The sequence below is a fragment of the Pseudomonas sp. PMCC200344 genome (genome assembly GCF_030053095.1).
Taxonomy (GTDB): Bacteria; Pseudomonadota; Gammaproteobacteria; order Pseudomonadales; family Pseudomonadaceae; genus Aquipseudomonas; species Aquipseudomonas svalbardensis.
On the sequence record NZ_CP125618.1, the window covers coordinates 5,842,672 to 5,900,342 of the forward strand.

At 59.2% G+C, this 57,671-nt stretch carries 47 protein-coding genes and 1 tRNA gene (2 of these 48 only partly in view); 30 read left to right on the forward strand and 18 right to left on the reverse strand.

Annotated features, from left to right (window positions below):
- The 5 genes from dnaG to QFW87_RS26890 form a co-directional block, all read left to right on the forward strand.
- Positions 1 to 850: the final stretch of a DNA primase gene (gene dnaG / locus QFW87_RS26870; RefSeq protein WP_283189258.1), read on the forward strand. Its footprint begins 1,118 nt before the window's first position; the window shows 850 of its 1,968 coding nt (coding positions 1,119–1,968); the start codon falls outside the window, past its left edge; it ends in the stop codon at positions 848 to 850.
- Between the two features lie 67 nt (positions 851 to 917).
- Positions 918 to 2,768 carry an RNA polymerase sigma factor RpoD gene (gene rpoD, locus QFW87_RS26875; RefSeq protein WP_283181913.1) on the forward strand — a complete coding sequence of 617 codons (1,851 nt, stop codon included), beginning with the start codon at positions 918 to 920 and terminating at the stop codon, positions 2,766 to 2,768.
- Positions 2,769 to 2,890: 122 nt separating this feature from the next.
- The gene (locus QFW87_RS26880; RefSeq protein WP_283189259.1) at positions 2,891 to 6,637 is read left to right on the forward strand and encodes an EAL domain-containing protein; all 3,747 of its coding nucleotides are present in this window, start codon (positions 2,891 to 2,893) and stop codon (positions 6,635 to 6,637) included.
- Positions 6,638 to 6,652: 15 nt separating this feature from the next.
- Positions 6,653 to 6,729: transfer RNA gene (locus tag QFW87_RS26885), tRNA-Ile, on the forward strand.
- A 401-nt stretch (positions 6,730 to 7,130) separates the two neighbouring features.
- Positions 7,131 to 7,406, forward strand: coding sequence for a DUF3077 domain-containing protein (locus tag QFW87_RS26890; protein WP_283181915.1), 276 nt, complete (start codon positions 7,131 to 7,133; stop codon positions 7,404 to 7,406).
- A 101-nt stretch (positions 7,407 to 7,507) separates the two neighbouring features.
- On the opposite strand, the gene QFW87_RS26895 is transcribed toward QFW87_RS26890, so the two are convergent.
- Positions 7,508 to 8,161 carry a peptidase M41 gene (locus tag QFW87_RS26895; RefSeq protein WP_283190958.1) on the reverse strand — a complete coding sequence of 218 codons (654 nt, stop codon included), beginning with the start codon at positions 8,159 to 8,161 and terminating at the stop codon, positions 7,508 to 7,510.
- A 205-nt stretch (positions 8,162 to 8,366) separates the two neighbouring features.
- On the opposite strand from QFW87_RS26895, the gene QFW87_RS26900 reads away from it, so the two are divergent.
- The 10 genes from QFW87_RS26900 (at position 8,367) to QFW87_RS26945 (ending at position 19,264) form a co-directional block, all read left to right on the forward strand.
- Positions 8,367 to 8,828 (forward strand): Lrp/AsnC family transcriptional regulator, encoded by a 462-nt coding sequence (locus QFW87_RS26900; RefSeq protein WP_283189260.1) that lies wholly within the window; start codon positions 8,367 to 8,369, stop codon positions 8,826 to 8,828.
- A 156-nt stretch (positions 8,829 to 8,984) separates the two neighbouring features.
- Positions 8,985 to 10,667 carry an NAD(P)/FAD-dependent oxidoreductase gene (locus QFW87_RS26905; RefSeq protein WP_283189261.1) on the forward strand — a complete coding sequence of 561 codons (1,683 nt, stop codon included), beginning with the start codon at positions 8,985 to 8,987 and terminating at the stop codon, positions 10,665 to 10,667.
- A gap of 12 nt (positions 10,668 to 10,679) precedes the next feature.
- The gene (locus QFW87_RS26910) at positions 10,680 to 11,474 is read left to right on the forward strand and encodes a carbon-nitrogen hydrolase family protein (protein WP_283189262.1); all 795 of its coding nucleotides are present in this window, start codon (positions 10,680 to 10,682) and stop codon (positions 11,472 to 11,474) included.
- Between the two features lie 48 nt (positions 11,475 to 11,522).
- Positions 11,523 to 13,955, forward strand: coding sequence for a pyrroloquinoline quinone biosynthesis protein PqqF (gene pqqF / locus QFW87_RS26915; RefSeq protein WP_283189263.1), 2,433 nt, complete (start codon positions 11,523 to 11,525; stop codon positions 13,953 to 13,955).
- A 155-nt stretch (positions 13,956 to 14,110) separates the two neighbouring features.
- Entirely contained in the window at positions 14,111 to 14,185 is a 75-nt protein-coding gene (gene pqqA / locus QFW87_RS26920; protein WP_009045898.1) for a pyrroloquinoline quinone precursor peptide PqqA, read from the forward strand.
- A gap of 75 nt (positions 14,186 to 14,260) precedes the next feature.
- The gene (gene pqqB / locus QFW87_RS26925) at positions 14,261 to 15,172 is read left to right on the forward strand and encodes a pyrroloquinoline quinone biosynthesis protein PqqB (protein ID WP_283189264.1); all 912 of its coding nucleotides are present in this window, start codon (positions 14,261 to 14,263) and stop codon (positions 15,170 to 15,172) included.
- Between the two features lie 128 nt (positions 15,173 to 15,300).
- Entirely contained in the window at positions 15,301 to 16,053 is a 753-nt protein-coding gene (gene pqqC / locus QFW87_RS26930) for a pyrroloquinoline-quinone synthase PqqC (protein ID WP_283181921.1), read from the forward strand.
- Entirely contained in the window at positions 16,050 to 16,325 is a 276-nt protein-coding gene (gene pqqD, locus QFW87_RS26935) for a pyrroloquinoline quinone biosynthesis peptide chaperone PqqD (RefSeq protein ID WP_283181922.1), read from the forward strand. The genes pqqC and pqqD overlap by 4 nt, the downstream gene beginning before the upstream one ends.
- Positions 16,318 to 17,472, forward strand: coding sequence for a pyrroloquinoline quinone biosynthesis protein PqqE (gene pqqE, locus QFW87_RS26940; protein WP_283189265.1), 1,155 nt, complete (start codon positions 16,318 to 16,320; stop codon positions 17,470 to 17,472). Before pqqD ends, pqqE begins: the two co-directional genes overlap by 8 nt.
- The gene (locus tag QFW87_RS26945) at positions 17,438 to 19,264 is read left to right on the forward strand and encodes a S9 family peptidase (RefSeq protein WP_283189266.1); all 1,827 of its coding nucleotides are present in this window, start codon (positions 17,438 to 17,440) and stop codon (positions 19,262 to 19,264) included. Before pqqE ends, QFW87_RS26945 begins: the two co-directional genes overlap by 35 nt.
- A gap of 163 nt (positions 19,265 to 19,427) precedes the next feature.
- Here the strand turns inward: QFW87_RS26945 and QFW87_RS26950 are convergent, their stop codons facing one another.
- The 3 genes from QFW87_RS26950 to QFW87_RS26960 form a co-directional block, all read right to left on the reverse strand.
- Positions 19,428 to 19,586: a YqaE/Pmp3 family membrane protein gene (locus QFW87_RS26950; RefSeq protein ID WP_007904205.1), complete on the reverse strand. Its 159-nt coding sequence runs from the start codon at positions 19,584 to 19,586 to the stop codon at positions 19,428 to 19,430.
- A gap of 83 nt (positions 19,587 to 19,669) precedes the next feature.
- Positions 19,670 to 19,990: a DNA-binding transcriptional regulator gene (locus QFW87_RS26955; protein ID WP_283181925.1), complete on the reverse strand. Its 321-nt coding sequence runs from the start codon at positions 19,988 to 19,990 to the stop codon at positions 19,670 to 19,672.
- Positions 19,991 to 20,213: 223 nt separating this feature from the next.
- A complete protein-coding gene (locus tag QFW87_RS26960) occupies positions 20,214 to 21,497 on the reverse strand; it encodes an aminotransferase class III-fold pyridoxal phosphate-dependent enzyme (RefSeq protein WP_283189267.1) in 1,284 nt (427 codons plus the stop codon).
- Positions 21,498 to 21,666: 169 nt separating this feature from the next.
- Here QFW87_RS26960 and QFW87_RS26965 point away from each other — a divergent pair, with 169 nt between their 5' ends.
- Entirely contained in the window at positions 21,667 to 22,596 is a 930-nt protein-coding gene (locus QFW87_RS26965) for a LysR family transcriptional regulator (protein WP_283181927.1), read from the forward strand.
- 227 nt (positions 22,597 to 22,823) lie between these two features.
- Here QFW87_RS26965 and QFW87_RS26970 read toward each other — a convergent pair whose 3' ends face one another.
- The 10 genes from QFW87_RS26970 to bioB all read right to left on the reverse strand — a co-directional run bounded on the left by QFW87_RS26970 (position 22,824) and on the right by bioB (position 35,272).
- On the reverse strand, positions 22,824 to 24,602 hold the full coding sequence (locus QFW87_RS26970) for an acyl-CoA dehydrogenase C-terminal domain-containing protein (protein WP_283189268.1): 1,779 nt from the start codon (positions 24,600 to 24,602) through the stop codon (positions 22,824 to 22,826).
- 185 nt (positions 24,603 to 24,787) lie between these two features.
- Entirely contained in the window at positions 24,788 to 26,584 is a 1,797-nt protein-coding gene (locus QFW87_RS26975) for an acyl-CoA dehydrogenase C-terminal domain-containing protein (protein ID WP_283181929.1), read from the reverse strand.
- Positions 26,585 to 26,674: 90 nt separating this feature from the next.
- Positions 26,675 to 27,964 (reverse strand): GGDEF domain-containing protein, encoded by a 1,290-nt coding sequence (locus QFW87_RS26980; protein WP_283181930.1) that lies wholly within the window; start codon positions 27,962 to 27,964, stop codon positions 26,675 to 26,677.
- Between the two features lie 198 nt (positions 27,965 to 28,162).
- Positions 28,163 to 29,968: a phenylacyl-CoA dehydrogenase gene (locus QFW87_RS26985; protein WP_283181931.1), complete on the reverse strand. Its 1,806-nt coding sequence runs from the start codon at positions 29,966 to 29,968 to the stop codon at positions 28,163 to 28,165.
- Positions 29,969 to 30,245: 277 nt separating this feature from the next.
- Positions 30,246 to 30,542, reverse strand: coding sequence for a pyrroloquinoline quinone biosynthesis protein PqqE (locus QFW87_RS26990; RefSeq protein ID WP_129440603.1), 297 nt, complete (start codon positions 30,540 to 30,542; stop codon positions 30,246 to 30,248).
- A 120-nt stretch (positions 30,543 to 30,662) separates the two neighbouring features.
- The gene (gene bioD / locus QFW87_RS26995) at positions 30,663 to 31,343 is read right to left on the reverse strand and encodes a dethiobiotin synthase (RefSeq protein WP_283181932.1); all 681 of its coding nucleotides are present in this window, start codon (positions 31,341 to 31,343) and stop codon (positions 30,663 to 30,665) included.
- Positions 31,340 to 32,152 carry a malonyl-ACP O-methyltransferase BioC gene (gene bioC / locus QFW87_RS27000; RefSeq protein ID WP_283189269.1) on the reverse strand — a complete coding sequence of 271 codons (813 nt, stop codon included), beginning with the start codon at positions 32,150 to 32,152 and terminating at the stop codon, positions 31,340 to 31,342. Before bioC ends, bioD begins: the two co-directional genes overlap by 4 nt.
- On the reverse strand, positions 32,145 to 32,876 hold the full coding sequence (locus tag QFW87_RS27005; RefSeq protein WP_283189270.1) for an alpha/beta fold hydrolase: 732 nt from the start codon (positions 32,874 to 32,876) through the stop codon (positions 32,145 to 32,147). The genes bioC and QFW87_RS27005 overlap by 8 nt, the downstream gene beginning before the upstream one ends.
- Positions 32,869 to 34,047, reverse strand: coding sequence for an 8-amino-7-oxononanoate synthase (bioF, locus tag QFW87_RS27010; protein WP_283189271.1), 1,179 nt, complete (start codon positions 34,045 to 34,047; stop codon positions 32,869 to 32,871). The genes QFW87_RS27005 and bioF overlap by 8 nt, the downstream gene beginning before the upstream one ends.
- Positions 34,048 to 34,216: 169 nt before the next feature.
- Entirely contained in the window at positions 34,217 to 35,272 is a 1,056-nt protein-coding gene (bioB, locus tag QFW87_RS27015; RefSeq protein ID WP_059407420.1) for a biotin synthase BioB, read from the reverse strand.
- Positions 35,273 to 35,364: 92 nt separating this feature from the next.
- Here bioB and QFW87_RS27020 point away from each other — a divergent pair, with 92 nt between their 5' ends.
- The 5 genes from QFW87_RS27020 to rarD all read left to right on the forward strand — a co-directional run bounded on the left by QFW87_RS27020 (position 35,365) and on the right by rarD (position 41,154).
- On the forward strand, positions 35,365 to 36,105 hold the full coding sequence (locus QFW87_RS27020; protein WP_283189272.1) for a ComF family protein: 741 nt from the start codon (positions 35,365 to 35,367) through the stop codon (positions 36,103 to 36,105).
- A 63-nt stretch (positions 36,106 to 36,168) separates the two neighbouring features.
- Positions 36,169 to 36,933 carry a TOBE domain-containing protein gene (locus QFW87_RS27025; protein ID WP_283189273.1) on the forward strand — a complete coding sequence of 255 codons (765 nt, stop codon included), beginning with the start codon at positions 36,169 to 36,171 and terminating at the stop codon, positions 36,931 to 36,933.
- 58 nt (positions 36,934 to 36,991) lie between these two features.
- Complete coding sequence (locus QFW87_RS27030) at positions 36,992 to 38,893, forward strand: PhoX family phosphatase (protein WP_283189274.1); 1,902 nt, start codon at positions 36,992 to 36,994, stop codon at positions 38,891 to 38,893.
- Between the two features lie 191 nt (positions 38,894 to 39,084).
- On the forward strand, positions 39,085 to 40,059 hold the full coding sequence (locus QFW87_RS27035; RefSeq protein WP_046045338.1) for a serine/threonine protein kinase: 975 nt from the start codon (positions 39,085 to 39,087) through the stop codon (positions 40,057 to 40,059).
- A gap of 207 nt (positions 40,060 to 40,266) precedes the next feature.
- Positions 40,267 to 41,154, forward strand: coding sequence for an EamA family transporter RarD (gene rarD / locus QFW87_RS27040; RefSeq protein ID WP_283189275.1), 888 nt, complete (start codon positions 40,267 to 40,269; stop codon positions 41,152 to 41,154).
- A gap of 215 nt (positions 41,155 to 41,369) precedes the next feature.
- Here rarD and QFW87_RS27045 read toward each other — a convergent pair whose 3' ends face one another.
- Entirely contained in the window at positions 41,370 to 41,888 is a 519-nt protein-coding gene (locus tag QFW87_RS27045) for a glycine cleavage system protein R (protein ID WP_007947710.1), read from the reverse strand.
- Between the two features lie 479 nt (positions 41,889 to 42,367).
- Between QFW87_RS27045 and QFW87_RS27050 the strand changes: the two genes are divergently transcribed.
- Complete coding sequence (locus QFW87_RS27050) at positions 42,368 to 44,545, forward strand: malate synthase G (RefSeq protein ID WP_283189276.1); 2,178 nt, start codon at positions 42,368 to 42,370, stop codon at positions 44,543 to 44,545.
- A 70-nt stretch (positions 44,546 to 44,615) separates the two neighbouring features.
- On the opposite strand, the gene QFW87_RS27055 is transcribed toward QFW87_RS27050, so the two are convergent.
- Positions 44,616 to 45,062, reverse strand: coding sequence for a response regulator (locus tag QFW87_RS27055; protein ID WP_134420510.1), 447 nt, complete (start codon positions 45,060 to 45,062; stop codon positions 44,616 to 44,618).
- A gap of 253 nt (positions 45,063 to 45,315) precedes the next feature.
- Between QFW87_RS27055 and QFW87_RS27060 the strand changes: the two genes are divergently transcribed.
- The 8 genes from QFW87_RS27060 to QFW87_RS27095 all read left to right on the forward strand — a co-directional run bounded on the left by QFW87_RS27060 (position 45,316) and on the right by QFW87_RS27095 (position 54,705).
- On the forward strand, positions 45,316 to 47,256 hold the full coding sequence (locus tag QFW87_RS27060) for a putative nucleotidyltransferase substrate binding domain-containing protein (protein ID WP_283190959.1): 1,941 nt from the start codon (positions 45,316 to 45,318) through the stop codon (positions 47,254 to 47,256).
- Positions 47,253 to 47,960 carry a 3'-5' exonuclease gene (locus QFW87_RS27065; RefSeq protein WP_283189277.1) on the forward strand — a complete coding sequence of 236 codons (708 nt, stop codon included), beginning with the start codon at positions 47,253 to 47,255 and terminating at the stop codon, positions 47,958 to 47,960. The genes QFW87_RS27060 and QFW87_RS27065 overlap by 4 nt, the downstream gene beginning before the upstream one ends.
- Positions 47,961 to 48,235: 275 nt before the next feature.
- The gene (locus QFW87_RS27070) at positions 48,236 to 48,754 is read left to right on the forward strand and encodes an RNA polymerase sigma factor (protein ID WP_283181942.1); all 519 of its coding nucleotides are present in this window, start codon (positions 48,236 to 48,238) and stop codon (positions 48,752 to 48,754) included.
- Positions 48,751 to 49,719, forward strand: coding sequence for a FecR family protein (locus tag QFW87_RS27075; protein WP_283189278.1), 969 nt, complete (start codon positions 48,751 to 48,753; stop codon positions 49,717 to 49,719). Before QFW87_RS27070 ends, QFW87_RS27075 begins: the two co-directional genes overlap by 4 nt.
- A gap of 239 nt (positions 49,720 to 49,958) precedes the next feature.
- The gene (locus QFW87_RS27080) at positions 49,959 to 52,394 is read left to right on the forward strand and encodes a TonB-dependent siderophore receptor (RefSeq protein WP_283189279.1); all 2,436 of its coding nucleotides are present in this window, start codon (positions 49,959 to 49,961) and stop codon (positions 52,392 to 52,394) included.
- 72 nt (positions 52,395 to 52,466) lie between these two features.
- Complete coding sequence (locus QFW87_RS27085) at positions 52,467 to 53,597, forward strand: PepSY-associated TM helix domain-containing protein (RefSeq protein ID WP_283189280.1); 1,131 nt, start codon at positions 52,467 to 52,469, stop codon at positions 53,595 to 53,597.
- Entirely contained in the window at positions 53,594 to 53,773 is a 180-nt protein-coding gene (locus tag QFW87_RS27090) for a hypothetical protein (RefSeq protein WP_283189281.1), read from the forward strand. Before QFW87_RS27085 ends, QFW87_RS27090 begins: the two co-directional genes overlap by 4 nt.
- 302 nt (positions 53,774 to 54,075) lie before the next feature.
- A complete protein-coding gene (locus QFW87_RS27095; RefSeq protein ID WP_283181947.1) occupies positions 54,076 to 54,705 on the forward strand; it encodes a glutathione S-transferase in 630 nt (209 codons plus the stop codon).
- Positions 54,706 to 54,915: 210 nt separating this feature from the next.
- Here the strand turns inward: QFW87_RS27095 and creD are convergent, their stop codons facing one another.
- Complete coding sequence (gene creD, locus QFW87_RS27100; protein WP_283189282.1) at positions 54,916 to 56,286, reverse strand: cell envelope integrity protein CreD; 1,371 nt, start codon at positions 56,284 to 56,286, stop codon at positions 54,916 to 54,918.
- 108 nt (positions 56,287 to 56,394) lie between these two features.
- A protein-coding gene (gene creC / locus QFW87_RS27105) for a two-component system sensor histidine kinase CreC (RefSeq protein WP_283189283.1) crosses the window boundary here: on the reverse strand, positions 56,395 to 57,671 show its 3' portion. It continues 142 nt past the right edge of the window; the window shows 1,277 of its 1,419 coding nt (coding positions 143–1,419); the start codon falls outside the window, past its right edge — the gene reads right to left on this strand; the stop codon is at positions 56,395 to 56,397.

Here is a 57,671-nt window from a genome sequence, read left to right on the forward strand (position 1 = left end):
TTATTTTTTTCAACAGCTTACCGAGGAATCGGACCCGCGCTCGCTCGAAGGCAAAGCCCACATGGCCACCCTCGCCGCGCCGCTGATCGACAAAGTCCCCGGGGCGAACCTGCGCATCCTGATGCGTCAGCGCCTGACCGAAATTACCGGGCTTAGCGGTGAAGCCGTGAGCCAACTGGTACAAAGTGCACCTCAGGAAGCACCGCCGGCGTACGACCCGGGCATCGATTACGACGCCATGCCCGATTACAGCGACTACCATCAGCCGCAGGCACAAGAGATGTATGTGCCGCAACAGGATTGGACGCCGAAGAAACCCGGCGCCGGCGGCAAAAAATGGGACAAAAAACCGTGGGACAAAAACGGCAAACGCGGTGGTGATCACGATCAACCCCGCGCGCCACGGGTGCCGGCCGCTGTAGAACCGCCGACCCTGGCCGCCTTGCGCACGCTGTTGCATCACCCGCAATTGGCCGAGAAAGTCGAGGATGCCGGGCACTTTGCTGCAGAGGATCACACCAACACGCAATTACTGGTGGCCCTTCTCGAAGCCGTCCAGAAGAATCCCAAGCTAAACTCATTTCAGTTGATTGCACGCTGGCACGGTACGGAGCAAGGACGTTTGCTCAAGGCGCTGGCGGAAAAGGAATGGCTGATTGACGGAGATAACCTTGAACAACAGTTTTTCGACACCATTACTAGCTTGTCAGCCCGCCAACGCGAGCGAAACCTGGAACAACTTCTCAGGAAAGCACGTCAAAGTGAACTGAGTGCCGAAGAGAAAAATCAACTGCGCGACCTATTAAGTCGCAATGTTTCCGCAACAAGCCCGACCTCAACTGGCGCGTGAGGTCATAGCTCAGGTATAATCCTCGGCTTGTTTTTTGCCCGCCAAGACCTTCAGTGGATAGGGTGTTATGTCCGGAAAAGCGCAACAGCAGTCTCGTATCAAAGAGTTGATCACACTTGGTCGTGAGCAGGGTTACCTGACTTACGCGGAGGTCAACGACCACCTGCCGGAGGATATTTCAGATCCGGAACAGGTGGAAGACATCATCCGCATGATCAATGACATGGGGATCAACGTATTCGAGGTTGCGCCAGATAAGGATTCCCTTATGCTGGCCGACGCCGATACCGACGAAGCCGCGGCCGAAGAGGCAGCAGCAGCGTTGGCAGCGGTCGAGACCGACATTGGTCGCACTACCGACCCAGTGCGCATGTACATGCGTGAAATGGGTACGGTAGAGCTCCTCACACGTGAAGGCGAAATCGAAATCGCCAAACGTATTGAAGAGGGCATCCGTGAAGTGATGGGCGCAATTGCGCACTTCCCTGGCACGGTTGACCATATTCTCTCCGAGTACACTCGCGTCACCACCGAAGGTGGCCGCCTGTCCGACGTCCTGAGCGGTTATATCGACCCGGACGACGGCATTGCGCCGCCTGCTGCAGAAGTGCCGCCGCCTGTCGACCCGAAAGCCGTGAAAGCGGACGACGACACCGACGACGACGACGCTGAAGCCAGCACTGACGACGAAGAAGAAGCCGAAAGCGGTCCGGACCCGGTCATCGCTGCACAGCGCTTTGGTGCTGTCTCCGATCAGATGGAAGTCACCCGCAAGGCGCTGAAAAAGCACGGTCGTGGCAACAAGCTGGCAATTGCCGAGCTGGTGCTTCTGGCTGAGCTGTTCATGCCGATCAAACTGGTTCCGAAGCAATTCGAAGGCCTGGTCGAGCGTGTTCGCAGTGCCCTGGATCGTCTGCGTCAGCAAGAGCGCGCGATCATGCAACTGTGCGTTCGTGATGCCCGCATGCCGCGTGCCGACTTCCTCCGCCAGTTCCCGGGCAACGAAGTTGACGAAAGCTGGACCGACGCACTGGCCAAAGGCAAAAGCAAATACGCTGAAGCCATTGGTCGCCTGCAACCGGACATCATTCGTTGCCAGCAGAAGCTGACCGCACTGCAAACCGAAACCGGTTTGACGATCGCCGAGATCAAGGACATCAACCGTCGCATGTCGATCGGTGAGGCCAAGGCCCGCCGCGCGAAGAAAGAGATGGTAGAAGCGAACTTGCGTCTGGTGATCTCCATCGCCAAGAAGTACACCAACCGTGGTCTGCAATTCCTCGATCTGATCCAGGAAGGCAACATCGGTTTGATGAAAGCGGTAGACAAGTTCGAATACCGTCGCGGCTACAAATTCTCGACTTATGCCACCTGGTGGATCCGTCAGGCGATCACTCGCTCGATCGCCGACCAGGCCCGCACCATCCGTATTCCGGTGCACATGATCGAGACGATCAACAAGCTCAACCGCATTTCCCGCCAGATGTTGCAGGAAATGGGTCGCGAACCGACCCCGGAAGAGCTGGGCGAACGCATGGAAATGCCTGAGGACAAGATCCGCAAGGTATTGAAGATCGCTAAAGAGCCGATCTCCATGGAAACCCCGATCGGTGATGACGAAGACTCCCATTTGGGTGACTTCATCGAAGACTCGACCATGCAGTCGCCGATCGATGTCGCCACTGTTGAGAGCCTTAAAGAAGCGACTCGCGAAGTTCTGTCCGGCCTCACTGCCCGTGAAGCCAAGGTTCTGCGCATGCGCTTCGGTATCGACATGAATACCGACCACACCCTCGAGGAGGTTGGTAAGCAGTTCGACGTGACCCGTGAACGGATTCGTCAGATCGAAGCCAAGGCGCTGCGCAAGCTGCGCCACCCGACGAGAAGCGAGCATTTGCGCTCCTTCCTCGACGAGTAACAACTAAACCCCCGGCCCAGGCCGGGGGTTTTGCTTTTATACAGATTAAATCCCCCGCACCTCCCTCCCTCCGAATTGCCCGTCTACACTCGAAACATTCCCCGAGCCATAACGAGACCGTTATGCCCAGACTGCCGACCGTGCTTTTTTTGCTGTCGCTATTGACCTGGACCGCAACGGCTGGCGCGCTGACTCTGACCGACGAAGAACGTAGCTGGCTGGCGGCTCACCCGGACTTGCGCCTGGGTGTCGATGCGTCATGGCCACCCTTCGAGTTTCGCGACGATCAGGGCCGTTATCAGGGCCTTGCGGCGGACTATATCGACCGGATCCGTCAACGCCTGGCCATCAAGCTCACGCCCATCGAGCCCGTCAGCTGGACCGTCGTCCTGGAGCAGGCAAAACAAGCCAAGCTGGACCTGTTGCCCGGCATCATGTCGACCCCGGAGCGCCAGACTTACCTGTCATTCACCCGCCCCTACCTGGACTTTCCGATTGTCATCCTTGCCCATGTCGGAGGCGCCCAGCCACGCAAACTCGAAGACCTGTACGGGCTGAAAGTCGCCGTGGTGGAAAACTACGCACCCCACGAGCTGTTACGCACCCACAATCCCGACCTCAACCTGGTGGCGATGCCTAACGTCAGCTCAGCGCTGCAGGCGCTGGCTACCGATGAAGTGGATGCGGTGGTCGGCGATCTCGCCTCCAGCGTCTGGAGCCTGCGTCAGCTCAAGCTCGACGGGCTCTACGTCAGCGGCGAAACCCCCTATCGCTATCAATTGGCGATGGGCGTGCCCCGGGACAACAAGATACTGGTCGGCATTCTGGATAAAGTCCTGGCGGACATGACCACGGACGAAATCAATGAGATTCAGGAGCACTGGGTCGGCAACGTCCTCGATCATCGAACATTCTGGAACGATCTGCTGGTTTACGGTCTGCCGGGATTGCTGCTGCTGATCATCGTGCTGGCGATGGTTATCCGGATCAACCGCCGGCTGAGTTCAGAAATTGCCCGCCGGGTCGACCTGGAGCAAGAACTGCGCAGCAGCGAATACCACTACCGCGGGCTGGTGGAGAGCCTTTCGGCCATTGCCTGGGAAGCGCGGATCAGCGATTTCACCTACAGCTATGTGTCCCCCCATGCCGAGGATCTGCTCGGTTACCCCTTGTCTCATTGGCTGGTTCCGGGCTTCTGGCGCAACATTATCCACCCGGCCGACCTGACCCGCGCCCAGACCTTCTGCGATCGCGAAGTATTGGCCGGACGCGATCACAGCCTCGATTACCGGGTCATAACCGCCGATGGCCGCTGCATTTGGGTGCGCGATATCGTCAGCCTGATCGAGCACGGCCATGAACCGGTGATGCGCGGGCTGATGATCGACATCAGCGAAGCCAAGCGCACTGAAGAGGCGTTGCGCCTGTCGGAACAGAAGTTCGCCTCGGTGTTCCAGCAATGCCCGGACATTCTAGTCATCGCGCGACTCTCCGACGGCTGCCTGCTGGAGGTCAACGAAGCGTTCGAAGAACAGATCGGTCTCAAGGCCGAAGACGTCATCGGCCAGACGGCCACCGACCTGAACATCTGGGGCATACCCGCCGTCGGGCCTGGCTTGTTGCAACGGTTGCAGGCCGGCAGCATCCGTAACCTGGAGATGCCCTTTCGCCGCAACAATGGCCAAGTGTTTACCGGCCTGATCTCCGCTGAACCGTTCGACCTCGATACAACCCCTGCGCTGGTCGTGGTCGTGCGGGACATCAGCCAGCTCAAGGAAACCCAGAAACAGCTGCAAACCTCCGAAGAGAAATTCGCCAAGGCCTTCCATGCCTCACCCGACGGCTTGCTATTGTCCCGGCAGAGCGACGGCTTACTGCTAGAGGTCAACGAGGGTTTCAGTCGCATTACCGGTTTCAACAGCGCGATGTCCGTGGATCGCTCCGTCCTCGATCTGGGGATCTGGGTCAATCTCAACGAACGCAAACAGATGCTCGATTTGCTGCACCGGGACGGCTTCGTCCGCGACTTCAGTTGCCATATACGCCGCAGCGACGGGCAGATCCGCCTCTGCGAGGTGTCCAGCCGTCCGCTGCCGATCGGCGATGAAGACTGCATGTTGACCATCGCCCGGGACATCACCGAGCGACACCTGATGCAGGAGAAGCTGCAGCAGGCCGCCACGGTATTCGAGAGCACCGCCGAAGGTGTATTGATCACCGACACTCAACAGCACATCAGCGCGGTCAACCGTGCGTTTACCAAAATCACCGGCTACAGCGAGAGCGAAGCATTGGGCCACACCCCTCGCCTACTCGCCTCGGGCCTGCACGACAGCGCGTTTTATGCCGCCATGTGGCATCAACTGACCGCCGAAGGTCATTGGCAGGGCGAAATTTCCAACCGGCGCAAGAATGGCGAGCTCTATCCGAGCTGGCTGACCATCAGTGCGGTGCGCAACCGGGACAGATTCGTCACCCACTTTGTCGCGGTGTTCGCAGACATTTCCAGCCTCAAACACGCCCAGGCCAAGCTCGATTACCAGGCACATCACGACCCGCTGACCGGTCTGCCGAATCGCACGCTGTTCGAGAGCCGATTGCTGACCGCGCTCAACAACCAACAGGAAAACGGCGGCCAGGGCGCGGTGTTGTTCCTGGACCTGGACCGTTTCAAACACATCAACGACAGCCTGGGTCACCCGGTCGGTGACCTCCTGCTCAAGGGCATTGCCGTGCGCCTCAAGGAGCAGTTGCGCGACATCGACACCGTGGCGCGCCTGGGCGGCGACGAATTCATCATCTTGTTGCCCGGGCTTCAGCAATCCAGTGACGCCGACAACATTGCGACCAAATTGCTCAATTGCTTCGGCGCACCGTTCCAGGCTGGCGAACATGAGTTTTTTATCAGCGCCAGTATCGGCACCAGCCTATATCCCAAGGATGGCTGCGACGTCGCCACGCTGGTCAAGAACGCCGACGCGGCGATGTACCGCTCAAAAGCCAAGGGTCGCAACCGGGTTGAAAGCTACACCCGCGATCTCACCGCTCAAGCCAGCGAGCGAGTGGCACTGGAGCATGAACTACGACGCGCTATCGAGCGCAACGAACTGCACCTCCATTATCAACCGAAGATCAGCCTGGTCGACCATCGCCTGGTCGGAGCAGAAGCGCTCATTCGCTGGCGCCACCCGACCTTCGGCGATGTGCCACCGGAGCACTTCATTCCGCTGGCCGAAGAAAACGGCATGATCCTGCAAATCGGCGATTGGGTTCTCGAAACCGCCTGCCGGCAGATGTTCGAGTGGAATCAGGTTTACGAGCCCGTCGGCCCGCTGTCGGTCAACCTCGCGGGCGCTCAGTTGCGCCAGCCGAACCTGCTCGGCCGGATCGAACAATTGCTCAAGGACAACCGCCTCAAACCCGGTTTCCTGCAACTGGAAATTACTGAAAACTTCATCATGAGCCAGGCTGAAGAGGCGCTGGCAGTGCTGCATCAACTCAAACACCTGGGTGTGCAACTGGCGATCGACGACTTCGGCACCGGTTACTCGTCCCTGAGTTACCTCAAACGTCTGCCACTGGACATTCTCAAGATCGACCAGTCTTTCGTCCGCGGCCTGCCGGATGATCCCCACGACGCAGCCATCGTTCGCGCCATCATCGCCCTGGGCCGCAGCATGCAATTCACCATCATTGCCGAGGGCGTGGAAACCCTCGCACAGCAGCAATTCCTCGCTGCCGAAGGCTGTGAACAGATCCAGGGCTATATCGTCAGCCTGCCCTTGCCACCGGAAGAATTTGCCGCGACGTTTCTTCGTATAGCCATTTCAGACTTTTCGGATAGCACAGCCGAGAAACCGTCGCTATAATCCGCGACCTACTGAGGGCCTATAGCTCAGTTGGTTAGAGCAGAGGACTCATAATCCTTTGGTCCACGGTTCAAGTCCGTGTGGGCCCACCAAACAAGAAAGCCGCGCAATGCGCGGCTTTTTCGTGCCTGCTCTCTAATTCAGTTTGCTTCACGTGTCGCAAAGTCGGATGACGCCCGCAGACCTTGTAGGCAAACTCTGAAACTTGCATTTGGGCGCTTTGCAGCCATGTTGTGCTTTTCTTCGACGGGATACTTTCCGGACGTCGCTGACCATTCAGAGATCGGGCTTGGAAACCCGACGAGCGAATCGCAACAACGCGCCCAACATGACCGCAGACGTTTACGGCGGCAATCCCTGTGTCATGGCGGCTGTGCGTGGGACGTCTTCGGACGTGCCGGTTTCCTGGGCTCCCGGTTTCCAACCTGCGCACAGTTGCCACCCATTCGCTTGGAAACGAACGTGGCAGCTCCTCAAGCTTAGGAGATACACCATGAGCAAAACAGACTCGTCCCAACCTTCAGAACTGAAAACCATCGGCTTCACCCCGTTGATTTTTTGCTCGAATCAAGCGCTGTTCAACGTCCGCGGTGGCGTCCCTATCAGCGACGCGCTGGCACAGGCTTCTGATTTTCTTTTCCTGGCCAAAGCGCTTACCGTGGATGCCGCCTACGCAAAAGACACCGACCGCCATGCATGGGCTGCGCATTATCTGACGGCGATGAGTAAGGCGGTGATTGATGATGTGGTGAAGGTGCCGACACGGTGACCGGCTCGGGCTACGGCGAAGTCCGAAGAATACCGGCAGCTCTTCCTTGAAATACGCCCCGACTTTTCGGGGTTTCCAATCTTCATAAGCGCACATCACCCTCAACTATTAGAAGCAACCGTTAACGCAGGAATGGCCTGCACGGGTCGCAGCCGCTCAAGCATTGCACCCGTCAACACGATCTCATACGTATCCGCCGCCCTACCCCACTGCTCCACCATGACCATGCCGTCGACCAGCACGCGTCCCAATTCGGTAATCGTATCGGCCAATTCCTCTACGATCGTTTGAGTCCGAAACCACACACGATCAGTAATCTCTTTCAGCTCGGCCGTGATGCGGTCAGACGACGTTGGAACCGTATCGGGGTAGGCGATATTGCGCAGCAAGTGCCGTAACTCCCTTATTTTTGCGTAATCCTGTTCCGCCCCGAGCTCTCCTTTGAGGATGGCTGTCGCTTTCGACTTATCGACGCGTTTATCGGGCGAATGCTTTGAAACTAATGCCTGCCCCATAGCGCCAGCAAAGAGGACCATCATCCGCGCTTCCAAATGTTCCCTCATGGCTTCCATCGACGAAATCGACCGCGCCAAGCTAATGGACGCCCCGCCTTGATGCCGCAGGTCCATGGTCACTGTCAGGGTCACGCCACCCGTTTCAAACCCCAAGGCTCGGGCAATCACGTAATGAGCCATTTCGTGATTGGCAATCTGCAACGCACGTTCCCGTACAGCGGGCGGCATTTTGTTTGTCATTTCCATTGCCTCGCATCCCTCGATTTCTCATTCGACTACGACTGACTGTTGGTGTCCATCCTGTCGATCGCGCCTTGTTCAAGCCAAAGAAAAACCCGAGAGGTAGAAAACGGTATGAACGGTACTGAGGCGAGATCAACCATCCGCGATACGAGATGTGCCTGTAACATGCCAACCCATTGATCTGTGCCGCTGGAGACGACCTTTGCCTGACACTCGCCCGCCCGTTCTTGACGAAATCGACCGCCAATTGATTGCAGCCCTGCAGATCAATGCCCGCGAAAGCGTGGCCATGCTCGCCCGCCAACTGAGCATCGCCCGCACCACCGTCACTTCGCGATTGGCTCGACTGGAAAAAGCCAAGGTGATCACCGGTTACGGCGTGCGTTTGGGTCAACGTGTCGTGGATGGCGGCTTGCAGGCGTACGTCGGGATCACGGTGCAACCGCGCTCGGGCAAGGAAGTGTTGCGACGTCTCAGCGCGATGGCTCAGGTGCAGCAGTTGTGTGCGGTCAGTGGCGAATTTGATTACGTGGCGTGGTTGCGCACCGACTCACCTGAGCAACTGGATCAGTTGCTGGATCAGATCGGCAGTGTGGATGGCGTGGTGAAGACTACGACCTCGATCATTCTCAGCAGCAAGATTGATCGGGGCCAACCGGTTTAATCCAATCTGTTCGTCGCACCCGTCAAAATGCAGCATAAACAAGCAAAACGACGACACATTGCGTCTTATTAACGTGTTCTACGCTCTCTAGAATGGCTGCCATCTTTTCCTATACTCAGACGCGCATGCCGCGTCCGGTCGCCAGCAAGGTCAGCCATGAACAAGAACAATCGCCATCCTGCAGACGGTAAAAAACCAGTCACCATTTTCGGTCCGGACTTTCCCTTCGCCTTCGACGACTGGATCGAGCACCCGGCCGGCCTGGGCAGTATCCCTACGCACAATCATGGCGCCGAGGTTGCGATCGTCGGTGCTGGCATCGCAGGTCTGGTGGCCGCGTACGAATTGATGAAACTGGGCCTCAAGCCCGTCGTCTACGAAGCCTCGAAAATGGGCGGCCGTCTACGTTCCCAGGCATTCAACGGGGCTGAAGGCATCATCGCCGAGCTCGGCGGCATGCGCTTCCCGGTGTCGTCCACCGCGTTTTATCACTACGTCGACAAGCTCGGCCTTGAAACCAAACCTTTCCCGAACCCGCTGACACCTGCCTCGGGCAGCACGGTGATCGACCTCGAAGGCCAGACTCATTACGCACAGAAACTGGCGGATCTTCCTGCACTGTTCCAGGAAGTCGCCGACGCCTGGGCCGATGCGCTGGAAGCCGGTTCGCAGTTCTCTGACATCCAGCAAGCGATCCGCGACCGCGATGTGCCGCGCCTCAAAGAGCTGTGGAACACCCTCGTTCCGCTGTGGGACGACCGCACCTTCTACGACTTCGTTGCCACCTCCAAAGCTTTCGCCAAGCTCTCGTTCCATCACCGCGAAGTGTTTGGTCAGGTCGGTTTCGGTACCGGCGGCTGGGACTCGGACTTCCCGAACTCGATGCTGGAAATCTTCCGTGTGGTCATGACCAACTGCGACGATCACCAGCACTTGGTGGTCGGCGGTGTGGAACAAGTGCCATTGGGGATCTGGCGTCATGTGCCGGAACGTTGCGTGCACTGGCCAGAAGGCACCAGCCTCAGCTCGCTGCACAGCGGCGCACCACGTTCCGGTGTGAAAAAAATCGCCCACGCACCGAACGGCCGTTTTACGGTCACTGACAACTACGGCGACACCCGCGAATACGCCGCTGTTCTGACCACCTGCCAGAGCTGGCTGCTGACCACCCAGATCGAATGCGACGAATCCCTGTTCTCGCAAAAGATGTGGATGGCCCTCGACCGTACGCGCTACATGCAATCGTCGAAAACCTTCGTGATGGTCGACCGGCCATTCTGGAAGGACAAGGATCCGGAAACCGGCCGCGACCTGATGAGCATGACCCTCACCGATCGCCTGACCCGTGGCACCTACCTGTTCGACAACGGCGACGACAAGCCGGGCGTGATTTGCCTGTCGTACTCGTGGATGAGCGACGCGTTGAAAATGCTCCCACACCCGGTAGAAAAACGCGTGAAACTGGCGCTGGATGCGTTGAAGAAGATCTACCCGAAAGTCGACATCGCGGCGCGGATCATCGGCGATCCGATTACCGTGTCCTGGGAAGCCGACCCGCATTTCCTCGGGGCTTTCAAAGGCGCCCTGCCCGGCCACTATCGCTACAACCAGCGTATGTACGCGCACTTCATGCAGGCTGACATGCCGGCCGAGCAGCGCGGGATTTTCATCGCCGGCGACGATGTTTCGTGGACGCCTGCGTGGGTCGAAGGCGCGGTGCAGACGTCGCTCAATGCGGTGTGGGGCATCATGAAACACTTCGGCGGTGAAACTCACGCCGAGAACCCGGGTCCAGGAGATGTGTTCAACGAGATCGGTCCGATCGCCCTGCACGAGTAAGAGGAATCCCGAATGCGCGTAGCCCTTTACCAATGTCCACCGCTGCCCCTGGATGTCGCAGGTAATCTGCAACGCCTGCATCAATTGGCGCTGGAAGCCAAGGGCGCGGATTTGCTGGTGCTGCCGGAGATGTTTTTGACCGGCTACAACATCGGCCTCGATGCCGTCAGCGTGCTGGCGGAAGTGCACAACGGTGAGTCGGCACAGCAGATCGCGCGCATCGCCAAGACGGTCGGGATCGCCATTTTGTATGGCTATCCCGAGCGCACCGAGGACGGTCAGATTTACAACGCCGTGCAGTTGATCGACGCCAATGGTGAGCGCCTGTGCAACTACCGCAAGACTCACCTGTTCGGCGACCTCGATCACTCGATGTTCAGTGCCGGACCGGATAAGTTCCCGCTGGTTGAACTCAATGGCTGGAAGCTCGGTTTCCTGATCTGCTACGACCTGGAATTCCCGGAAAACGCCCGACGCCTGGCCCTGGCCGGCGCCGAGCTGATTCTGGTGCCGACGGCGAACATGATTCCTTACGACTTCATTGCCGACGTCACCGTTCGCGCCCGGGCCTTCGAAAACCAGTGCTATGTGGCTTACGCCAACTATTGCGGTCACGAAGGCGAGATCCAGTATTGCGGCCAGAGCAGCATCGCCGCGCCGGATGGCAATCGCATCGCCCAGGCAGGCCTTGATGAAGCACTGATTGTCGGCGAGCTGGATCGTCAGTTGATGATCGACTCCCGCGCCGCCAATCGCTACTTCCTCGATCGTCGCCCCGAGCTTTACAGCGAGCTGAACAAGCGCTGACCACCCCTAATCCGCTAGCATTAGCGCTTCTCTGCTCTGGAAGTGCTCATGCCTGCGCTGAATCACCCCCACCTTCACACTGAAACCCTGGCCAACGGTCTGCGGGTGACGCTGCGTCATGTTCCCGATTTGAAGCGCAGTGCTGCTGTGTTGCGGGTCGCGGCTGGCAGCCATGACGTGCCGCTGGCATGGCCCGGGCTGGCGCACTTTCTCGAACACCTGCTGTTTCTCGGTACAGAGCGCTTTCCCGCAAGCCAAGGGCTGATGGCCTACGTTCAGGGCCATGGCGGTCAGGTGAATGCGCGGACCAGCGAACGCACCACGGACTACTTTTTCGAGTTACCGCCTCAGTCGTTTGCCGGGGGACTGGAGCGCCTGTCGGACATGCTCGCTCATCCACGTATGAATCCGGACGATCAGCGGCGGGAACGGGAAGTGCTGCACGCAGAATTTGTCTCCTGGTCGCGGGATACGACCGCTCAACAGCAATTCGCGCTGTTCGATGGCCTTTCAGCGGCGCATCCACTCCGAGCGTTTCATGCCGGCAACCGCTACAGCCTGCCGGTTCCGCAACCTGAGTTTCAGCAAGCCTTGCAGGATTTTTATCAGCGGTTTTATCAGACCGGACAGATGACCTTGAGCCTGGCAGGACCGCAGAGTCTCGATGAGTTGAGGGCGATGGCTCAGCGCTTTGGCGCTGCAATTCCCGTAGAGGAAAAAGTCCCGCAACAAGCGCCTACATCGCTGATGGATTCTTCGGACAAAAGTTATCAACAGGCTGGAGCACGTCGACTGGATCTGCTGTTTGCCTTCGACGCGTTGCCCGATTCATCGCCTGAGGCGCTGGCGTTCCTGTGTCATTGGCTGAACGCCACGAAACCCGGTGGCCTGCTGGCGCAATTGCGCGAGCGCGGGCTGGCGGACAGCCTGAAAGCTGCGCCGCTGTATCAATTCGCCGGCCAGGCTTTGTTGCACATCGAGTTCACGTTGCCCGCCAACACGACGCCCGACGGGATCCGCGAACAGCTACTGGATTGGCTTGGATTCTTTGCCTCGCAGCAACCCTGGACCGGGTTGCGCGAAGAATACGCCGCACTGCTGCAACGTCAGCAACAAGTCAGCGGCGCCCTGCAACTGGCCCGACTTGACAGTGAACAGCGTGAAGCCGGGTTATCCGAATCGGGCGTTGCAGCCCTCAAGGAAGTCCTGAAACAAATCGGCGCTGTGGATAACTTCAACGGTCAATGGCAACTGCCAACACCTAATCCGTTTTTACGCGCCGAGGCTCCAGCCTCGAGTGCCGGACTGATCCGCGGCCAGACCAGCAAACACCGAGGCTTGCGGACGTTTGCCCAGGATCGCTCACGCGGTCGTCGTGAACGTTCGCCCATGCAGTTCAGTCAGGCATTGCCCGATAACAATGCCGAAGGTGCCGTTTACCTGCGCTGGCGTCTGGACTTGGCACCTCGCAGCAACCTTCAGGCGAGCCTGGAAAACCGCCTTCAGCCGTTGCGTGAAGACGCTCGTCAGGCAGGTGTCGATTTTTCCTTCAGCGCATCAGGCAATGAATGGCTGCTGAAAATGGCCGGGTTGCAGGAGCCGATGCCGACCATCCTCGAGCACGCGCTGAAAGAACTGACAACACCTGATGCCAGTTTCTCGCAAGAAGAGCTGCCAAGCGTTGCGTTGATGCCGATTCGACAGTTGCTTAAAGCGCTGCCCGATCACTGCCTTGACCGCACCGCTGACTCGGACGATTTGATGCAGCTTTGGTCAAACGCACGCTGGGATGGTCTGGGGACCGGCCTGTCCGCTCAGACACAAGCGGCGATGGGCCTTGCCTTGAGTCGTGTGCCCGGCACTGCGGACAATCAACTGACGCCGCCCTCCCCGATAAGCGCGCAGCAACTGTGGAGCACTGTCGACACCGGGTCCAGCGAACACGCGTTGTTGCTCTTCTGTCCGACCGCAACTGCGGACATCGCTGATGAAGCCGCCTGGCGCTTACTAGCTCACTTCTGCCAGACGCCGTTTTACCAACGCCTGCGGGTAGAACTGCAGCTCGGTTATGCGGTGTTCAGCGCCCTGCGGCAGGTCCATGGGCAGACCGGGCTGCTGTTCGGCGTGCAATCACCCAGCGTCGCCCCTCTGGATCTGCTGGAACACATCGAACACTTCCTGAGCGGATTGGCCGGGATGATCGAAGACATCAATGACGAGACCTTCATCGACCAGCGCCAGGCGCTGGCCGATCAATTCGATAGCGCGGCACTGCCCAATGCGCAGGCCGCCGAACTGCTCTGGCAGGGCAAACTGGCCGGCCGCTCGTCGGACTATCTGAAGCTTCTACCTCAGACGATTCTGATGATCGACCGCGAAACGTTACTGGCCGCAGCACAACGACTGAATCAGGCCGAAGGCGGTTGGCGCTGTCTGGCCAGCGGACCTTGCCCGGGCTCGCCTTGGCAAGCGGCAAAATGATCATTACCGGTGCTGCAATTAGCTTTCTCAAAGATTCCCGGCCAATCGCCCTGTAATTTTGAGTAACATAGCCACCTAACTATCTGAACATCTCCGGCTGGAGGTGGACTATATGTATAGATCTCAACTGTCCCATCACCTGAAGGAGCGCTTCTATGTCCTGGTCCAAACCTGCTTACACCGACCTGCGTATCGGCTTTGAAGTCACCATGTACTTCGCAAGCCGCTAATCTTTTTGTAGCGCAGTGCAACGCCTCGGCTCGCCGAGGCGTTTTTATTTTCAGTTTTCGAATGATGGAGCGGCCATGTTTGTCCAGATTCTAGGTTCCGCCGCCGGCGGTGGTTTCCCCCAGTGGAACTGCAACTGCGTGAACTGCGCCGGTTTTCGCGATGGCAGCCTGAACGCCAAGGCGCGGACCCAGTCGTCCATCGCGATTTCCGATAACGGCGTGAACTGGGTGTTGTGCAACGCATCGCCGGACATTCGCGCCCAGCTCCAGAGCTTCGCCCCGATGCAACCGGGCCGCGCCCTGCGCGATACCGGCATCAACGCGATCATCCTGATGGACAGCCAGATCGACCACACCACCGGCCTGCTCAGCCTACGCGAAGGTTGCCCGCACCAGGTCTGGTGCACCGACATGGTCCACGAAGACCTGAGCACCGGTTTCCCGCTGTTCACCATGCTGACCCACTGGAACGGCGGGCTGACCTGGAACCAGATCGAGCTCGACCGCAGCTTCATCATCCCGGCCTGCCCGAGTCTGCGTTTCACCCCTCTGCCCCTGCGCAGCGCCGCACCACCGTACTCGCCGCACCGTTTCGACCCGCACCCCGGCGACAACATCGGCCTGATCGTTGAAGACCTCAACACCGGTGGCAAACTGTTCTACGCACCGGGCTTGGGCAAGGTCGACGCACCGCTGCTGGAGATCATGGCGGGCAGCGATTGTCTGCTGGTGGACGGCACGATGTGGGATGACGACGAAATGCAGCGCCGTGGCGTCGGCACCCGCACCGGTCGGGAAATGGGCCACCTGGCGCAGAATGGCCCCGGCGGCATGCTGGAAGTGCTGGAACATCTGCCCAACCAGCGCAAAATACTTATCCACATCAACAACACCAACCCGATTCTTGATGAGGATTCGCCGGAGCGTGCAGAACTGGTTCTGCGTGATGTTGAAGTGGCGTATGACGGCATGAGTATTGTGTTGTAGCGGATGGCCTCTTCGCGGGCAAGCCTCGCTCCTACAGGTTCGGCGCTATCTCTGTAGGAGCGAGGCTTGCCCGCGAAGGCGTCCGACCAGACACCAAAGAACCCACCGGTCGTACCCGGAGAACCGAAATGACTGACACAGCAATGTCCCCCGCCGAGTTCGAAGCAGCCTTGCGAGCCAAGGGCGCCTATTACCACATCTATCATCCGTATCACGTGGCGATGTATGAAGGCCGGGCAACGCGCGAGCAGATCCAGGGCTGGGTCGCCAACCGCTTCTATTATCAGGTGAACATCCCGCTCAAGGACGCCGCAATCCTCGCCAACTGCCCGGACCGCGAGATTCGTCGTGAGTGGATTCAGCGTTTGCTCGACCATGACGGCGCCCCCGGCGAAGACGGCGGCATCGAAGCCTGGCTGCGCCTGGGCCAAGCCGTCGGCCTCGACCCGGATCAGCTGCGCTCGCAGGAATTGGTGCTACCTGGTGTACGTTTTGCCGTCGATGCCTACGTCAACTTCGCCCGCCGTGCCAGTTGGCAGGAAGCCGCCAGCAGCTCGCTGACCGAACTGTTCGCGCCGCAGATCCACCAGTCGCGCCTGGACAGCTGGCCGCAGCATTACCCGTGGATCGATCCGGCCGGTTACGAGTATTTCCGCACGCGTCTGGGTCAGGCACGTCGCGACGTGGAACACGGCTTGGCGATCACTTTGCAGCACTACACGACGCGGGCCGGCCAAGAGCGCATGCTGGAAATTCTCCAGTTCAAACTGGACATTCTTTGGAGCATGCTCGATGCCATGAGCATGGCCTACGAACTGAAACGCCCGCCGTATCACAGCGTGACCGAGGAACGGGTCTGGCATAAAGGAATCACCTTATGAGTTTTGATCGCAGCAAGACCCCGAGCTGGCGTACCGGCTACCGCTTCCAGTACGAACCGGCGCAGAAAGGTCATGTGCTGCTCTACCCGGAAGGCATGATAAAACTCAACGAAAGCGCCGCACTGATCGGCGGTTTGATCGACGGCGAGCGTGACGTCGCGGCAATCATCGCCGAACTGGACGCGCAGTTCCCCGACGTGCCCGAGCTCGGTGACGACATCGAGCAATTCATGGAGGTCGCCCGTGCTCAGCACTGGATCGAACTTGCCTGATTCCGCGTCAGACAAGTTACCGCCCACACCGGAAATCGGCCTGCCATTGTGGCTGCTGGCCGAGCTGACCTATCGCTGCCCGCTGCAATGCCCGTACTGCTCCAATCCTCTGGACTTCGCCGAGCAAGGCAAAGAACTGAGTACCGAGCAGTGGATCAAAGTGTTCCGCGAAGCGCGGGAAATGGGCGCGGCGCAGCTGGGCTTTTCCGGCGGTGAACCGCTGGTGCGCCAGGACCTCGCCGAGCTGATCACCGAGGCGCGCAAGCTGGGGTTCTACACCAACCTGATCACCTCGGGCATCGGCCTGACCGAGCAGAAAATCAGCGACTTCAAGAAGGCCGGCCTGGACCACATTCAGATCAGCTTTCAGGCCAGCGACGAGCAAGTGAACAACTTGCTGGCCGGCTCGAAAAAGGCCTTCGCCCAGAAGCTGGAAATGGCTCGCGCGGTGAAAGCCCACGGTTATCCGATGGTGCTGAACTTCGTGACCCATCGGCACAACATCGACAAGATCGACCGGATCATCGAGCTGTGCATCGCCCTTGAGGCGGACTTCGTCGAACTCGCCACGTGCCAGTTCTACGGTTGGGCGCAGCTCAATCGGGTCGGTCTGTTGCCGACCAAGGAACAACTGGTCCGCGCCGAACGCATCACCAATGAATACCGCGCCAAACTGGAAGCCGAAGGGCATCCATGCAAGCTGATTTTCGTCACCCCTGACTATTACGAAGAGCGCCCGAAAGCCTGCATGAATGGCTGGGGCAGTATTTTTCTGACAGTCACGCCGGACGGAACCGCCCTACCGTGTCACGGTGCCCGACAGATGCCGGTGCAGTTTCCCAACGTGCGCGACCACAGCATGCAGCACATCTGGTATGACTCGTTCGGCTTCAACCGCTTTCGCGGTTACGACTGGATGCCCGAGCCGTGCCGTTCCTGTGACGAGAAAGAAAAAGACTTCGGCGGCTGTCGCTGCCAGGCGTTCATGCTCACGGGTGACGCGAGCAACGCCGACCCGGTGTGCAGCAAGTCGGAACATCACGGCGTGATCCTCAAGGCTCGCGAAGAAGCCGAGCACGCGACCCAGACCATCGAACAACTGGCCTTTCGCAATGAACGAAATTCACGACTCATCGCTAAAAGCTGAACCCTTCAGCGCTGCCAAGGCTGTTGCGGCCGGCATCGACTTCGCCGAGTTGCAGGTAGGCCCACATGGCTTGTTCTGGAACGAGTACCGTCCCGAGGACGCCGCCTGCCGAATCTGGCATTGGCGTGATGGCCAGGCACATTGCCTGACGCCTGCGGGTTTCAGTGTGCGCAGTCGGGTGTACGAATATGGCGGCGGCGCGTTCTGTCTGACCGATGACGGGATAGTGTTCGTCAACGAGGCGGACCAACAGCTGTATCGGCAGTCGCTGGCCGGCGAGACACCTGAGTTACTGAGCTCAGGCGAATGCCGATACGGTGATCTGCAGTTCGCTAACGGGCAAGTATTGGCGGTTGAAGAAAACCGCGACCGGCATCGTCTGGTGGCTATTGATGTGGCTGGCGGAGTACGTCATCTGCTGGCCGAAGGCGCCGACTTCTATGCCGCGCCGACGTTGAGTCCCGACGCGCAACGACTGGCGTGGATCGAGTGGAGCCGCCCGGATCAGCCATGGACCGCGACTCGCCTGATGGTTGCCGAACGCCAGAACGATGGCCGTTTTGCTCTGCCGCGTTGCGTGGCGGGCGAAGACGCTGAGGAATCGCTGCAACAACCGAGGTTCGATACCAGCGGCCGTCTGTTTTGCCTGACTGATCGCGGCGGCTACTGGCAGCCTTGGGTGGAATCGGCAGACGGTCCGAGCCCGCTGCCGAGTACCGCAGCGGATCATGGACCAGCGCCGTGGCAGCTGGGTGGCTGCACCTGGTTGCCGCTGAGCGAAGGCCGGTATCTGGCAAGCTGGACCGAAGACGGATTTGGCAGACTGGGTCTTTGTGGCGACTCCGGTGAAGACTTCACGGGTGATTACAGCCGTTTCCGCTCTCTCGCACTGGATGAGAAGTTCATTTACTGCATCGCTGCTTCGCCAGTCAGTTCGTCGTCAGTCATTGCCATCGACCGCCAGACCCGGAAAGTCAAAACACTGGCTGGCGGTATTGCACCGTTGCCTGCCGAGCAGATCAGCGTCCCGCAAACCCTGCGCTACCCGAGCGGTTCGGGCGAGGCACACGGCTTCTTCTATCCAGCGATGACCGGTGATGCGACACCGCCTCTGGTGGTGTTTATCCACGGTGGCCCGACTTCGGCCTGTTACCCCATGCTCGATCCGCGCATCCAGTATTGGGCACAACGCGGCTTCGCCGTGGCCGACCTCAACTACCGCGGCAGCAGTGGCTATGGCCGGGCTTATCGACAAGCGCTGCATTTGAGCTGGGGCGAAGTGGATGTGGAGGACGCCTGCGCAGTCGTCGCTCATCTCGCCGATCGCGGACTGATCGACGGCAACAAGGCGTTTATTCGCGGCGGCAGTGCCGGTGGTTACACCACACTGTGCGCATTGGCCTTCCACAACGTCTTTCGCGCCGGCGCCAGCCTGTATGGCGTCAGTGACCCTGCGGCACTGGGCCGAACAACCCACAAGTTCGAAGGCGATTATCTGGATTGGCTGATCGGCGACCCGGTGCAGGATGCCGAACGCTACGCCGCTCGAACGCCGTTGCTGCACGCGGGCAACATCAGTAAGCCGGTGATTTTCTTTCAGGGTGAACTGGACGCCGTAGTGGTGCCACAACAGACCCGCGACATGGTCACGGCGTTGCAGGACAACGGCATTCTGGTTGAAGCGCATTACTACGCTGACGAACGCCATGGCTTTCGCAAGGCCGGCAATCAGGCCCATGCGCTGGAGCAGGAGTGGTTGTTTTATCGAAGAGTGATGGCGTTCGCGGACTGAAGTCTGCGGCCCGAGCAGGAATTGTGTCGCCCCATTCGCGAGCAGGTCGAATCGTCGCACCGTCGCTCCCACAGGGATTTCTGTACACCACAGATTCATTGTGGGAGCGACGGTGCGACGATTCGACCTGCTCGCGAAAGCGGTCTAACTGGCGCCGCGAAACTTAGCGTTTGGCGATGATGTACACCGCATGCACGATTCCGGGGATGTAACCGCATAGCGTCAGCAGAATATTCAACCAGAACGCCCCGGCGAAACCGACTTGCAGAAACACACCCAGTGGCGGCAACAGAATGGCGATGATGATGCGAATAAAGTCCATGGGGTCAGCTCCTGATTAAAGTTGGCTCGTGTGAACCTACAGCTAATCGACCTTTGCCGTTCGTCAGGGTTCAGTGCGGTTATTCAGGCCAGTATCTCAAGACCGTGTTTCTGAACGATGCTCAGCAACTTCAGCGCCATGCCGCTGGGGTGCTTGTCTCCCGCTTCCCATTGTTTGACCGTCGAGGCGCTTGTGTTCAGATAACGAGCGAACACTGGTTGGCTTACGTTGTTGCGTTCGCGCAGCGCTTTGATCTGCTCAGCGGGAATCGCGTCTGGAACCGTTGCAAGACATGATTCATCGAATTCGCGCATGGTTGCCTTGCTGATTGCACCGATGGCAAACAATGCACTGGCTGACTCGTGTATCGATTCCGATATTTCGCTTTTGAGTTTTTTACTCATGGGGTATCTCCACAAACTCCTTAGTGTCCAGCAGGTGCTGGACTTGCATCTCGGTCAATCCGCCAACACCCTCTAAAAAGCCATTGATCCCGGTACGGCTCAAGCACTGAAATGCATTTGGCAAAACGCAGAGACAAAAAAACGCCCCACGCCAAAAGAATCAGGCATGGGGCGATGCGTTATACCGCGAGACGGTTCGGGAATTCGTGTAGGGCAGGTCTGATCAGACGGTAATCCCTTTGCTGCACTGCAGTTGCGCAGTGCGCACGCGGGAGAAGGCACGGGCCAGGCGCAGGAGCATTTCGTCGATATTGGCTTTGCTGACGGTCAGTGCCGGGGTAAAGCGCAGGCAATCGGGCTGCGGAGCGTTGAGCAGCAAGCCTTCGTACAACGCCGCTTTGACGACAGCGTCAGCCGATTCGTCGGACAAGGTAAGACCCCAGAACAGTCCTTGCCCGCGCAACTCGCCGTGGCCATAGCGATGGGATAAACGCTGCAGACCTTCGCTCAGGTGCTGACCGGTTTCCCCGACATGATCGAGAAACCCCTTGTCCTGAACGCTGTCGAGGACGGCAAGACCGGCAGCCGTCATCAGTGCATTGCCATGATGAGTACCTGTCACTTCGCCGACCTCGAAACAGCAGGCCTTACCCCGCGCCAGCAACGCCGCCAATGGCACGCCACCACCCAGCCCTTTACCGAGAACAACGATATCTGCCCGCACGCCGTAGGATTTTTCGGCGAGCAAGGTGCCACAACGCCCTAAACCGGTTTGCACTTCGTCGAAGATCAGCAGAATGCCCAGCTCACGACACAGGTGCTCGACGCCTTTGAGGTAATGCTCGGTGGCCGGTATCACCCCGGCTTCGCTCTGGATCGGTTCGAGCATGATCGCCACGGTCTGGGCGTCGACGGCCGCATGCAAGGCCGGAAGATCATTGAACGGCACGTGACTGAAGCCCGGAAGCAGCGGCTCGAATCGGTTAGTCAGATTCGAACTGTCCGATGCCGAAATCGTCCCCAGACTACGACCATGGCAGCCGTTGTTGGCAACGATGATCCGCGAAGCCCCGCCGCGATGCCGTTGGCCCCATTTGCGCGCCAGTTTGATCGCCGCTTCACAGGCTTCGCTGCCGCTGTTGAGCAAGTACGCCTGATCACTGCCGGTGCTGGAACACAGCCGCTCAGCAAGATTGAGCATGCCGCGGTTATTGAGACCGAAGCCGGGGTTGATCAACGACTCAGCCTGCGCCGCGATGGCGTTGACCAGTACCGAAGGGCTGTGTCCGAGGCTATTCGCCCCGCCACCCTGTGAGAAATCCAGATAAGCGCGGTCATCGCTGTCCCACAACCATGAGCCCTGGCCGCGCACGAATATCTGTTTCGGTCGCTCGACACTGGGCATCAGGCACTCGCTGGAAAGATTGTCGCCTTTGGACGGCAAGAAGGTGCCCACCGCCAGGTCATCAAGACTCGGAGGATTGCGCCGCAAATTAAACAAGTTCATCTGATCAAACCTCGCGCGAGGTTTTTTGCCTTACCTATGTAAACACCCTCGAAGCAAACAGTATTCATCGCACTCTGTGGCCCTGTAAGCCTTGTGAATGCGGTTAGACTAGGCTCAGCCAAGGCCTTGAGCCATTTCGATTTCCCAGCATTTTCGATAAGCACACCTTATGGATTTCAAGCAACTGCGTTACTTCGTCGCGGTCTACGAAGAAGGTCATGTGGGCCGGGCCGCCGAGCGGCTTTCAATCTCCCAACCGGCACTGTCCCAGCAGATCCGCCACCTCGAACAAAACCTCGAGGTGAGCTTGTTCGAACGCAGCAGCAAACGGCTGCTGCCAACCCTGGCTGCTCATACTTTGTACAACCATGCCCTGCCTTTGCTCGATGGCTTGCAGCGGGCGCGGGAAGCCTTGGGGAATTTCAAGGGCCAGGCACTGCGGACGTTGGCCATCGGTGTATTGCAAACCGTCCACACCAGTCTGGTGCCGCAGATGCTCGAGCGCGTGCGCAAGGCGCAGCCGCATTTGGTGGTGCAGATCTATGAACTGACGGGGCTGGAAATCGAGCGGCGCTTGCTCAATGGCTCGCTGGACATCGGCATCAGCTATCTGCCGCCTCGTCAGCCGGGATTGCACGGCGTGATGCTATACGAAGACGAACTGACCCTGGTCATCCCGGCGGATCACCCGTTGCGGGAATTCAAGAAAGTCTCGATGAGTCAGGCCGCCGAATTACCGATGTTGCTACTGGGTGAAGAGTTTCAAGTACGGCAGATTTGGCAGGCGCAACTGGCCAATCTGGGACGACGTCCGCAGGTACAGGCAGAACTGAACAACATGGCGGGGATTCTCGACAGTTTGCCGCACACGCGACTGGCGACGGTGTTGCCCGGACGCTCACAACAGGCACACGGCAACAAGGAACTGTTGTGGAAACCACTGAGCGAGCCGAGGGTGCCGCTTAAAGTTGGCTTGGTGTGTCGGGATGTGCAGCGGCAACAGGCCTCTCTGGCCTTACTGCGTACGTTGTTGGAGGAAGTGATGAATGGCTCGGATGGGCGTTTGATTAGCCCGGCAACACTGGATGAGATGAGTTAAGCACTTTTCTGCCGGCAAAAGAAAACCCCGCCGAAGCGGGGCTTTGCAGACTGTTTCCCTGACATCCCTTTCACTCCGCCGTCCTGGCAGAATCCTACGTGTCCGTGTTGTTGCTTTGCGCTTCCTGCGCGACGTCCATGTGAAGTAGATTAGCTGTGGATCCAATCTTCATCTATGGGAGAAGAGCAGCACGTCATGTAAGAGAATACTTACATGACGTTACATTGTCAGAACTGTCCTGCGTCCAGCAGGAATAGTGACTCGGTACCGGCCTTCACCGATGCACTCAACGAGTGAATGCGCGGCAGCAGACGTGCGAAATAGAAGCGCGCCGTGCCCAACTTGCTCGCGTAGAAATCGTCCTGCTCCTCTTTGCCAAAAGCGGCCTTGGCCATCAGTGCCCACATATACGCATACGACACGTAACCGAATGCTTGCAGGTACTCGACCGAGGCAGCGCCGATTTCGTTCGGGTTGCTTTTCGCCCGATCGAGCAGCCAAGCGGTCAGTTCGTCGAGGGTGGTCACGGCATCGTTCAGCGGTTTGGTGAACTCGGCCAGATCAGCACTGGCAGTCGCGGTGAAATGGCGGATCTCGTCGGCAAACAGGTTGTAGAACGCCCCGCCGGTGCCGACAATCTTGCGTCCTACCAGGTCCAGCGCTTGAATGCCGTTGGTACCTTCGTAGATCTGGGTGATGCGCACGTCGCGGACCAATTGCTCCTGGCCCCACTCACGGATGTATCCGTGGCCGCCGAAAACCTGCTGGCCGTGAATCGTGGTTTCCAGCCCCAGGTCGGTCAGGAACGCCTTGGCCACCGGGGTCAGCAAGGCCACCAAATCTTCCGCGCGTTTGCGGGTCGTGGCGTCTTCGCTGAACTTGGCGGTGTCCAGTTGCATGGCGACGTAGGTCGAGAAGGCACGACCGCCTTCGTTCGACGCTTTCATGGTCAGCAGCATGCGACGCACGTCCGGGTGGACGATGATCGGGTCAGCGACCTTGTCCTTGTTCTGCGCGCCGCTCGGCGAACGGCTTTGCAGACGGTCGCGGGCGTATTCGACGGCGTTCTGGTAGGAGCGCTCGCCGGTGGCCAGGCCCTGGATACCGACGCCCAGACGCTCGTAGTTCATCATGGTGAACATCGCGGCCAGGCCTTTGTTCGGCTCGCCGACCAGATAACCCACGGCCTCATCGAAGTTCATCACGCAGGTCGCGGACGCCTGAATGCCCATCTTGTGCTCGATCGAACCGCAGTTAGCCGGGTTGCGCGCGCCCAGGCTGCCGTCGGCATTAACCATGAACTTCGGCACCAGGAACAACGAGATGCCTTTCGGGCCTGCGGGTGCATCCGGCAGTTTGGCCAGCACTAGGTGGATGATGTTCTCGGTCAGGTCGTGCTCACCGCCGGTGATGAAAATCTTGGTGCCACTGACTTTGTAGGAACCATCGGCCTGAGGGTCGGCCTTGGTGCGGATAATCCCCAGGTCCGTGCCGGCATGCGGCTCGGTCAGGCACATGGAGCCGGCCCAGACGCCGGCGTACATGTTCGGCAGGTACGCAGCTTTCAGCTCTTCGCTGGCGTGGGCGTTGATCGACAGGCAGGCGCCTGCGGTCAGCATCGGGTACAGGCCGAACGATAGGCTGGCGGAGTTGACCATTTCTTCGACCTGAGCCGAAACAGCCTTGGGCATGCCCATGCCGCCGTAGGTCGGATCGCCGCCGACACCGACCCAACCGCCTTCAGCGTAAGTCTGATAGGCCTGTGGGAAACCTGCCGGCGTGGTGACGGCACCGTCCGCCCAATGGCAACCTTCTTCGTCAGCCGCACGGCTCAGGGGCGCGATGCTTTTGCTGGTGACCTTGCCGGCCTCTTCGAGAATGGCTTCGACCGTTTCAGCATCGACAGTCTCGGCGAGTGCAGGCAACTCGGCCCAGAGTTTGGCGACCTCGAAAACTTCATTGAGGACGAAGCGCATATCGCGCAGGGGCGCTTTGTAGTCAGCCATGGCAAACCTCGCAAGATCTAAACAGGTGATTCGTAGGAGTGATGCTTTCGTTGGGTTCGAGTGTAACCCAACAACTTTTACGACACATAGGGTCAGCACGTGACCGTTTTGTTATTTTTAGTCACCGAATCCGACCATTAAAGAAGCCCGCAACCAGGCGGGCTCTTTTACGTCGGCTTGAAACACTATAGTGCGAATAACTCCGCAGGCAGGTTCATCAGACAATCGCTGCCCGCCTCGATGGCCGCCCGATGAGCCGCCGTGCGGGGCAGCAAACGCTTGAAGTAAAACTCGCTGGTTGCCAGTTTTGCCTGGCAATAATCAGCATCGTCGCAGCCCGAATCGAGCTGCGCCTGAGCGACCAGCGCCATGCGCAGCCACAGATAGCCGAGGATGATGTAACCGCTGTACATCAGGTAATCCACCGAAGCCGCGCCGACTTCATCCGGATTTTTCATCGCGGCCATGCCGACCTTGGTGGTCACCTCTCCCCACTGCTGATTCAGGTCGTTGAGCTGCGCCACGTAGCTGGCGAGTTGCGGATGCCCCGCGTTTGCCGCACAGAACTTGTGGACGATTTTGGTGAAGCCGCGCAGCAATTTCCCCTGGCTGCCGAGGACTTTTCTGCCAAGCAAGTCCAGCGCCTGAATGCCGTTGGTGCCTTCGTAGATCGGTGCAATCCGGCAGTCGCGTACCAGCTGCTCCATGCCCCACTCGCGGATGAATCCGTGACCACCGAACACCTGCATGCCGTGGTTAGTCACTTCCAGCCCGGTATCGGTCATGAAGGCTTTGCAGATCGGCGTGAGGAACGCCAGCAGGTCTTCGGCATCCTGACGCGCCGTCACATCCGGGCTCAGATGCGCCACGTCGAGCAACTGAGCAGTGAAGTAAGTCAGCGCCCGGTTGCCTTCGTTGAAAGCCTTCATCGTCAGCAACATCCTGCGCACGTCAGGATGAACAATGATCGGATCGGCGGCTTTTTCCGGCGCTTTCGGGCCGGTCAGCGCGCGCATTTGCAGACGATCATTGGCGTACTTGATCGCGCCTTGAAAGCTCGCCTCCCCGAGACATAAACCCTGCATGCCGGTGCCCAGTCGAGCATGGTTCATCATGGTGAACATGCAGTTCAGGCCCTTGTTCGGCTCACCGATCAAGAAGCCCTTGGCGCCGTCGAAGTTCAGCACGCAGGTAGCCGAGGCCTTGATGCCCATTTTGTGTTCGATGGAACCGCAGGAAACACCGTTGCGCTCTCCCGCCTCACCTTCGTCGTTGGGTAGGAATTTAGGAACGATGAACAGTGAAATGCCCTTGGTCCCGGCCGGAGCGTCCGGCAGTTTCGCCAGCACCAGGTGAATGATGTTTTCACTCATGTCGTGCTCGCCGGCGGAGATGAAGATCTTGCTGCCGGAGATCGCGTAGCTGCCGTCAGCCGCAGGCACTGCGCGGGTTTTGATGATGCCCAGGTCAGTGCCGCAATGGCCTTCGGTCAGGCACATGGTGCCGGTCCATTGGCCAGCGGTGAGTTTGCTCAGGTAAGTCTGCTTCTGTTCTTCAGTGCCATGGGCATGGATCGCCGACATCGCGCCGTGGGTCAGGCCGGGGTACATGCCCCAGGAGGTGTTGCTGGAGCCGACCATCTCGCTGATGACCAACCCCAGTGAACTTGGCAAACCCTGGCCACCGTAAACCGGATCAGCCGCCAGACCATGCCAACCGCCTTCAACGTATTGTGCGAAGGCCTGCTTGAAGCCTGTAGGCGTAGTCACCGCGCCATTGTCGAAATGGCAGCCTTCTTCGTCGCCGCTGCGGTTCAACGGTGCGAGAACGTTCTCACAGAACTTTGCACCTTCTTCGAGGATCGCATTGACCATGTCCGGGCTGGCATCGGTGGCGCCCAGCGCGGCGTAGTTGCTGTGAAAATCGAAGACGTGGTCGATCAAAAAGCGCATGTCGCGCAGGGGAGCTTTGTACTCAGGCATGGTGATTTCTCCGGCAGCAGATTCCCCAAACCTACTGCCGCGCACCGGGCCTCACAATCACAGTCCAGACGCTGAATGCGCCATCATCACTCAATCAGTAGCGGCGTCCATGCGCACTGCGCCACGACGGTTTTGACCGAACGCCACCACACAGTTGCGCCCCGCGCCCTTGGCGCTGTAGAGCGCCTCGTCAGCGGACTTGAGCACTTTTTCGGGGGTGCGCTGCTCCAGCCGCTCCGCGACACCAATACTGACAGTGACCGACACACTTGAGGCGCCCGAGCCTGAGCGACGTTGACGACCTTGCTGGTCGTCCTGAGGGCGGCTGTCCTGATTACGCAGCTGAATGTTGTAGGTGGCGATGGACTCGCGGATGACTTCCAGGTGCGGCATGCACTCTTCGAGGGTCTTGCCTGCGAACACCAGGGCGAACTCCTCACCGCCGTAGCGATACGCCCTACCGCCTCCGCCGATTTTCGACAGCTTGCTGGCGACAAGTCGCAGCACCTGGTCGCCGACATCGTGACCATGGGTGTCATTGAATTTCTTGAAGTGATCGACGTCGCTCATCGCCAGCACGTAATTGCGCCCCAACCGCTGCATCCGCTCATTCAAGGCGCGGCGGCCCGGCAGACCGGTGAGTTCATCGCGGAAGGCCATTTGATAGGCCTCATGGGCGACCGCTGCGGCAATCATCAACATCACCTGACTGCACATGATGTTCAGGGTGAACGGCAGGATGAAGGTTTTCGGCAACATCCAGAACAACCCGAGCAAGCCCACCAGTTGGGCAGCATGCAAGGGTCTCGGGTTGCGCCAGTATTGCCAGGCCAGCAACACAAACGAGGCGATGAACACGGGATAAGACAACTGGATCAGGCTCATCCAGGCGCCATGCAACGCTGGCCAACGGATCTCCGACAGCCACATCAACAGCGCCTGCGGGTAACTTTGTTCCAGCCCCAACGCCACGCTACCGAAGGCCAGCAACACGGCGAAGCGCGCCACCATGTCCTGGAACAGGTGGGTGCGCTCCTGCCAGGCGGCGAACACACCAAATAGCAGTGGCAGCAACAGGCAGCACAGATGGAAGACCACCGCGGCGTCTTCACGAACCTTGCCGTTGTCGCGGTAATAGTCGGTTTGGGTGTCGAGCAAAAAGTAGGCGATGTACACCGTGACCATCAGAAACAGCTCACGCTGGCGTCGGTAAACCGCGCAGTAAGCACCGCCAAGCAACAACACCAAGGTTGGCAGCACGTTGAACAGCGAGGTGAAAAAGACGTTCAGATCCTTCACGTACGCAGCCGCCAGCCCCGCGATCAAAAGCAGTAATGACGGCAGGAAGTGGCTGAAACGTACAGCGGAAGAACGCGGCAAGGGTAAAGCTCCGACCCGGCAAACAAGGATGGCATTGTGCCTCCTATTCGGGCGACATGTCACATCGCCACCCTCTTTAACGGCAGCAAAGGCATTCTTCTTAGCGTTTTAGTCAGGAATTTTTACGCGCAGATATCGCGCACAAAAAAGCCGCTGCTCCCGAGGAAGCAGCGGCTTTATGAAGCGACAGCGTGGGACTTAGTAACCCAGCGCGAAGTCTTCTTCTTTCATGTCCATCAGGTTATTAGCCCCCGACAGCATGGTGACAACGTGAGTGCGGGTACGCGGCAGGATGCGCTGGAAGTAGAAGCGCGCAGTCTGCAGCTTGGCGGTGTAGAACGCCGTTTCGGTGGTGCCGGCAGCCAGTTTTTCGGCAGCCAGACGCGCCATGTCCGCCCAGAAGTAAGCCAGGCAGGCGTAACCGGAGTACATCAGGTAATCCACCGACGCCGCGCCGACTTCTTCGCGGTCTTTCATGGCAGCCATACCGACCTTCATGGTCAGCTCGCCCCATTCCTTGTTCAGCGCAGCCAATGGTTCGACGAACTCTTTAACCGCGTCGTTACCTTCGTTGGTCTGGCAGAACTTGTGGACGATCTTGGTAAAGCTTTTCAGGGCTTCGCCTTGAGTCATCAGCACTTTACGGCCCAGCAAGTCGAGTGCCTGGATACCGGTGGTGCCTTCGTACAGCATCGAAATACGGCTGTCGCGAACGTTCTGCTCCATGCCCCACTCGGCGATGAAGCCGTGGCCGCCGTAGATTTGCACGCCGTGGTTGGCGGATTCGAAGCCGACTTCAGTCATGAAGGCTTTGGCAATTGGCGTCATGAAGGCCAGCAATGCGTCGGCTTTCTTTTTCTCTTCTTCGTCCACGCCGTATTTGACGATGTCGACTTGTTTGGCAGTGAAGTAAACCATCGCACGGTTGCCTTCGGCGAACGCCTTCATAGTCAACAGCATGCGACGTACGTCAGGGTGAACGATGATGGGGTCAGCGGCTTTTTCTGGCGCTTTCGGGCCAGTCAGGGAGCGCATTTGCAGGCGATCACGAGCGTATTTCAGACCGCCCTGAAAGCCGATCTCGGCGTGGGCCAGACCTTGCAACGCAGTACCCAGACGTGCGGTGTTCATGAAGGTGAACATGCAGTTCAGGCCTTTGTTCGCCGGGCCGATCAGGTAACCGGTGGCCGCGTCGAAGTTCATCACGCAGGTCGCGTTACCGTGAATGCCCATCTTGTGTTCCAGGGAACCACAGGTCACAGCGTTGCGTGCGCCGACCGAACCGTCTTCGTTCGGCATGAACTTGGGAACGATGAACAGCGAAATGCCTTTGGTGCCAGCCGGCGCATCCGGCAGACGTGCCAGCACGATGTGGACGATGTTGTCGGCCATGTCGTGTTCACCGGCCGAGATGAAGATCTTGGTGCCGGATACTTTGTAGGAACCGTCGGCCTGAGGTTCAGCCTTGGTGCGCAGCATACCCAGGTCCGTGCCGCAATGCGGTTCGGTCAGGCACATGGTGCCGGTCCATTCGCCGGAAACCAGCTTGGTCAGGTAAGCCTCTTGCTGCTCAGGCGTGCCGTGCTCGGAAATGGTGTTCATCGCGCCATGGGACAGGCCTGGGTACATGCCCCACGACCAGTTGGCTTCGCCAACCATTTCGCTGACGGCCAGACCCAGAGATTCCGGCAGGCCTTGGCCGCCGTGCTCTACGTCGTGGGCCAAGCTTGGCCAGCCGCCTTCGACGAATTGTTTGTAGGCTTCTTTGAAGCCAGTCGGGGTTTTAACGCCGGACTCGCTCCAGGTGCAGCCTTCGGTGTCACCCACGCGGTTCAGCGGAGCCAGCACCTGCTCACAAAACTTGGCGCCTTCTTCGAGAATGGCGTCAACCATGTCTGGAGTTGCGTCCTGGCAAGCCGGAAGGCTTTGATAGTGCGCTTCGTAGCCGAGCAGTTCGTCACGAACGAAGCGAATATCACGCAAGGGGGCCTTGTAGTCAGGCATAGCGATAAACCTCTGCTGATGTAACCGGGAATGAACGACCGTATTGATTTGTTGTGACGGTCAAACAGTTGTTTGAAACATACGTTTACGCCTAAATCTTGTCAAGCGCCGATCTTTTGCCGTTCGTCATCACCCGAGGCAAATACCAGACCCACAGCAACGCAACACCGTCGCCTGAGCAATGCGCTGTGGAGGAAAGATTAGTTGAGCGAGAAGGACTTACACAAAAAAACGCCGCGAATAGTCGCGGCGTTGAGGGAGCGGGTTCAGCGAGGATTCAAGCGTAGGTATCAATCAGCGTACCGAGCACTTCATCGGATGCCTTGGCGACTTTGACGCCCAGTTCAACCTGAAATTTGCCCTGGGACATCTCGACCATATTGCTGGCCAGGTCCGACTGCTGACTGCGATCCACCGAGCGCAGACGATCAACCTGCGCCTCGGAAGACTGGCTGGTCACCGAACGCTCGATCGTCGTGTTGGCGATCTGCCCAGAGGCCTGATCGACACGGTTCTGCCCTGTCTGAATAGTGCTCAGACCGGCATAAAAAGCGGTGTTTCCTGAGATTTCCATGGGAGAACTCGTCCTACAAAGGATCAACAGCGGCCATTGAATCAGACCCACTGACAAAAGGCCCGACAAAAACACTAATGGCACAGTGCCTTGTCATAGTTAAAACCCCTGCCAGAAAACTCAGTCCAGTAGATCCAGCTGCAGATACTCCGCCACCGCTTCAGCCGTCACCACCTTGAGTTTCGGCACTCGCCCAAGGCACGGTGCCGGGATCCGCTCAGCAAGAGTCGCAAGGTTTTCTTCCAGACGCGAAGTCTTTGGATCGATGATATTGGCCACCCACCCCGCCAACTGCAAACCGTCCTGAGCAATCGCCTCGGCCGTCAGCAGCGCATGGTTGATGCAACCCAGGCGCACACCCACCACCAGGATCACCGGCAGACCCAGCGCCATCGCCAGGTCCGACAGATTGTCCTGATCCGCCAAAGGCACTCGCCAGCCTCCAGCACCTTCGATCAAGGTGAAGTCCGCTTGCATATCGAGAATTTCCTGCATGGGCGTCAACAGTGATTGCACCGTCAATGCCACGCCGGCCTCCCGCGCCGCCAGATGCGGTGCGATCGGTGGTTCGAATGCCACTGGGTTGACCTGCGCATAAGTCAAAGGCAACGAGCACTGCGCCAACAGCGCCAATGCATCAGCGTTGCGCAAGCCCTTGGGCGTCACATCGCAACCGGAGGCGACCGGTTTGCCCGCCGCCGTGCTCAAACCGGCTGACCGCGCGGCATGCAGCAAAGCTGCGGCAATGGTGGTCTTGCCGACATCGGTGTCAGTGCCAGTGATGAAATAGGCTGCGCTCATAAAGGTTTCTCCAACACGGCGTAGACCACTTGATAAGTCGCCGGCAGGCCTTGGGCCTGACGAAATTGCTCATACGCCTCGATCAATCCGAGGATCCGCGCCCTGCCGGTCAAACCACCCGGACGACCGGGGTTCAAGTTGTGGGCACCCAGTGCCTTGAGTTCATGGGTCAGGCTGCGCACATCCGGGTAATGCAACACGTGAGGTCGAGTTTCCAGACTCGCGACGCTCAACCCACTGTCCGCGCAAAGCTGTTGATAAACCCCGAACTCGCGAAAGCGGTTGACGTGCACCATGCCGTCCACCTGACGCCAGCTATCACGCAGTTCAAACAACGTGCCCACGCACAGACTAGCAAACGCGAAAATTCCGCCAGGTTTCAATACGCGATTGGCTTCACTGAGCACCGAAGCGAAGTCCGCACACCACTGGACCGCCAGGCTGGAGAAGATCAGATCGCAGGTCGAATCCTGCAACGGCAACCGCTCGGCATCGCCTGCGATGAAATGCGTTGCACCACCCAACGGCCGGGCGTGATTGAGCATGCCTTCGGCGATGTCCAATGCCAGTCCGTGACTTGCAGGAAATCGCTCGCCCAATGCACGGCTGAAATGCCCGGTGCCGCAGCCCAGATCCAGCCACACACCCGGCACGAAGTCCTCCGGCAAACGACTCGACAATTCACTGCCAACGTCGCGCTGAAATTCGGCCACGCTGTCGTAGCTGGCCGCAGCACGGGAAAAAGATGCCGCCACCTGGCGTTTGTCGGGCAAACCGCCGGGCAGGTTGGGAAGGGATAAATCAGTCATCACCGGACTCATGCAAAAAGGCCTGAATCGCCCCCGCCACACCGTGAGGGTCTTCCAGAAGAAACGCGTGGCTGGCCTGTTCAATCAGACCGATTTCGACGTCCGGCAGTAGCGCCAAAAGCTCCCCGGCAGCTTCTGCCGGGACTAGCCCGTCGAGGCCGGCGAACAAATGCAGTTGCGGCCCTTGAAAGTCCAGTAAGGCCTGACGCGTGCCCAACCCACCCAACAGTTTTAAGCCACTGAGCAGCACAGGTGCCGTAGTTTTGGGGGCTGCCGCTAATAAAAGCCGAGCAAGCGACCGCGGGTCAGTAGATCCTTGGGAGCAAAGCAGGCTGAAGCGTTTCAAGGTCGCGCCTGGGTCAAGACGACAGGCGTTAAGGAACGCAGTGAAATCCTCTTCGTGCATGGCATTGGTCCAGCCAGCCCAGGCCACGAAGCTTGGATTGCTCGCCAGCGTCAGCAAGCCGCAGCAACGATCGCCGCGCCGGGCCGCCAACTCGGAAGCGAGCATGCCGCCGAGCGACCAGCCGCCGAGCCAGGCGTCCTGAGGCAACGTCGAGTCCAGCTCATCGAGCCACTCCTCAAGATGGCTTGATTCCAGTTCCGGCAACGGCTCGATCTCGACCTGCAGGTGTTCATCCAGCCCCTGTAACGCGGCGGCCAAAGGTTCCAGCGGCGAAATACCGAGGCCCCAGCCGGGTAGCAGAATCAAACGATTACGCATGGCTTGGCTCCGGTCCTAGTTGTTGAAAACAATCGGCCAGTCCATTTAACAATAGCTGCACCTGCGCCTCGCTGTGCGCGGCAGTCAGGGTCACCCGCAGTCGGGCGCTGCCGGCGGGCACGGTCGGTGGACGGATCGCAGTGACCATCAGACCGCGTTCACGCAGCATCTGCGACAGTCGAACCGCACGCCCGGCATCGCCAATCATGATCGGCTGGATCGGCGTGAAGCTGTCCATCAACTCCAGGCCGATTTGTTCGGCACCGTGGCGGAATTGGCTGATCAACGTTTTCAGATGCTCACGTCGCCAGTGTTCAGTGCGCAGCAATTCGAGGCTTTTCAGCGTCGCGCAGGCCAGCGCCGGCGGCTGGCTAGTGGTGTAAATGTAGGGACGGGCGAACTGGATCAGGCTCTCGATCAGCTCTTCGCTGCCAGCCACAAAAGCCCCGGCGGTACCGAACGCCTTGCCGAGGGTGCCGACCAGTACCGGCACGTCTTCCTGACTCAGGCCAAAATGCTCAACGATCCCGCCACCATTGGCGCCCAGCGGACCAAACCCGTGAGCGTCATCGACCATCAACCAGGCGCCTTTGGCTTTCGCCTCCCGAGCCAGCGCCGGCAGGTCGGCGATGTCGCCGTCCATGCTGAACACGCCGTCGGTGACCACCAGGGTGTTGCCGGTCGCCTTCTCAAGACGCTTGGCCAGACTCGCCGCGTCGTTGTGCAGATAGCGATTGAAGCGCGCTCCGGACAACAGACCCGCATCCAGCAGGGAAGCGTGATTGAGCCGGTCTTCCAGCACCGTATCGCCCTGCCCGACCAGCGCGGTGACTGCGCCGAGGTTGGCCATGTAACCGGTGGTGAACAACAGCGCGCGCGGTCGACCGGTGAAGTCGGCCAGGGCCTCTTCCAGCGCGTGATGCGGACTGCTGTGGCCGATGACCAAATGCGACGCCCCGCCGCCGACGCCCCAACGGGCCGCACCGGCGCGCCAGGCTTCGATCACTTGCGGGTGATTGGCCAGGCCCAGGTAGTCGTTGTTACAGAACGCCAGCAACGGCTGACCATCGACCACCACTTCCGGGCCTTGAGGGCTTTCGAGCAATGGGCGTTGGCGGTAGAGATTTTCGGCACGACGGGCAGCAAGGCGCGCGCTGAGATCGAAAGACATGCAGGCCTCGTGGATCAGAATTCAGTAGCGATCGCTGTACCTTGTGGGAGCGAGCCTGCTCGCGAAGAGGCCATAACATTCAACATCTATGTTGAATATCAAATCGCATTCGCGAGCAGGCTCGCTCCCACAGTGTTTTGCATTTCAATCAGAGGTATCGGTGGCGCGATTAAACAGCAGCGTTATAGAACTGCTCGCTGCTCTTCTGCTCAACCAGCGCTTGTTCGATCGCGGCCTGATGCACTTCGTCAGCGTGCTCTTCGCGCGCTTCCGGCAGGATGCCCAGGCGCGAAAACAGTTGCATGTCCTTGTCGGCCTGCGGGTTGGCGGTGGTCAGCAGTTTGTCGCCGTAGAAAATCGAGTTGGCACCGGCGAAGAACGCCAGGGCCTGCATCTGCTCGTTCATCGCTTCGCGGCCGGCGGACAGGCGCACGTGGGATTGCGGCATCAGGATGCGTGCGACAGCGAGCATGCGGATGAAGTCGAACGGGTCGATATCGTCAGCATTTTCCAGCGGCGTACCGGCGACTTTCACCAGCATGTTGATCGGTACCGACTCTGGGTGCTCTGGCAGGTTGGCCAGCTGGATCAGCAGATTGGCGCGATCATCAAGCGACTCGCCCATGCCGAGGATGCCGCCGGAGCAGATCTTCATCCCCGATTCACGCACATAAGCCAGGGTTTGCAGGCGCTCGCTGTAGGTGCGGGTGGTGATGATGCTGCCGTAGAACTCAGGCGAGGTATCGAGGTTGTGGTTGTAGTAGTCGAGGCCGGCGTCGGCCAACGCAACGGTCTGGTCCTGATCCAGGCGACCGAGGGTCATGCAGGTTTCCAGGCCCATGGCTTTCACGCCTTTGACCATTTCCAGCACGTAAGGCATGTCTTTGGCCGACGGATGTTTCCACGCCGCGCCCATGCAGAAACGGGTCGAACCGATGGCCTTGGCGCGAGCGGCCTCTTCGAGGACCTTCTGCACTTCCATCAGCTTTTCTTTTTCCAGGCCGGTGTTGTAGTGACCGGACTGCGGACAATATTTGCAATCTTCCGGGCAGGCACCGGTTTTGATCGACAGCAGCGTCGAAACCTGGACCCGATTGGCGTCGAAATGCGCGCGGTGCACCGTCTGCGCCTGAAACAACAGGTCATTGAATGGCTGAACGAAGAGTGCTTTGACTTCGGCCAAAGACCAGTCATGACGCAGGGTTGCAGTGGTGCTGGCGCTCATGGGTGTTTCCTTTGTTTTATGCTTGGCAAGCGGCTGGGGAATGGAATACCCACAGACGCGACACGGATGTTCGGCATATTTAAGGAAGACTCATGCGCTGTCAACCACGATACGAAGGACCGGTTTACATCTGGTTAAAAAACGACCAATTCTGTTTGCTCTGTTCAGAACCCGCCGATCAATGCACACCCCTCTGCATGGCCTGTGAAACGGAGTTGCCCTGGCTTGGCGATCAATGCCAAACCTGCGCTCTGCCGTTGCCCACTGCCGGCCTGACCTGCGGCCAATGTTTGAAACAACCGCCAGCCTTCGAGCGAGTTGCCGTGCCCTGGACTTACAGTTTTCCGGTGGACACGTTGATCACACGCTTCAAACACTCTGCGAAGTGGCCGTTTGGCCGCCTGCTCGCCGAACTTCTCGTGCAATTCCTCCTAAATCGCTTCGATGAGGATCTAGAACGGCCCGACGCACTAATCCCCGTGCCGTTGGCCACCAAACGCCTGCGCCAACGAGGTTTCAACCAGGCCGCGATGCTCGCCCGCTGGCTCAGCACCAGCCTCGACATTCCGTGCGATGAAACGCTGTTGCTGAGGATTCAGGACACCAGCGCACAACAGGACCTGAATGCCGAGGCCCGCAAAAAGAACCTGCGCAACGCCTTCGCTCTGGCACCCGATGCTGTCATCAACGGTCGTCACCTGGCGCTAGTGGATGACGTACTGACCACCGGCGCCACGGCCCAGGCCCTGGCTCGCCTGTTGATGGACGCCGGCGCCGCACGTGTCGACGTCTATTGCCTGGCCCGCACACCCAAACCCGGCGATGCGCCCTGACTTGACTCCCAGGCTTCCAGCGGCCAACGTCCTTCCCATCGCCACAGCCCAAAGCGTCTTGCCATGTCCTTGCCTACGTTGTTGTCGCAGCACATTGTCCGTCGTCCGCAGCGCATCGCGTTGCTGCAACACATAGCCGAACAAGGCTCGATTACCCGCGCCGCGAAAAGCGCGGGGCTGAGTTACAAAGCGGCCTGGGACGCCATCGATGAGCTGAACAACCTTGCGCAAAAACCGTTGGTGGAGCGCAGTGTCGGCGGCAAGGGCGGCGGTGGCGCCAAACTCTCCAGCGAAGGCGAGCGCGTATTGCGCCTGTATCAAAAGCTGCAAGCCTTGCAGGCTCAGGTGCTGGAAGCCGCCGAAGATGCCAGCGACCTGGACCTGCTCGGCCGGCTGATGCTCAGAACCAGCGCCCGCAATCAACTGCATGGCAAGGTCGTGGCGATTGATACCCAAGGGCACAACGACCGTATTCGTCTCGAATTGGCCGAAGGCTTGAGCATCGATGCTCAGATCACTCACGACAGCACCCTGCGTCTGGACCTCGAAACCGGCACCGAAGTGGTCGCACTGATCAAGGCCGGTTGGCTGGAGTTACTGGGCATCGATCAAGTGGCAACACCCGGCAATAATTGCCTGAAGGGCATCATCGAGGAAATTCTCGACGCCGAGGACGGCCCCAGTGAAGTGCGCATCGGTCTGCCCAATGGCCAGACACTCTGCGCGCTGGCCGAACCGCTGCACTTGAGAACCCTCGGCCTCGCCACTGACAAACCGGTGTTGGTGCAGTTCGCGCCATCCAACGTTTTACTCGGTACACCGCTTTGAAACACAAGTGTCATTAACGCTCATTAAGGTGACTGCAAAAACCCGCAGGGAGCCTGATGTGAGCCTATTAGAAGACAACCAATCCACCGACCTCGAGAAAATGGTCGGCCTCAGCCGTCGTGGCTTCATCAGCGCCGGCGCCCTTTGCGGTGCAGCGATGTTCCTGGGCGGCAACCTGCTGAGCCGCAGCGTACTGGCCGCCAGTGTCAGCGCCGGCTCCAGCAAACTGTTGGGTTTTGACAGTATCCCCGCCGCCACCAGCGACGCCATAACCCTGCCACCAGGCTACAAATCTTCGGTGTTGATCAGCTGGGGGCAACCCCTGCAGAAGAACGGCCCGGCGTTCGACCCGAGTGGCAACGGCTCCGCCGAACATCAGGAAGTCCAGTTCGGCGACAACAACGACGGCATGAGCCTGTTCGAGTTTCCCGATGACAAAAACCGGGCGCTGATGGCGATCAACAACGAATACACCAACTATCGCTACCTCTACGCCCACGGCGGCATGCCGCAATCGGCTGCTGACGTGCGCAAGGCGTTGGCCTGCGAAGGCGTGTCGGTAATCGAAGTACAGCGCAAGAACGGCCAGTGGCATTTTGTCCAGGGCTCGCGCTACAACCGGCGCATTCACGGTAACGCGCCGATCAGCCTGAGCGGCCCGGCCGCCGGCCACGCGCTGCTGAAAACCAGTGCCGACCCCCACGGCAAGAACGTTCTTGGCACCTTCCAGAACTGCGCCAACGGCAAGACGCCGTGGGGCACGTACCTGACCTGCGAAGAAAACTTCACTGACTGCTTCGGCAGCAGCAATGCCGAGCAAGAATTCGACGCCGCGCAAAAACGCTACGGCGCGGTAGCGGCCAGTAAAGAGATCAATTGGCACCCACACGACGAGCGCTTCGACCTGGCCAAAAACCCCAACGAACTCAACCGTCACGGCTGGGTGGTGGAAATCGACCCGTTCGACCCGCAATCGACGCCCGTCAAACGCACCGCGCTGGGCCGCTTCAAACATGAAAACGCCGCCCTGGCCGAAACCAGTGACGGTCACGCCGTGGTGTACATGGGCGACGATGAGCGCGGCGAGTTCATCTACAAATTCGTCAGCCGCGACAAGATCAACCACCAAAACCCCAAGGCCAACCGCGACCTGCTGGACCACGGCACCTTGTACGTGGCGCGTTTCGACGCGGGCGACGGCAACGCCGATCACCCAAAAGGCCAGGGCGAATGGATCGAACTGACCCACGGCAAAAACGGCATCGACGCCAGCAACGGTTTCGCCGATCAGGCCGAAGTGTTGATTCACGCCCGCCTCGCGGCCAGCGTGGTGAAAGCTACGCGCATGGACCGTCCGGAATGGATCGTCGTCAGCCCCAAGGATGGCCAGGTCTATTGCACGCTGACCAACAACGCCAAGCGAGGCGAGGATGGTCAGCCGGTGGGCGGACCGAACCCGCGCGAGAAGAACGTCTACGGGCAGATTCTGCGCTGGCGCACTGACCGCGATGATCACGGTGCCAAAAGCTTTTCCTGGGACCTGTTTGTGGTCGCCGGCAACCCGGGTGTCCACGCCGGCACGCCGAAGGGCGGTTCGTCGAACATCACGCCGCAGAACATGTTCAACAGTCCGGATGGCTTGGGTTTCGACAAGGCTGGGCGGTTGTGGATTCTCACCGATGGCGATTCGAGCAACGCCGGCGACTTCGCGGGCATGGGCAACAATCAGATGCTGTGTGCTGATCCGGTCACCGGGGAAATCCGCCGCTTCATGGTCGGGCCGGTGGGCTGCGAGGTGACGGGGATCAGCTTCTCACCAGACCAGAAGACCTTGTTTGTCGGGATTCAGCATCCGGGGGAAAACGGCGGGTCAACGTTCCCTGAGCATCTGCCGAATGGCAAGCCGCGGTCTTCGGTGATGGCGATTTCCCGGGAAGATGGCGGGGTCGTCGGCGCCTGATCAGGCCCCATCGCGAGCAGGCTCACTCCCACACTGGATTTGTGACACACCGCAAACCCAGTGTGGGAGCGAGCCTGCTCGCGAAAGCGTCCGCCCAGACAACACTCATCTCAAGGCAAGGCCCTAAAGACACCCCGTCTGCGCTACCATGCTTGGCCGGACGCGGCAGCCTGCTGCGCGCAGGAGTCAGCATGGCCCACCCGTTTGCAACCCTCACCCCAGACCTCGTGCTCGATGCCGTCGAAAGCATCGGCTTTCTCAGCGACGCGCGCATTCTGGCGCTCAACAGCTACGAGAACCGTGTCTATCAGGTCGGCATCGAAGACTCCGAGCCGCTGATCGCCAAGTTCTACCGTCCGCAGCGCTGGACCAACGAAGCGATTCTCGAAGAGCATCAATTCACCTTCGAACTCGCCGAATGCGACGTACCGGTAGTCGCGCCGATGATTCACAACGGTGCCAGCCTGCACGAACACAACGGTTTTCGTTTCACCCTGTTCCCCCGCCGTGGTGGCCGTGCGCCAGAGCCGGGCAATCTCGATCAGCTGTATCGCCTGGGGCAACTGCTCGGTCGCCTGCACGCCGTCGGCACTACAAAACCGTTCGAACACCGCGAAGCGCTGGGCGTGAAGAACTTCGGTCATGACTCGCTGACGACATTGCTCGAAGGCAATTTCGTACCCAAAAGCCTGCTGCCTGCCTACGAGTCCGTGGCCCGAGACCTGCTCAAACGGGTGGAAGAGGTCTACAAGGCCACGCCGCACAAGAACATCCGCATGCACGGCGACTGCCACCCCGGCAACATGATGTGCCGCGACGAGATGTTCCACATCGTCGACCTCGACGACTGCCGCATGGGCCCGGCGGTGCAGGACATCTGGATGATGCTGGCGGGTGATCGTCAGGAATGTCTCGGTCAGTTGTCGGAATTGATGGACGGCTACAGTGAGTTCCACGACTTCGATCCACGGGAACTGGCGTTGATCGAACCGCTGCGCGCCTTGCGCCTGATGCACTACAGCGCCTGGCTGGCCCGCCGCTGGGACGACCCGGCGTTCCCGCACAGTTTTCCGTGGTTCGGTACGGAACGGTATTGGGGCGATCAGGTGTTGGCGTTGCGCGAACAACTGGCTGCGCTCAATGAAGAACCCCTGAAGCTCTTCTGACGAACACAGATCCCCATGTGGGAGCGAGCCTGCTCGCGAATACGGTTTCACATTCAACAGTGATGCTGAATGAACTACTGCTTTCGCGAGCAGGCTCGCTCCCACAGTTGTTCGTGTTCACAATTAACCAACCTATTCAGGTACGACATACGTAGATAAATCTCCTTACAATCCCCTCTTTGTTAGCTGCCTAAGCAAGGATTCTGCATGCAAGCCGCCAACCCGCGTCGCGGGTACATCCTGGGCCTGAGTGCCTACATCATCTGGGGACTTTTCCCGCTCTACTTCAAAGCCATCGCCAACGTGCCTGCCGTGGAGATCATCATCCACCGCGTGCTCTGGTCCGCGCTGTTCGGCGCCTTGCTACTGATGGTGTGGAAACATCCGGGCTGGTGGCGCGAGTTGCGTGACAACCCGAAACGCCTGGCAATCCTGGCCCTGAGCGGCACGCTGATTGCGGCCAACTGGCTGACCTACGTCTGGTCGGTGAACAACGGGCGCATGCTCGAAGCCAGTCTTGGTTACTACATCAACCCGCTGGTGAACGTGCTGTTGGGCATGCTGATCCTTGGTGAACGACTGCGGCGCATGCAATGGCTGGCGGTTGGCCTGGCGGCGGTCGGCGTCGCGCAACAGGTCTGGCAAGTCGGCAGCCTGCCGTGGGTGTCCCTGGTGCTGGCGCTGACCTTTGGTTTTTACGGACTGATCCGCAAGCAGGCACCGGTCAAAGCGTTGCCGGGGCTAGTGGTGGAAACCTGGATGCTGGTGCCGATTGCCGTCGCGTGGTTGCTGTTCAACCCCACCGCGAGCAGCGCTCAAGCCGAATTCTGGACCACGTCCGAAGCCTGGTGGCTGGTGGCCGCCGGTCCGGTAACGCTGGTGCCGCTGGTGTGTTTTAACGCCGCTGCACGGCATTTGCCCTACACGACGCTGGGTTTTCTCCAGTACTTGGCGCCGACGTTGGTATTGCTGCAAGCCGTTCTGCTGTTTGATGAACACTTGTCATCCAGCACCCTCGTGGCATTCATCTTTATCTGGGCTGGCCTGGCGGTTTACAGCGTCGATGCGGTGATAAGTTTGCGCCGCCGCCGCTGATCAAAAAACGTACAAATCTCCACAGGCCACGTTCTATGTGGCCTGCACCGATCCTTCCCAAGGTTATCCACAGCGTGATCCCCGGCGTTTGTGCGCAAGTCCCTGAAACTGCTGGTTTTTTGATCAGAATCTGAAGAGCCCCGGCTGACGTGGCCTGGCGGGCTGTCTCTACAGGTTATCCACAGGCAGGTGCACGTATAACTTGGATAACCTTTTCAGGGTTCACTGCGCAGTACCAATTCGACCATCAAATCATCCGCCAGGGTCTCCAGGCGCGATTGCAGCACGTCCAGAGACAGCGTCAGCGGCACGGCGAGAATCGCTTCAGCGTGAAACAAAGGCTCGCTGCTCATCGGCGCCGGACGTACTTCGGTCACCAGACGCTCCAGGTTCACCCCCTGTTCACTCAGCAGACGCGTGATGTCACGTACGATCCCCGGGCGGTCATTGCCCACCAATTCCATGGCTATCGGTTTCCAGGTGCAGGATTGCTCGATACCGCTTTCGGCAATCAGCACGCGAATGCCATGGGCGGACAACGCCTGTAGGGCATCGACCAATTCATCGTAGGCCTCGGCCGGCACGCCCACGCGAAGAATCCCGGCGAACTGCCCGGCCATGCGTGACATGCGGCTCTCCAGCCAGTTGCCGCCGTGCTCGGCGATGCATTGGGCAATGCGCTCGACCTGCCCTGGCTTGTCCGGAGCGAAAACAGTGAGTACGAGGTGGTCCATGGCGCAGCCCTCTTGTCATGACTTTTGTTATAGAAGACCAAGTATAGGCAAGGGACCGGAATCGGCTCGGCGTCTCAGAAAACCAAAGCCCCATAGCAGGGCAATGAAGATTATGTGTACAAGTTTTTATATTTAACTGGAACAATCTAACAGTTTTTTGAGAACATCCAGTTCCCCGACATGACTGCAATGCGTCATGGGGTCGCAGAACGACGTAATTAGTCTAATTTTCACAACCGCAACTCATCATGTAGTATGCCGCAGCGCGCACTACATAACGTTGGATCGATGTCTGCCACAGGCACAGTCGCAACCCTGAAAGCCCCGTCAGCAAGGCATCCAAGCCGTTGATTGGACCGAACCCAGCCGCCCGAACGGGCATGTACTGGCAGACGGGTTTGTGGTTTAAATGGCCAGAGGCTTCATTGTCATAATTGAAGAGCTGAAAAGCGAAATAGCTGAGCAGAGTGAGGCAAGCAATGACTGAACACGTTCAAGTCGGGGGCCTGCAGGTCGCCAAAGTCCTGTTCGACTTCGTGAACAACGAAGCCATTCCCGGTACCGGCCTCACCGCCGATAAGTTCTGGGCCGGTGCCGACAAGGTCATTCATGACCTGGCGCCGAAGAACAAAGCCCTACTCGCCAAACGCGATGATATCCAGGCTCGTATCGATTCCTGGCACCAGGAACGCGCCGGTCAGGCGCACGACGCCGTGGCTTATAAAGCCTTCCTGCAAGACATCGGTTATCTGCTGCCAGAAGCGGCCGATTTCCAGGCAACGACGCAAAACGTCGATGACGAAATCGCCCGCATGGCCGGCCCACAGCTTGTGGTTCCGGTGATGAACGCCCGCTTCGCGCTCAATGCCTCGAACGCCCGCTGGGGTTCGCTGTATGACGCGCTCTACGGCACCGATGCCATCAGCGAGGCTGACGGCGCGGAAAAAGGCAAAGGCTACAACAAGGTTCGCGGCGACAAGGTCATCGCCTTCGCCCGCGCCTTCCTCGACGAAGCGGCGCCATTGGCTGCCGGCACTCACGTCGATTCCACCGGCTACAAGATCGTTGACGGCAAACTGGTGGTCGCCCTTAAAGGCGGCAGCAATACCGGCCTGTGCAACGATGCACAGCTGATCGGTTTCCACGGCAATGCCGCCGCACCGACCGCGATCCTGCTGAAAAACAACGGCCTGCACTTCGAAATCCAGGTCGATGCCAGCACCCCGGTCGGCCAGACCGACGCTGCCGGCCTCAAAGACATCCTGATGGAAGCCGCGCTGACCACCATCATGGACTGCGAAGACTCGGTCGCCGCCGTCGATGCCGATGACAAAGTGGTGATCTACCGCAACTGGCTCGGCCTGATGAAGGGCAATCTGTCGGAAGAAGTCTCCAAGGGCGGTCAGACCTTTACCCGCACCATGAATGCCGACCGCACTTATACCGGTGTCGATGGTAAAGAACTGAGCCTGCATGGTCGTTCGCTGCTGTTCGTGCGCAACGTTGGTCACCTGATGACCATCGACGCGATCCTCGACAAGGATGGCAACGAAGTGCCGGAAGGCATCCTCGACGGTCTGGTCACCAGCCTCGCGGCAATCCACAGCCTCAACGGCAACAACTCGCGCAAGAACAGCCGTACCGGCTCGGTCTACATCGTGAAGCCGAAGATGCACGGCCCGGAAGAAGCGGCGTTCACCAACGAGCTGTTCGGTCGCATCGAAGAAGTGCTCGGCTTGCCAAGCAACACGCTGAAAGTCGGGATCATGGACGAGGAACGCCGTACCACGGTCAACCTCAAGGCCTGCATCAAGGCTGCCAGCGAGCGTGTAGTGTTCATCAACACCGGTTTCCTCGACCGTACCGGCGATGAAATCCACACTTCCATGGAAGCCGGCCCGATGGTGCGCAAGGCGGACATGAAGGCTGAGAAGTGGATCGGCGCCTATGAGAACTGGAACGTCGATATCGGTTTGAGCACCGGCCTGCAAGGTCGCGCCCAGATCGGTAAAGGCATGTGGGCCATGCCGGACCTGATGGCAGCGATGCTCGAACAGAAAATCGCTCACCCGATGGCCGGTGCCAACACCGCCTGGGTTCCATCGCCGACCGCTGCCGCGCTGCATGCGCTGCACTACCACAAGGCCGATGTGTTCGCCCGTCAGGCCGAACTGGCCAAACGTGCACGCGCTTCGGTGGATGACATCCTGACCATCCCGTTGGCCGTCAATCCAGACTGGACCGCGGAACAGATCAAGAACGAACTGGACAACAACGCCCAGGGCATTCTCGGTTATGTGGTGCGCTGGATCGACCAAGGCGTCGGTTGCTCGAAAGTGCCTGACATCAACGACGTCGGCCTGATGGAAGACCGTGCGACGCTGCGTATTTCCAGCCAGCACATCGCCAACTGGCTGCGTCACGGCATCGTCACCGAAGATCAGGTCATGGAAAGCCTCAAGCGCATGGCGCCAGTGGTTGACCGCCAGAATGCCAACGACGCGCTGTACCGTCCGCTGGCACCGAACTTCGACAGCAACATCGCCTTCCAGGCGGCGGTCGAACTGGTGGTCGAAGGCACGAAGCAGCCGAACGGCTACACCGAGCCGGTCCTGCACCGTCGTCGCCGCGAGTTCAAGGCTGCCAATGGCCTGTAACTAAGCGCTGACGCCGGACAAAAAAAAGCCCTGATCGAAAGATCAGGGCTTTTTTGCTTCAAATCGGTTCCTACACATCCATTCCCAGCTCATGCTTGACCAGCGCCAACAGCTTGCCGGTATCGACAGGCTTGAGGAGGAAGTCGACCACGCTCAAGTGCATCGCAGCGATCGCATCTTTCACGTCGGCGTCACCGGAAACGATGATGATCGGCATTGCCGCCCGAACCGATTCACGGACCTGACGGATCAGGTCCAGACCATCGACATTTCCCATCCGCAGATCGGTAATCACCAGGCCAATCGATGGCATCGTCTCCAACATCTTGAGTGCAGTTTCGCCACTGGCGGCAGTCATGCAGCGCACCCCGTCCAGCGCCAGAATCTCCGACAGCAACTCACGCGCGTCTTTATCGTCGTCGACGATCAGCACCCGCTGCGGCGGCAGGTCAGGTTCCTGCATGACGGCACTCAGCGCCTCGCGCTCGGCGTCGCTCAAAATATCGTGGTCGGACATGGCTTACTCTACGTTTTCATTTCTATTCCCTAGCTCATCCGTCAGACATCGCTAAGCAGACCTTCAATGTGCACTTCGTCGGAAAGTTTTCCTATAGCCAATGCAGGAGGTTTTTCCCACAGTTGCGTCAGACATTTCCCAAATACCGACAGGTTCACTGCCTACCTAGACTTACGTCCAATGGGCACCCTGCGCGCAGGGGCCGACCATGGCTAAGTCATCCGACAACAACAATTCAAAAAAGACTGCGGTAATGGTTATGAGTAAAGCGGACGCCTTCACACAGGCAGGGAAAACCGCGGTGTTGCAGAACATCCAAGGCACTTTGCAATTCCTTCAGCGATTCCCGCCCTTCAATCAAATGGAGCACGCCCACCTGGCGTACCTGGTCGAACAGTGTCAGCTGCGTTTTTATGCCCCCGGCGAGAGCATCATCAAGCCCGCCGACGGCCCGGTTGAACATTTCTACATCGTCAAACAAGGCCGGGTCGTGGGTGAACGGCCCCACACGGCCAAGGGCGGCACCGAAACCACTTTCGAAATCACCACCGGCGAGTGTTTTCCCCTCGCCGCGCTGCTGGGTGAGCGCGCGACTCGTACCGAACATCTGGCCTCCGAAGACACCTTTTGCCTACAGCTGAACAAGCAGGCGTTCATCAAACTGTTCGCGCTTTCCAACGCGTTTCGCGACTTTTCCCTACGCGGCGTGAGCAGCCTGCTGGATCAGGTCAACCAGCAAGTCCAGCAAAAAGCCGTGGAAACCCTCGGCACCCAATACTCGCTCAATACCCGCCTGGGCGAATTGGCCATGCGCCATCCGGTGACGTGCAGCCCGACCACGCCACTGCGTGAAGCCGTGACCTTGATGCATGAGCAGCAGGTCGGCAGCATTGTGGTGGTCGACGAACATAAAGCGCCGCTGGGGATTTTCACCCTGCGCGACCTGCGCCATGTGGTCGCCGACGGCACTAACGACTTCAACGAAGCCATCGTGCGCCACATGACCCAGGCGCCGTTTTACCTGTCGCCGGACCACAGCGCCTTCGATGCGGCAATTGCCATGACCGAGCGGCACATCGCCCACGTCTGTCTGGTCAAGGACCATCGCCTGTGCGGCGTGGTCTCGGAACGTGACTTATTTTCCCTGCAACGGGTCGATCTGGTGCATCTGGCGCGGACTATCCGCAGCGCCCAGAAGGTGGAAAATCTGGTCGCGATGCGCGGCGAGATCGGCCAACTGGTGGAGCGCATGCTGGCCCACGGCGCCTCTTCAACCCAGATCACGCACATCATCACCCTGCTCAACGACCACACCGTGTGCCGGGTGATCGAGCTGACTCTCGCCGAGAAAGGTGACCCCGGCATTCCGTTCAGTTGGCTGTGCTTCGGTAGCGAAGGCCGTCGCGAACAGACGCTGCACACCGATCAGGACAACGGCATTCTGTTCGAAGCCCGGGACGCGGCCCATGCCGCCGAGATTCGCGGCAAATTGCTGCCCATTGCCCAGCAGATCAACCAGAGCCTGGCGCTCTGCGGTTTCACCCTGTGCAAGGGCAACATCATGGCCGGCAACCCTGAGCTGTGTCTGTCCCGGGCCGAGTGGTCACGACGTTTTGCTGCGTTTATCCGCGAGGCAACGCCGGAGAACCTGTTGGGCTCGAGCATTTATTTCGACTTGCGGGTGGTCTGGGGTGACGAGCAAGGCTGCGAGCAGCTGCGCCAGGGCATTCTCGATCAGGTGAATGACAACCGACTGTTCCAACGGATGATGGCCGAGAACGCCCTGCGCAACCGTCCGCCCGTAGGACGTTTCCGTGAGTTCGTACTGGCTCGCAAGAATGGCGAGAAAGCCACCCTGGATTTGAAAATCCAGGGGCTGACGCCGTTTGTGGACGGTGCCCGACTGCTTGCGTTGGCACATGGGATCGAGGCGAACAACACGCTGGAGCGCTTTCGCCAACTGGTGGACAAAGAAGTCATCGAACGGCTGGACGGTGCGGCGTACGAAGAGGCCTATCACTTCATCCAGCAAGCCCGCATGCAGCAACATCAGCTACAGACCCGGGAGAACTTGCCCTACTCCAACCGGGTCGATCCAGACAGCCTCAATCATCTGGATCGACGGATCCTGCGTGAATCCCTGCGCCAGGCACAACGCCTGCAAAGCAGCCTGGCCCTGCGGTATCAGCTATGAGCCTGTTTTCATGGCTGCGCCCGACAGGTCCGAGCCTTCCCGGCGAACTTCAACAACGTCTGCAACGCTTGCCTTCGGCGGCAGAGCTTGGCGAATGCAGCCTGCGCGAACAGCGCTGGGTGGTGCTAGACCTGGAAACCACCGGGCTGAACCTGAACAAAGACTGGGTGTTGTCCATCGGCGCGGTGGTGATCGAGGACGGCGCGATCGATTTCAGCCAGCAGTTCGAACGCACGTTGCAATGTGCCGACATGAAGTTGGCTCCCAGCGTGCTGATCCATGGCCTGGGGCCGAGTGCGATTGCCGCTGGCAGCGACCCTGCTCAGGCCCTGGTCGAATTCATGGAGTTTGTTGGCGACAGTCCGGTGCTGGCGTTTCATGCGCCATTCGATCAGCACATGCTCGGGCGCGCCTTGAAAGATCATCTGGGCTACAAGTTGCAGCATCCATTTCTGGATGTAGCTGATATCGCGCCGCTGCTTTGCCCTCAGGCGCACATTCGCGATGCCGGGCTGGATGAGTGGATCGACTGGTTCAAACTGGAAGTGTTCGAGCGCCACAATGCCAGTGCCGATGCGTTGGCCACCGCTGAACTGGCGTTGATTTTGTTCAGCCGGGCGCGGCAGCTGCAGATTCATAGCCCGTTGAATCTGCAGCAGCGGATGAATCAGTGGAAGCGACGGCAGCGAGCGCCCTCTTTCTAACAGCCACCGCAATCCTTTGTAGCAGCTACCGAAGGCTGCGTTCGGCTGCTCAGCAGTCGTCAACTCTGCCCGCGAGATTCACATGACGCACCGCGGTGACTGATATTACGACTGCTGCGCAGCCGAACGCAGCCTTCGGCAGCTGCTACAAGATCCGTGCGGGTCAAAAAAACTGGTTATTCCAACCCGACCAGCGCCAATTGCTTACCTCCCCCGCCTCTGCCACAATCGCGAACAATTCTCGTTAGTTAACACTTCCCAATCGGTGATGCTGCGTGTCGTCAGTCCAAAGCCCTCAAAGTGAGCTCGTTGGTGCGTTGTATCGCGACCATCGCGGTTGGCTATTGGCCTGGCTGCGACGCAATGTAGCCTGTCCGCAACGAGCCGAAGACCTGAGCCAGGACACTTTCGTGCGTTTGCTGGGTCGTGAAGAACTGAAGGAGCCGCGCGAGCCGCGCGCATTTCTGGTGGCGATTGCCAAGGGCCTGCTGTTCGACTATTTCCGCCGCGCCGCGCTGGAACAGGCCTACCTCACTGAACTGATGCTGATCCCCGCAGGTGAACAACCGTCGGTGGAAGAACAGCAACTGATCCTCGAAGACCTCAAAGCCATCGACCGCCTGCTCGGCAAGCTCTCTAGCAAAGCCCGGGCGGCGTTTCTCTATAACCGTCTCGACGGCCTCGGCCACACCGAAATCGCCGAGCGCCTGGGCGTGTCAGTGCCGCGGGTGCGTCAATACCTGACCCAGGGCATTCGTCAGTGCTACATCGCGCTGTACGGTGAGCCGGTATGAGTCCGACCAGCTCCAAACCCGTCTCGGCACAGGTGCTGGATGCCGCGATTGCCTGGCAATTGTCCCTGGACTCCGGCAACCCGGTGGAGCGCGAGGAGTTCGCCAAATGGCACGCCGCCCACGAAGAGCATGCGCGGGCCTGGCGCCAACTGGGCATGCTCGACCAGCGCTTCAGCGTTGCCAGCGGCCCGGCACGCACCGCGTTGCTGCAATCGCGCGAAAGCATTCGCCGGCGCGTGCGCAAACTCGGCAGCGGCATGGCTAGTATCGTCGCGGTGATCGGGTTGGCGTTGTTCGCCGGTGATCGTTATCTGCCGATCGACTATTGGCTGGCCGACCAGCGCACCGCCACCGGTGAGCAACGCACCCTGCGCCTGACCGACGGCACGCTGATCAACCTCAACACCCACAGTGCCGTGGATGTGCGTTTCGATGAAAAACAACGGCTGATCATCCTCCAGGAAGGGGAAATCCTCGTCGAAACCGGCCATGGAGACGCTCGGCCATTTATCGTCGAAACCCGCGAAGGCAGCATGCGCGCGTTAGGGACAAGGTTCCTGATCAAGCGCGAAGAAGAAGGCACGCGCCTGAGCGTGCTGAAATCGGCGGTGGCGGCCCACCCCGAGTCGAGCCCTGAAGAGCAGATTCTGCGTGAAGGCCAGCAAGTCCTGATGCGCAGCAATGGCCTCGGGCCGATCGTCGCGCTCAACCTCGGCGCCGATGCCTGGACCCGCGGCATGCTGGTGGTGGACAACACGCGGCTGGAGGACCTGGTTCATGAACTCGGTCGTTATCGACGCGGGCATTTGGGTGTTGCACCTGAAATCGCCGACCTGCGCATCACCGGCAGCTTCCCGCTGCATGACACCGATCTGGCCCTGAGCGCCCTGCTGCCGACCCTGCCGGTGCAGATCGAACAGCACACGCCGTGGTGGGTAACGGTGACGAAGGCTGAAGCCAAGTGATGTTGAGCCAGGTAAGACGCCTTCGCGAGCAGGCTCGCTCCCACATTTGAAATGCGTTCCCTTGTGGGAGCGAGCCTGCTCGCGAAGGGGTCATCGGCTTCACCACAAACCTGATGACATCTGACAATCCATAACCACTTGTTTACTGAATCGAAATTATTTTCAATCAGCCCTATCACTTTTGAATTCTCGTTCGGCACCTAGGCAATTGAGAAATATTTCCATTCAGGAGCCGCTGTATGTCCCGTTCGCTAGACACCTTGTTGCGCCCCAGTTTGCTGGCGATTGCCATTGCCCTTTGTGCCCCTCTGGCCAGCAATCAGCTGATCGCCGCTGAACAGGCGTCCAGCGTTCGCGCCTACAACCTGCCGGCCGCGCCATTGGCCAGCACCCTGAACCAGATCGCCAGCCAGGCCGGCCTGGCGCTGTCGTTGAATCCTTCACTGGCGGCGGGCAAAACCTCGGCGCCGGTCAAAGGCCAATTCGACGCAGCCGGCGCCCTGCGCGAAGCCTTGCGCGGCAGCGGTCTGCAACTGGAACAAAGCAGCGCTGGCACTTATAGCCTGGTGGCCGTGCCCGAAGGCGTAATGGCCCTGCCGGAAACCGCCGTGATTGGCGTGGAAAACACCGAAAGTGCCTGGGGACCGGTGCAAGGTTACCTCGCCAAACGTACGGCAGCCGGGACTAAAACCGATACGGCACTGGCGGAGGCACCGCGGTCAATTTCTGTTGCAACCCGTGAACAGATGCAAGACCGCGCCGTACAAAACCTGGATGACGCAGTACGTTACATGCCCGGCGTCGTAGCCAGCAGCTACGGCAGCGATAGCCGCGCCGAGTGGTTGAAGGTTCGTGGATTTGAGCCCACCCAATTCCTCGATGGACTGCCCCTACCCAAAGGCACCTATACCATGCCGAAGATGGAAACCTGGGATCTCGAACGTGTCGCCTTGCTGCGTGGCCCTGCGTCGTCGGTCTACGGCCAGACGCCTCCTGGTGGTTTGATCGATATGGTCAGCCGCCGCCCTGAAGACATTGCCAGCAACGAAGTGCAATTGCAGATCGGCAGCTATCAGCGCAAACAGATCAGCTTCGACAGCACCCGCCCCATCGATGATGAAGGGCGCTTTCTTTACCGTGTCAGCGGCGTGGTGCGGGACAGCAACACAGCCATCGAGCACAACGACGACAAGCGTTACAACATCGCCCCCAGCCTGACATGGAACATCGACCCCGACACCAAGCTGACGTTCCTGAGTCAGTTCAACCGTGACGACACAGGCATCACAAGCCAGTTCCTTCCTTTACAAGGCACCAAACTTTCAACACCTGCAGGCGAAGTGAAGTACCACAAGAATCTCGGTGATCCGGAGTGGGAGTTCTACGACAAGACCTATTACGCATTGGGATATGCCTTTGAGCACCGGATGAACGATGTCTGGCAGTTCCGTCAGAACCTGCGCTACACCAAGAGCGACCTGTCCTTCCAAGGCATAACTTCAGGCGGCTTTTTCGGTTCGGTCAGTGACGACGGTACCCTGGCCCGAGGTGCCAACGTCGTCAACGAAGACATCAGTCAGTTCGCCGTCGATAACAATTTCCAGGCGGATTTCGACACGGGTTCGATCAAGCACACAGTATTGCTGGGCCTGGACCACCAGCGCGTCAACACCAATTACAAATGGCTGTTTGGCAGTGCGCCGACCAGCAATATCATCAACCCGATTTACGGCCAGGACTTTAGCAACGTCAGCTACACCGCGTTCAATGATTACAACCAGAAGACCCATGACACCGGCCTGTACTTCCAGGACCAGATGGACCTGGATAATTGGCGCCTGACGTTGGGCGGCCGTCAGGACTGGCTGCACACCGACACGACCTTCTACAACATGAACGATGCAAAGGACACTCGCGACGACACCGCCTTCACCGGCAACGCGGCGCTTAGTTACGTGTTCGACTCCGGCTTTACACCTTACATCTCCTACGCCGAATCCTTCCAGGCAGAAGCCGGTGGTGCCAATGGCGCGGCTTTCCGTCCAGGCACTGGCAAACAATATGAGGTCGGTATCAAGTACCAGCCTCCGGGCAGCGACATCCTGTTCACCGCAGCTGCCTATGACCTGACCCGCAAAGACATCGTACTCAGTGACACCCTCGGTGTATCTCGCCCACTGGGTGAGGCCAATGTGCGCGGGTTCGAGTTGGAAGCTACCGGTAACGTCAACGAGAACTTGAAATTGACGGCCGCGTACACCTACGCCAACAGCAAGATGACTAAAGTCACCGACCCTCTGGATAAAAACCGCCCACTACCACTGACCCCAGAAAACCAGGCTTCTGCATGGGCTGATTACACGTGGCATACAGGTATTCTGGATGGCTTTGGAATCGGCTTCGGCGTGCGCTATATCGGCGAAACCGACAATATCGCCATCGGCAGCATGGGCTTCGTACGCGATCCATCAGATGGCCATAGCAGTTCCTACACCGTCTATGACGCGGCAGTCCATTACGACCTGGGCCGCCTGAACAATACGCTCAAGGGTGTGAGTCTCAGCGTCAATGCCAACAACGTGTTCGATAAAGAATACATTTCGACCTGCGACGGTTTTTACTGCTATTACGGCGACCGTCGCAACGTAGTGGCCAGCGTCGGCTACAAGTGGTAACGGCTTGATCCGACACACCTGATATCCAGGCCGTCCTTCAAGGACGGCTTCGGTATTTCTGAAGGCCTGGAAATGAAAAGCAAAACAATTCGCCGCTGGTCCTTCGTCCACACCTGGACCAGCCTGATCTGCACCGTGTTCCTGCTGATGCTCGCGCTGACCGGCCTGCCATTGATCTTTCACCACGAGATCGACCACCTGTTGGGCGATGCCGCTGAATTGAAGGCAATGCCGGCGGACACCCCGCTGCTGAATTTGCAGCAATTGGTGCAGGCGGCTGAACAGCATCGTCCCGGCGAGGTCATGCAGTATTTCGGCTTCGATGAAGACGAGCCCAACGCCGCGATTACGATCATGGCGGCCACCGCCGGCACTGAACCGAATTCGTCTCACACCTTCATGCTCGACGCCCGCACCGGCGAAGCGCTGGAGATGCCGTCGGCCAATGGCGGCTTCATGATGATCATGTTGCGCCTGCACGTGGACATGTTCGCCGGTCTGCCGGGCAAGTTGCTGCTGGCGTTCATGGGCATTCTGTTCGTGGTGGCGATCGTGTCCGGGACGGTGCTGTACCTGCCGTTCATGCGGCGTTTGAAATTTGCCACCGTGCGCCAGGACAAATCCGCCCGCCTGCGCTGGCTCGATCTGCATAACCTGATCGGTGTGGTGACGCTGACCTGGGCCTTGGTGGTCGGCGTCACCGGCGTCATCAGCGCTTGCGCCGACCTGCTGATCGCCGCGTGGCGCAACGACAGCCTGAGCGCGATGGTCGCGCCGTACCGCGATGCGCCGCCACTGACAGAACTGGCGCCCGCGACCCGCTTGCTCGACATCGCCAAGGAAGTCGCACCGGGCATGCAGCCGGACTTCATCGCCTTCCCCGGCACACGATTCTCCAGCGAACACCATTACGCGGTGTTCATGAAAGGCAGCACCCACCTGACCTCGCACCTGCTGACACCGGTGCTGATCGACGCCAGTACCCTGCAAGTCACCGCCGTGGCCGAACGCCCGTGGTACATGGACGCCATGGGCATGTCTCAACCGTTGCACTTCGGTGATTACGGCGGCATGCCGATGAAGATCCTCTGGGCGATCCTGGATGGGCTGACCATCATCGTCCTCGGTAGCGGGGTTTACCTGTGGGTGGTGCGGCGCAAGGCTGCGAAACCTGTGCTCGAGAACGCGGAGAGTCCAGCATGAGGCCGCGGCAGTCGAATTTCTGGAAGGCCTTTTCCACCCCCACGGTTATCGCCCTGCTCAGTGCCGCGGGGTTGTTTGCCGCGCTACTGGGCGATGGCGTGTGGGACGCATTGAGCTGGTTGGGCCTGGGCGTTCCCGCCGCCCTTGCCCTGCGCGGCCTGCTGCAACGCCGCTGATCCAAATCGATTGGCGGACTCCTGTAGCAGCTGCCGAGCAGCGCGAGGCTGCGTCCGGCTGCGCAGCAGTCGTGAATCATGCGATCGAGTTGCTTCAGATAAATCGCGTTTGCCGGACTGCGGCCGCTGCGTCCGAACGCGGCCCGAGCCGAACGCAGCCTCGCGCTGCTCGGCAGCTGCTACAGGGCTACAGATCGCTGCAATCACACGACGACATCCGCTTTGGGTTCGATTGCCAACCGTTTGAGCTCCCGGATCCACGCGCTATGCTGCCCAGCACTCCCCCACTCCGAGACGCTGCCATGTCCGCCCCCAGCATGACCCTGTTCCACAACCCGTTGTCGCCCTTCGTTCGCAAAGTCATGGTGCTGCTGCATGAAACCGGTCAACAGGACCGCGTGGCGCTGCAAGACTGCGTGCTCACACCGGTCAGCCCGGACCTGATACTCAACGAAGACAATCCGCTGGGTAAAATTCCGGCCTTGCGCCTGGCCGATGGCAACGTCATCCATGACAGCCGGGTGATCCTTGATTACCTCGACCACCAGCACGTCGGCAACCCGCTGATACCGCGCGACGGCTCGGCCCGCTGGCGGCGCCTGACCCTGGCCTCCCTGGCCGACGGGATCATGGACGCTGCGGTGCTGATTCGTTATGAAGTCGCCCTGCGTGCCCCGGAAAAACACTGGGACACATGGCTCGATGGCCAGCGCGAGAAGATTCGTCGCGGCCTGGCATTGCTGGAAGTGGACGCGATTGCCGAGCTGACCAGCCATTTCGATGTGGCGGCGATCAGCGTTGCCTGTGCGTTGGGCTACCTGGATTTGCGCCATCCGGATCTGGAATGGCGCACGACGAACCCGAAGCTGGCGAACTGGTACTTCGAGGTGAGTCAGCGGCCTTCAATGCTGGCGACTATGCCGAAGGTTTAGAACTTCGCTGGCTGTCAGGGCCTCTTCGCGAGCAGGCTCGCTCCCACATTTGATCTTCGATTTGCACAAGCCCTGTGTTCACTGGAGATCCCTTGTGGGAGCGAGCCTGCTCGCGATGGCACCACACCGGATCTAACGGAAACAACACCGCAATCCGCGTCGCCAACACCTCTCCCTCCCGCTGATCCTCGCGCAACCCCAACGACCGGCTCATTCCACCGCTCCCATATCAAACACCAACGGCTTGGCCGACTTCTGCCCAATCCCATACCAGTCCAGCTTGCGGGTCAGCACCATAAACACGCCCAACAACCCGAACAACAGCAGCGAACCCATCAACAACGCGTAATCCTCTGCACTCAGCAAGCCGTAGAGCAAGCCATACAACGCCGCCAATCCCGCCGAAAAACTCAAGCCGTGACGCACGCTGCGCAGTACATGGCAGACATAAAAACCGATCAACAACACACAGCCGCCCGCCGACAGCAGGTACGCCAGGGCAAAGCCGATGTGCTCGGACAGCGACAGCAACAGCAGATAGAAAAACGCCAGGGCCACGCCCACCAGCGCGTATTGCACCGGGTGTACCGCGAGGCTTTTCAGCACTTCGAAGAGGAAGAAACCGGCGAAGGTCAGGACGATAAACAGCAACGCATACTTGATTGCCCGATCGCTCTTCAGGTACTGATCCACCGGGTCGATGAAGCTCACCCCGAAACTGCGGCCGGTATAGGCTTCGCAACCGCCGCCGGACACACAGCTGCTCAAGGCCTCTTGCAAATTGGTGGAGAAAAACGAGGTCTGCCAGTTGGCGGTGAAACCCTGATCGCTGACTTCACGCTGGGCCGGCAGGTAGTTGCCGATGAAACTCGGATGCGGCCAATTGGCGGCCAGCGAAACCTTGCTGGTTTTGCCCACCGGAAGAATCTGCAACTGGCCAGTGCCTTGCAGTCGCAGGTCAAAACCGAAGGCCAGTTCCGTGGCTTGTTTCGCGTCGAGTGCCGGCAGGGTGACATGCACGCCCTCCCCCAACCAGCCCACCTGACTACCGGGGACGAAGTCGAGTTTCTGGCCATTGAGTTCGAGTTTCAGGGCATTTTCGATGCCGCGAATATCGCTGATCCCGACCGCCAAAAATGGCTGGTCGAACTGGTAATCAGCGAAATCTTCGTTGATACCCAATTGAGCCGGGAGCGAGAAATGCCCGCTGATGCGGTTGTCCGCATGAAACAGACGCGCCTCATAAATGCCCCGGGACCGCAGTTCAGTCTGGACCTGCCCGTCGAGTTCGAAGCGTTCCGGGAGGAAATACAAACGGCCGCGCTCTTCACCCACTTCCTGGTAACGCTCGTTGGTTTTCTCGTTGAGCTTCCAGGTGCGCACCACTTTGCGATACGGCACCACCATCAGCGGCCCGCTGAGTTGCTGGCTGTAGCTGGAACTGCGGGCGATGTCTTCGAGAACACCGTCGCGCAGTTGCTGGCGGTCCTGGATCACGCCGTTAATCATCAGGAGCGGGATCAGCAACAACAGAATCAGAAGGGCAATTGCCCCGAGTTTTATGGTCAGGCTGCGGTTCATGGGACTCTCCCTGTTTGGATGGGGAGAGTCTGGGAAGGGTGTGTGGGGAATTTATGGGCGCAATGTGGAGAGTGTGTGGAGACTGCTCGCGATGGAAGCGACTCGGTTTTAAGGCAGGCGCAAAGTCACTTCAACGCCGTCGCCGACATTACCGATGCTCACCGCTCCACCATGCAACTTGACCACCTCTTCAACGAAGTTGAGCCCCAACCCCGTGCTCTTGCGCCCGCTGTCCGGTCGCGGCAGGGAATAAAAACGTTCGCTCAAACGCGGTAACGCATAGTCGGGAATGGCCTCCGCCTGGTTAAACAGCCTGAACTCGATCTGCTGCCCAATGCGCTCGGCGCTGAACCGCAGCAAGCCCTGAGCCGGGGTGAAATCCAAAGCGTTCTCCAGCAGATTGCCCAGCGCCTGACGCAACAGGAACGGTTCACCGGTCAGCACCAGATCCGCGGCAATGGTTTGTTCCACGCGCAACTGCTTGCCTTCGATGCGCGCCGCCTGAGCGCTCAGCAATTCATCCACCAACTTCGCGAGCGGCACCGCCACCCGCTCTTCCAGCCCTTGGCGTTGCTCGACCAGGGCCAGATTCAACAGGCGCTCGATCAACTGCTGCATCCGCGCGCTTTCGCTGTCGATATTGCTGACAAAACGCTGTTGCTGGGCCAGCGGCATTTCGCCTTGCAGCAACTCCGCCGCGCCGCGAATCGCCGCCAGCGGGCTTTTCAGTTCGTGGGTCAAGGTGTGCACGTAACGCTCGACGTAGGCTTTGCCTTCGAGCTGCGTGCGCATCTGCTCCACCGCCGTCGCCAGTTGCTCCAGTTCGCCGCCCCGGTAGTGCGGAACCTCGACCCGCCGGCCTTCACTGACGGCCTGAGCATAAGCCGTCAATCGTCGCAGCGCCGCGCTCAACCACCACGACAACAACGCGCCGAACACCAGACCGAGGCCGATCAATCCGGCCCCCCAGGCAAGCAATCGCCGTTCGGTGCGATCAACGTATGGCTGCAACGAGCTATTGGGTTTGGCCACGGTAACCACACCGATGATCTGGCCGTTGTCGCGAATCGGGGCGCCGACGTGCATCACTGAGGAGTTCGGATCGTCCGGGTCGCTGCGGCTGGAACGAGCGCCGTATTCGCCGCGCAGGGTCAGTAAAACGTCGTTCCAGCGCGAGTAATCCTGCCCCACTGCCACACCACTGGAGTCCAGCACCACAACGCCCTTGGCATCGGTAACGTAGATCCGGTGGTTGACCTGATTCTTCGGCAATCCCCAGATGTTCGCCTTCGGTTGCCGTTCGCCATATGCCTTGAGCAGCTCGGGCCAGCGGTTCTGGTTCAGGGTGCCGGCCTTGAAGTCGTCGCGCAGGATTTCGGCCATGA

What these genes read in the sequence shown, in the direction of transcription:
- QFW87_RS26910 (WP_283189262.1), top strand. Translation starts at nt 10,680, where the DNA reads ATGCGCGTAGCCCTTTACCAATGTCCACCGCTGCCCCTGGATGTCGCA.
- QFW87_RS27075 (WP_283189278.1), top strand. Translation starts at nt 48,751, where the DNA reads ATGAGTCCGACCAGCTCCAAACCCGTCTCGGCACAGGTGCTGGATGCC.
- QFW87_RS26990 (WP_129440603.1), bottom strand. Translation starts at nt 30,542, where the DNA reads ATGGAAATCTCAGGAAACACCGCTTTTTATGCCGGTCTGAGCACTATT.
- bioB (WP_059407420.1), bottom strand. Translation starts at nt 35,272, where the DNA reads ATGAGCGCCAGCACCACTGCAACCCTGCGTCATGACTGGTCTTTGGCC.
- QFW87_RS27060 (WP_283190959.1), top strand. Translation starts at nt 45,316, where the DNA reads ATGGTTATGAGTAAAGCGGACGCCTTCACACAGGCAGGGAAAACCGCG.
- QFW87_RS26955 (WP_283181925.1), bottom strand. Translation starts at nt 19,990, where the DNA reads ATGAGTAAAAAACTCAAAAGCGAAATATCGGAATCGATACACGAGTCA.
- QFW87_RS27095 (WP_283181947.1), top strand. Translation starts at nt 54,076, where the DNA reads ATGTCCGCCCCCAGCATGACCCTGTTCCACAACCCGTTGTCGCCCTTC.
- QFW87_RS26985 (WP_283181931.1), bottom strand. Translation starts at nt 29,968, where the DNA reads ATGCCTGACTACAAGGCCCCCTTGCGTGATATTCGCTTCGTTCGTGAC.
- QFW87_RS27025 (WP_283189273.1), top strand. Translation starts at nt 36,169, where the DNA reads ATGTCCTTGCCTACGTTGTTGTCGCAGCACATTGTCCGTCGTCCGCAG.
- QFW87_RS27050 (WP_283189276.1), top strand. Translation starts at nt 42,368, where the DNA reads ATGACTGAACACGTTCAAGTCGGGGGCCTGCAGGTCGCCAAAGTCCTG.
- bioF (WP_283189271.1), bottom strand. Translation starts at nt 34,047, where the DNA reads ATGTCTTTCGATCTCAGCGCGCGCCTTGCTGCCCGTCGTGCCGAAAAT.
- pqqD (WP_283181922.1), top strand. Translation starts at nt 16,050, where the DNA reads ATGAGTTTTGATCGCAGCAAGACCCCGAGCTGGCGTACCGGCTACCGC.
- QFW87_RS27020 (WP_283189272.1), top strand. Translation starts at nt 35,365, where the DNA reads ATGCGCTGTCAACCACGATACGAAGGACCGGTTTACATCTGGTTAAAA.
- QFW87_RS27005 (WP_283189270.1), bottom strand. Translation starts at nt 32,876, where the DNA reads ATGCGTAATCGTTTGATTCTGCTACCCGGCTGGGGCCTCGGTATTTCG.
- QFW87_RS26965 (WP_283181927.1), top strand. Translation starts at nt 21,667, where the DNA reads ATGGATTTCAAGCAACTGCGTTACTTCGTCGCGGTCTACGAAGAAGGT.
- rpoD (WP_283181913.1), top strand. Translation starts at nt 918, where the DNA reads ATGTCCGGAAAAGCGCAACAGCAGTCTCGTATCAAAGAGTTGATCACA.
- QFW87_RS26975 (WP_283181929.1), bottom strand. Translation starts at nt 26,584, where the DNA reads ATGCCTGAGTACAAAGCTCCCCTGCGCGACATGCGCTTTTTGATCGAC.
- bioC (WP_283189269.1), bottom strand. Translation starts at nt 32,152, where the DNA reads ATGACTGATTTATCCCTTCCCAACCTGCCCGGCGGTTTGCCCGACAAA.
- pqqC (WP_283181921.1), top strand. Translation starts at nt 15,301, where the DNA reads ATGACTGACACAGCAATGTCCCCCGCCGAGTTCGAAGCAGCCTTGCGA.
- QFW87_RS26880 (WP_283189259.1), top strand. Translation starts at nt 2,891, where the DNA reads ATGCCCAGACTGCCGACCGTGCTTTTTTTGCTGTCGCTATTGACCTGG.
- QFW87_RS26905 (WP_283189261.1), top strand. Translation starts at nt 8,985, where the DNA reads ATGAACAAGAACAATCGCCATCCTGCAGACGGTAAAAAACCAGTCACC.
- rarD (WP_283189275.1), top strand. Translation starts at nt 40,267, where the DNA reads ATGCAAGCCGCCAACCCGCGTCGCGGGTACATCCTGGGCCTGAGTGCC.
- QFW87_RS27035 (WP_046045338.1), top strand. Translation starts at nt 39,085, where the DNA reads ATGGCCCACCCGTTTGCAACCCTCACCCCAGACCTCGTGCTCGATGCC.
- QFW87_RS27085 (WP_283189280.1), top strand. Translation starts at nt 52,467, where the DNA reads ATGAAAAGCAAAACAATTCGCCGCTGGTCCTTCGTCCACACCTGGACC.
- creD (WP_283189282.1), bottom strand. Translation starts at nt 56,286, where the DNA reads ATGAACCGCAGCCTGACCATAAAACTCGGGGCAATTGCCCTTCTGATT.
- bioD (WP_283181932.1), bottom strand. Translation starts at nt 31,343, where the DNA reads ATGAGCGCAGCCTATTTCATCACTGGCACTGACACCGATGTCGGCAAG.
- QFW87_RS26890 (WP_283181915.1), top strand. Translation starts at nt 7,131, where the DNA reads ATGAGCAAAACAGACTCGTCCCAACCTTCAGAACTGAAAACCATCGGC.
- QFW87_RS26950 (WP_007904205.1), bottom strand. Translation starts at nt 19,586, where the DNA reads ATGGACTTTATTCGCATCATCATCGCCATTCTGTTGCCGCCACTGGGT.
- QFW87_RS27055 (WP_134420510.1), bottom strand. Translation starts at nt 45,062, where the DNA reads ATGTCCGACCACGATATTTTGAGCGACGCCGAGCGCGAGGCGCTGAGT.
- pqqB (WP_283189264.1), top strand. Translation starts at nt 14,261, where the DNA reads ATGTTTGTCCAGATTCTAGGTTCCGCCGCCGGCGGTGGTTTCCCCCAG.
- QFW87_RS27080 (WP_283189279.1), top strand. Translation starts at nt 49,959, where the DNA reads ATGTCCCGTTCGCTAGACACCTTGTTGCGCCCCAGTTTGCTGGCGATT.
- QFW87_RS26960 (WP_283189267.1), bottom strand. Translation starts at nt 21,497, where the DNA reads ATGAACTTGTTTAATTTGCGGCGCAATCCTCCGAGTCTTGATGACCTG.
- QFW87_RS27090 (WP_283189281.1), top strand. Translation starts at nt 53,594, where the DNA reads ATGAGGCCGCGGCAGTCGAATTTCTGGAAGGCCTTTTCCACCCCCACG.
- QFW87_RS26970 (WP_283189268.1), bottom strand. Translation starts at nt 24,602, where the DNA reads ATGGCTGACTACAAAGCGCCCCTGCGCGATATGCGCTTCGTCCTCAAT.
- QFW87_RS27065 (WP_283189277.1), top strand. Translation starts at nt 47,253, where the DNA reads ATGAGCCTGTTTTCATGGCTGCGCCCGACAGGTCCGAGCCTTCCCGGC.
- QFW87_RS27045 (WP_007947710.1), bottom strand. Translation starts at nt 41,888, where the DNA reads ATGGACCACCTCGTACTCACTGTTTTCGCTCCGGACAAGCCAGGGCAG.
- pqqF (WP_283189263.1), top strand. Translation starts at nt 11,523, where the DNA reads ATGCCTGCGCTGAATCACCCCCACCTTCACACTGAAACCCTGGCCAAC.
- QFW87_RS26945 (WP_283189266.1), top strand. Translation starts at nt 17,438, where the DNA reads ATGAACGAAATTCACGACTCATCGCTAAAAGCTGAACCCTTCAGCGCT.
- QFW87_RS26895 (WP_283190958.1), bottom strand. Translation starts at nt 8,161, where the DNA reads ATGACAAACAAAATGCCGCCCGCTGTACGGGAACGTGCGTTGCAGATT.